General features: G+C 71.7%; 46 protein-coding genes, 2 tRNA genes and 1 pseudogene (1 of these 49 only partly in view). 26 read left to right on the forward strand and 23 right to left on the reverse strand.

Going from position 1 to position 56,284, the window contains the following annotated elements; genetic code table 11:
* Together ACZ7L7_RS02000 and ACZ7L7_RS02005 are read right to left on the reverse strand one after the other, a co-directional pair.
* Positions 1 to 341, reverse strand: the 5' portion of a protein-coding gene (locus ACZ7L7_RS02000; protein WP_471427999.1) for a CoA transferase subunit B. Its footprint begins 304 nt before the window's first position; only the first 341 of its 645 coding nucleotides appear in the window; the start codon lies at positions 339 to 341; its stop codon lies off the left edge, out of view.
* Positions 341 to 1,096 (reverse strand): CoA transferase subunit A, encoded by a 756-nt coding sequence (locus ACZ7L7_RS02005; RefSeq protein WP_471427998.1) that lies wholly within the window; start codon positions 1,094 to 1,096, stop codon positions 341 to 343. Before ACZ7L7_RS02005 ends, ACZ7L7_RS02000 begins: the two co-directional genes overlap by 1 nt.
* 209 nt (positions 1,097 to 1,305) lie before the next feature.
* On the opposite strand from ACZ7L7_RS02005, the gene ACZ7L7_RS02010 reads away from it, so the two are divergent.
* Positions 1,306 to 1,770, forward strand: coding sequence for a MarR family winged helix-turn-helix transcriptional regulator (locus ACZ7L7_RS02010; protein ID WP_285513875.1), 465 nt, complete (start codon positions 1,306 to 1,308; stop codon positions 1,768 to 1,770).
* 9 nt (positions 1,771 to 1,779) lie between these two features.
* Here ACZ7L7_RS02010 and ACZ7L7_RS02015 read toward each other — a convergent pair whose 3' ends face one another.
* Entirely contained in the window at positions 1,780 to 2,766 is a 987-nt protein-coding gene (locus tag ACZ7L7_RS02015) for a DUF3048 domain-containing protein (RefSeq protein WP_453606933.1), read from the reverse strand.
* Between the two features lie 220 nt (positions 2,767 to 2,986).
* On the opposite strand from ACZ7L7_RS02015, the gene ACZ7L7_RS02020 reads away from it, so the two are divergent.
* Positions 2,987 to 4,177: a zinc-dependent alcohol dehydrogenase gene (locus tag ACZ7L7_RS02020; protein WP_471427996.1), complete on the forward strand. Its 1,191-nt coding sequence runs from the start codon at positions 2,987 to 2,989 to the stop codon at positions 4,175 to 4,177.
* Between the two features lie 58 nt (positions 4,178 to 4,235).
* Here ACZ7L7_RS02020 and ACZ7L7_RS02025 read toward each other — a convergent pair whose 3' ends face one another.
* On the reverse strand, positions 4,236 to 5,300 hold the full coding sequence (locus ACZ7L7_RS02025) for an ATP-dependent DNA ligase (RefSeq protein ID WP_472074409.1): 1,065 nt from the start codon (positions 5,298 to 5,300) through the stop codon (positions 4,236 to 4,238).
* A gap of 247 nt (positions 5,301 to 5,547) precedes the next feature.
* Between ACZ7L7_RS02025 and ligD the strand changes: the two genes are divergently transcribed.
* Positions 5,548 to 6,573, forward strand: coding sequence for a non-homologous end-joining DNA ligase (gene ligD / locus ACZ7L7_RS02030; protein WP_285513878.1), 1,026 nt, complete (start codon positions 5,548 to 5,550; stop codon positions 6,571 to 6,573).
* On the opposite strand, the gene ACZ7L7_RS02035 is transcribed toward ligD, so the two are convergent.
* Positions 6,560 to 8,755, reverse strand: coding sequence for an OmpL47-type beta-barrel domain-containing protein (locus ACZ7L7_RS02035; RefSeq protein ID WP_472074411.1), 2,196 nt, complete (start codon positions 8,753 to 8,755; stop codon positions 6,560 to 6,562). The genes ligD and ACZ7L7_RS02035 overlap by 14 nt on opposite strands.
* Positions 8,752 to 11,229: a ThuA domain-containing protein gene (locus ACZ7L7_RS02040; RefSeq protein ID WP_472074413.1), complete on the reverse strand. Its 2,478-nt coding sequence runs from the start codon at positions 11,227 to 11,229 to the stop codon at positions 8,752 to 8,754. The genes ACZ7L7_RS02035 and ACZ7L7_RS02040 overlap by 4 nt, the downstream gene beginning before the upstream one ends.
* A gap of 163 nt (positions 11,230 to 11,392) precedes the next feature.
* On the opposite strand from ACZ7L7_RS02040, the gene ACZ7L7_RS02045 reads away from it, so the two are divergent.
* A complete protein-coding gene (locus ACZ7L7_RS02045; RefSeq protein ID WP_285513881.1) occupies positions 11,393 to 12,358 on the forward strand; it encodes a multicopper oxidase domain-containing protein in 966 nt (321 codons plus the stop codon).
* A 13-nt stretch (positions 12,359 to 12,371) separates the two neighbouring features.
* Here the strand turns inward: ACZ7L7_RS02045 and ACZ7L7_RS02050 are convergent, their stop codons facing one another.
* Positions 12,372 to 13,835, reverse strand: a complete 1,464-nt coding sequence (locus ACZ7L7_RS02050; protein ID WP_472074415.1) for a hypothetical protein — start codon at positions 13,833 to 13,835, stop codon at positions 12,372 to 12,374.
* Between the two features lie 143 nt (positions 13,836 to 13,978).
* On the opposite strand from ACZ7L7_RS02050, the gene ACZ7L7_RS02055 reads away from it, so the two are divergent.
* From ACZ7L7_RS02055 to ACZ7L7_RS02070, 4 genes are all read left to right on the forward strand, one after another.
* Complete coding sequence (locus tag ACZ7L7_RS02055; protein ID WP_285513883.1) at positions 13,979 to 14,767, forward strand: VOC family protein; 789 nt, start codon at positions 13,979 to 13,981, stop codon at positions 14,765 to 14,767.
* A gap of 142 nt (positions 14,768 to 14,909) precedes the next feature.
* Complete coding sequence (locus ACZ7L7_RS02060) at positions 14,910 to 15,155, forward strand: WhiB family transcriptional regulator (protein ID WP_176711587.1); 246 nt, start codon at positions 14,910 to 14,912, stop codon at positions 15,153 to 15,155.
* Positions 15,156 to 15,219: 64 nt separating this feature from the next.
* A tRNA-Asp gene (locus tag ACZ7L7_RS02065) sits at positions 15,220 to 15,291 on the forward strand.
* Between the two features lie 63 nt (positions 15,292 to 15,354).
* A complete protein-coding gene (locus ACZ7L7_RS02070) occupies positions 15,355 to 16,683 on the forward strand; it encodes an SDR family NAD(P)-dependent oxidoreductase (protein WP_472074417.1) in 1,329 nt (442 codons plus the stop codon).
* Positions 16,684 to 16,734: 51 nt separating this feature from the next.
* Here ACZ7L7_RS02070 and ACZ7L7_RS02075 read toward each other — a convergent pair whose 3' ends face one another.
* Both ACZ7L7_RS02075 and ACZ7L7_RS02080 read right to left on the reverse strand, forming a co-directional pair.
* The gene (locus ACZ7L7_RS02075) at positions 16,735 to 18,528 is read right to left on the reverse strand and encodes an AAA family ATPase (RefSeq protein WP_453606890.1); all 1,794 of its coding nucleotides are present in this window, start codon (positions 18,526 to 18,528) and stop codon (positions 16,735 to 16,737) included.
* Positions 18,525 to 19,931 (reverse strand): DUF2201 family putative metallopeptidase, encoded by a 1,407-nt coding sequence (locus ACZ7L7_RS02080; RefSeq protein ID WP_453606887.1) that lies wholly within the window; start codon positions 19,929 to 19,931, stop codon positions 18,525 to 18,527. The genes ACZ7L7_RS02075 and ACZ7L7_RS02080 overlap by 4 nt, the downstream gene beginning before the upstream one ends.
* A 90-nt stretch (positions 19,932 to 20,021) precedes the next feature.
* On the opposite strand from ACZ7L7_RS02080, the gene ACZ7L7_RS02085 reads away from it, so the two are divergent.
* Positions 20,022 to 20,096 (forward strand) — tRNA-Trp (locus tag ACZ7L7_RS02085).
* A gap of 3 nt (positions 20,097 to 20,099) precedes the next feature.
* Here the strand turns inward: ACZ7L7_RS02085 and ACZ7L7_RS02090 are convergent.
* From ACZ7L7_RS02090 to ssgD, 5 genes are all read right to left on the reverse strand, one after another.
* Positions 20,100 to 20,963: a hypothetical protein gene (locus tag ACZ7L7_RS02090; protein WP_472074419.1), complete on the reverse strand. Its 864-nt coding sequence runs from the start codon at positions 20,961 to 20,963 to the stop codon at positions 20,100 to 20,102.
* 55 nt (positions 20,964 to 21,018) lie between these two features.
* The gene (locus tag ACZ7L7_RS02095) at positions 21,019 to 21,996 is read right to left on the reverse strand and encodes an acyl-ACP desaturase (protein ID WP_285513888.1); all 978 of its coding nucleotides are present in this window, start codon (positions 21,994 to 21,996) and stop codon (positions 21,019 to 21,021) included.
* A gap of 220 nt (positions 21,997 to 22,216) precedes the next feature.
* Positions 22,217 to 22,993: a dimethylargininase gene (ddaH, locus tag ACZ7L7_RS02100; protein WP_285513889.1), complete on the reverse strand. Its 777-nt coding sequence runs from the start codon at positions 22,991 to 22,993 to the stop codon at positions 22,217 to 22,219.
* A 203-nt stretch (positions 22,994 to 23,196) separates the two neighbouring features.
* Positions 23,197 to 24,819: an ABC-F family ATP-binding cassette domain-containing protein gene (locus tag ACZ7L7_RS02105; protein ID WP_472074421.1), complete on the reverse strand. Its 1,623-nt coding sequence runs from the start codon at positions 24,817 to 24,819 to the stop codon at positions 23,197 to 23,199.
* Between the two features lie 304 nt (positions 24,820 to 25,123).
* Positions 25,124 to 25,540, reverse strand: a complete 417-nt coding sequence (gene ssgD, locus ACZ7L7_RS02110; RefSeq protein ID WP_285513891.1) for a spore wall synthesis regulator SsgD — start codon at positions 25,538 to 25,540, stop codon at positions 25,124 to 25,126.
* Positions 25,541 to 25,816: 276 nt separating this feature from the next.
* On the opposite strand from ssgD, the gene ACZ7L7_RS02115 reads away from it, so the two are divergent.
* From ACZ7L7_RS02115 to ACZ7L7_RS02125, 3 genes and pseudogenes are all read left to right on the forward strand, one after another.
* On the forward strand, positions 25,817 to 26,857 hold the full coding sequence (locus tag ACZ7L7_RS02115; RefSeq protein ID WP_471591658.1) for a WD40/YVTN/BNR-like repeat-containing protein: 1,041 nt from the start codon (positions 25,817 to 25,819) through the stop codon (positions 26,855 to 26,857).
* 54 nt (positions 26,858 to 26,911) lie between these two features.
* Positions 26,912 to 27,241, forward strand: coding sequence for a plasmid stabilization protein (locus ACZ7L7_RS02120; RefSeq protein ID WP_285513893.1), 330 nt, complete (start codon positions 26,912 to 26,914; stop codon positions 27,239 to 27,241).
* 28 nt (positions 27,242 to 27,269) lie between these two features.
* A pseudogene (locus tag ACZ7L7_RS02125) lies at positions 27,270 to 27,953 on the forward strand (endonuclease V); the annotation flags it as partial.
* A gap of 581 nt (positions 27,954 to 28,534) precedes the next feature.
* Here the strand turns inward: ACZ7L7_RS02125 and ACZ7L7_RS02130 are convergent.
* The gene (locus tag ACZ7L7_RS02130; protein WP_285513894.1) at positions 28,535 to 29,713 is read right to left on the reverse strand and encodes a saccharopine dehydrogenase family protein; all 1,179 of its coding nucleotides are present in this window, start codon (positions 29,711 to 29,713) and stop codon (positions 28,535 to 28,537) included.
* A gap of 91 nt (positions 29,714 to 29,804) precedes the next feature.
* Between ACZ7L7_RS02130 and ACZ7L7_RS02135 the strand changes: the two genes are divergently transcribed.
* The 5 genes from ACZ7L7_RS02135 (at position 29,805) to ACZ7L7_RS02155 (ending at position 36,015) form a co-directional block, all read left to right on the forward strand.
* On the forward strand, positions 29,805 to 30,185 hold the full coding sequence (locus tag ACZ7L7_RS02135) for an MmcQ/YjbR family DNA-binding protein (protein ID WP_285513895.1): 381 nt from the start codon (positions 29,805 to 29,807) through the stop codon (positions 30,183 to 30,185).
* 107 nt (positions 30,186 to 30,292) lie between these two features.
* Positions 30,293 to 31,429, forward strand: a complete 1,137-nt coding sequence (locus ACZ7L7_RS02140; RefSeq protein ID WP_285513896.1) for a CaiB/BaiF CoA transferase family protein — start codon at positions 30,293 to 30,295, stop codon at positions 31,427 to 31,429.
* Entirely contained in the window at positions 31,426 to 32,568 is a 1,143-nt protein-coding gene (locus ACZ7L7_RS02145) for an acyl-CoA dehydrogenase family protein (protein ID WP_472074424.1), read from the forward strand. The genes ACZ7L7_RS02140 and ACZ7L7_RS02145 overlap by 4 nt, the downstream gene beginning before the upstream one ends.
* Positions 32,569 to 32,590: 22 nt before the next feature.
* Complete coding sequence (locus ACZ7L7_RS02150; RefSeq protein WP_453604835.1) at positions 32,591 to 33,805, forward strand: acetyl-CoA C-acetyltransferase; 1,215 nt, start codon at positions 32,591 to 32,593, stop codon at positions 33,803 to 33,805.
* Between the two features lie 41 nt (positions 33,806 to 33,846).
* Positions 33,847 to 36,015, forward strand: coding sequence for a 3-hydroxyacyl-CoA dehydrogenase NAD-binding domain-containing protein (locus ACZ7L7_RS02155; RefSeq protein ID WP_453604834.1), 2,169 nt, complete (start codon positions 33,847 to 33,849; stop codon positions 36,013 to 36,015).
* 52 nt (positions 36,016 to 36,067) lie between these two features.
* Here ACZ7L7_RS02155 and ACZ7L7_RS02160 read toward each other — a convergent pair whose 3' ends face one another.
* Complete coding sequence (locus tag ACZ7L7_RS02160; RefSeq protein WP_453604832.1) at positions 36,068 to 36,781, reverse strand: MerR family transcriptional regulator; 714 nt, start codon at positions 36,779 to 36,781, stop codon at positions 36,068 to 36,070.
* 106 nt (positions 36,782 to 36,887) lie between these two features.
* Between ACZ7L7_RS02160 and ACZ7L7_RS02165 the strand changes: the two genes are divergently transcribed.
* Together ACZ7L7_RS02165 and ACZ7L7_RS02170 are read left to right on the forward strand one after the other, a co-directional pair.
* A complete protein-coding gene (locus ACZ7L7_RS02165) occupies positions 36,888 to 37,376 on the forward strand; it encodes a macro domain-containing protein (protein ID WP_472074427.1) in 489 nt (162 codons plus the stop codon).
* Positions 37,373 to 38,305 carry a PfkB family carbohydrate kinase gene (locus ACZ7L7_RS02170; protein WP_471427973.1) on the forward strand — a complete coding sequence of 311 codons (933 nt, stop codon included), beginning with the start codon at positions 37,373 to 37,375 and terminating at the stop codon, positions 38,303 to 38,305. Before ACZ7L7_RS02165 ends, ACZ7L7_RS02170 begins: the two co-directional genes overlap by 4 nt.
* Before the next feature lie 69 nt (positions 38,306 to 38,374).
* On the opposite strand, the gene ACZ7L7_RS02175 is transcribed toward ACZ7L7_RS02170, so the two are convergent.
* Positions 38,375 to 39,868: a M1 family metallopeptidase gene (locus tag ACZ7L7_RS02175; protein WP_471591661.1), complete on the reverse strand. Its 1,494-nt coding sequence runs from the start codon at positions 39,866 to 39,868 to the stop codon at positions 38,375 to 38,377.
* A 190-nt stretch (positions 39,869 to 40,058) separates the two neighbouring features.
* Between ACZ7L7_RS02175 and ACZ7L7_RS02180 the strand changes: the two genes are divergently transcribed.
* The 3 genes from ACZ7L7_RS02180 (at position 40,059) to ACZ7L7_RS02190 (ending at position 45,032) form a co-directional block, all read left to right on the forward strand.
* Positions 40,059 to 41,999: a Xaa-Pro dipeptidyl-peptidase gene (locus tag ACZ7L7_RS02180; protein ID WP_471591662.1), complete on the forward strand. Its 1,941-nt coding sequence runs from the start codon at positions 40,059 to 40,061 to the stop codon at positions 41,997 to 41,999.
* Complete coding sequence (locus ACZ7L7_RS02185) at positions 41,996 to 43,243, forward strand: M14 family metallopeptidase (RefSeq protein WP_472074429.1); 1,248 nt, start codon at positions 41,996 to 41,998, stop codon at positions 43,241 to 43,243. Before ACZ7L7_RS02180 ends, ACZ7L7_RS02185 begins: the two co-directional genes overlap by 4 nt.
* A 97-nt stretch (positions 43,244 to 43,340) precedes the next feature.
* Positions 43,341 to 45,032 carry a BCCT family transporter gene (locus ACZ7L7_RS02190; protein ID WP_285513960.1) on the forward strand — a complete coding sequence of 564 codons (1,692 nt, stop codon included), beginning with the start codon at positions 43,341 to 43,343 and terminating at the stop codon, positions 45,030 to 45,032.
* A 3-nt stretch (positions 45,033 to 45,035) separates the two neighbouring features.
* Here ACZ7L7_RS02190 and ACZ7L7_RS02195 read toward each other — a convergent pair whose 3' ends face one another.
* Entirely contained in the window at positions 45,036 to 45,986 is a 951-nt protein-coding gene (locus ACZ7L7_RS02195; protein ID WP_472074431.1) for an FAD-dependent oxidoreductase, read from the reverse strand.
* Between the two features lie 66 nt (positions 45,987 to 46,052).
* On the opposite strand from ACZ7L7_RS02195, the gene ACZ7L7_RS02200 reads away from it, so the two are divergent.
* Together ACZ7L7_RS02200 and ACZ7L7_RS02205 are read left to right on the forward strand one after the other, a co-directional pair.
* Positions 46,053 to 47,075, forward strand: a complete 1,023-nt coding sequence (locus tag ACZ7L7_RS02200; RefSeq protein WP_285513907.1) for an oxidoreductase — start codon at positions 46,053 to 46,055, stop codon at positions 47,073 to 47,075.
* A gap of 39 nt (positions 47,076 to 47,114) precedes the next feature.
* Positions 47,115 to 48,755 (forward strand): ABC-F family ATP-binding cassette domain-containing protein, encoded by a 1,641-nt coding sequence (locus ACZ7L7_RS02205; protein ID WP_285513908.1) that lies wholly within the window; start codon positions 47,115 to 47,117, stop codon positions 48,753 to 48,755.
* Here ACZ7L7_RS02205 and ACZ7L7_RS02210 read toward each other — a convergent pair whose 3' ends face one another.
* From ACZ7L7_RS02210 to ACZ7L7_RS02225, 4 genes are all read right to left on the reverse strand, one after another.
* Positions 48,756 to 49,943, reverse strand: coding sequence for a serine hydrolase domain-containing protein (locus ACZ7L7_RS02210; RefSeq protein WP_453604822.1), 1,188 nt, complete (start codon positions 49,941 to 49,943; stop codon positions 48,756 to 48,758).
* Positions 49,944 to 50,072: 129 nt separating this feature from the next.
* Entirely contained in the window at positions 50,073 to 52,430 is a 2,358-nt protein-coding gene (locus ACZ7L7_RS02215) for a Tex family protein (protein ID WP_453604820.1), read from the reverse strand.
* A gap of 109 nt (positions 52,431 to 52,539) precedes the next feature.
* Entirely contained in the window at positions 52,540 to 52,671 is a 132-nt protein-coding gene (locus ACZ7L7_RS02220; protein ID WP_255310010.1) for an LPFR motif small protein, read from the reverse strand.
* Positions 52,672 to 52,889: 218 nt separating this feature from the next.
* Positions 52,890 to 53,759: an SCO6745 family protein gene (locus tag ACZ7L7_RS02225; protein WP_472074433.1), complete on the reverse strand. Its 870-nt coding sequence runs from the start codon at positions 53,757 to 53,759 to the stop codon at positions 52,890 to 52,892.
* A gap of 160 nt (positions 53,760 to 53,919) precedes the next feature.
* Here ACZ7L7_RS02225 and ACZ7L7_RS02230 point away from each other — a divergent pair, with 160 nt between their 5' ends.
* Both ACZ7L7_RS02230 and ACZ7L7_RS02235 read left to right on the forward strand, forming a co-directional pair.
* On the forward strand, positions 53,920 to 54,879 hold the full coding sequence (locus tag ACZ7L7_RS02230; protein ID WP_472074435.1) for a GlxA family transcriptional regulator: 960 nt from the start codon (positions 53,920 to 53,922) through the stop codon (positions 54,877 to 54,879).
* A gap of 26 nt (positions 54,880 to 54,905) precedes the next feature.
* Positions 54,906 to 55,541, forward strand: coding sequence for a DJ-1/PfpI family protein (locus tag ACZ7L7_RS02235; RefSeq protein WP_453604814.1), 636 nt, complete (start codon positions 54,906 to 54,908; stop codon positions 55,539 to 55,541).
* Here ACZ7L7_RS02235 and ACZ7L7_RS02240 read toward each other — a convergent pair.
* The gene (locus ACZ7L7_RS02240) at positions 55,528 to 56,283 is read right to left on the reverse strand and encodes an enoyl-CoA hydratase/isomerase family protein (RefSeq protein ID WP_471591665.1); all 756 of its coding nucleotides are present in this window, start codon (positions 56,281 to 56,283) and stop codon (positions 55,528 to 55,530) included. The two genes, ACZ7L7_RS02235 and ACZ7L7_RS02240, sit on opposite strands and share 14 nt — an antisense overlap.
* Position 56,284 lies beyond the last annotated feature (1 nt).

Genomic DNA, 56,284 nt, shown 5'->3' on the forward strand with positions numbered 1-56,284 from the left:
GCCAGGTCGCCGCCCGCGGACACCTGCATCGCGCCCAGCACGGCCACGTCGATATGACCGCCCCGGATCATCGAGAACGACAGCGCCGAGTCGAAGAAGGAGGCGCCCGGCAGCACGGTCACCGTCTCCTTGCCCGCGTTGATCAGATCCGGGTCGACCTCGTCCTCGGTCGGGTAGGGGCCGGTGCCCAGGATCCCGTTCTCCGACTCCAGCACCACCTCCACACCCTCCGGGAGGTGATTGGGGATCAGCGTCGGCAGCCCGATCCCGAGATTGACGTACTGACCGTCCTTCAGCTCGCGCGCCGCCCGCGCGGCCATCTCCTTGCGTGTCCAGGCCATCAGTCGCGCACCGTCCGCCGCTCGATCCTCTTGTCCGCCGCCTGCTCCGGGGTCAGCGCCACCACCCGCTGGACGAACACACCCGGCAGATGCACCGCGTCGGGGTCGATCGCGCCGGGCTCGACCAGTTCCTCCACCTCGGCGATCGTCACCCGCCCGGCCATCGCCGCCAGCGGGTTGAAGTTCCGGGCCGACTTGCCGAACACCAGGTTCCCGTGCCGGTCGCCCTTCGCCGCCCGCAGCAGCGCGAAGTCGGTACGGATCCCGCGCTCCAGCACGTACTCGGTGCCGTCGAACTCCCGGACCTCCTTCGGCGGCGACGCCACGGCGACCCCGCCCCGCCCGTCGTAGCGCCAGGGCAGCCCGCCCTCGGCGACCTGGGTGCCGACCCCGGCGGGGGTGTAGAAGGCGGGGATGCCCGCGCCGCCGGCCCGCAGCCGCTCCGCGAGCGTGCCCTGCGGGATCATCTCGACCTCCAGCTCACCGGCCAGGTACTGGCGCGCGAACTCCTTGTTGGCGCCGATGTAGGAGCCGGTCACCCGGGCGATCCGCCCGGCGGCGAGCAGCACCGCGAGCCCGGACTCCATGGCGCCGCAGTTGTTCGACACGACCTTCAGGCCCGACACACCCCGCTCGTACAGGGCCTCGATCAGCACGTTCGGCACACCGCTGAGCCCGAATCCGCCGACCGCCAGTGACGCGCCGTCCGGCACGTCCGCCACCGCCTCGACAGCGGAGGCGACCACCTTGTCCATACGTGCAGCCCCATCTCATTCGTGCGCCCGGACCGTCCCCGGGTTGTCCATTAATCAGGGCACTGAGTATTTCAGCGAGGTTCTTTCACGCTGCCATCGGGACAACGGCCCGTCAAGACCCGGTTCACACGGCGGGTCACCCCCGGAGACGAGGTCGGTCCCGAGGGGTATTGTTCAGTGCACCTACGAATTCGGCGACGGGAGCGCACATGGCCGCGGTGGATCTGGCCACCCATCCCGGGCACCTGGCCCGGCGCCTCCAGCAGGCGCACTACCTGCTGTGGAACACGATGGTCTCGGAGGAGATCACCTCCCCGCAGTTCGCCGTGCTCAACACCCTCGTCGCCGAGCCCGGACTCGACCAGCGGACGGTGGGGGAGCGGGTGGGGCTCGACCGGTCGACGATCGCCGAGGTCATCAGCCGGCTCGGCCGCCGCGGGCTGCTGGACAAGGTGCGCGACCCGCAGGACGGCCGCCGCTTCCTGCTGCGGCTGACGGACGACGGGGTGAAGGTGCACCGCAGGCTCACCGTGCGCACCGCCCGGATGAACCAGGTCTTCCTGGCCCCGCTTTCGCCCGAGGAGCGGACCGTGTTCTTCGACCTGATCCGGCGCGTCGCGGACGCGGCCGAAGACCTCCGCAACCCCGGGGAACCCCTCGTCGCCCAGGGGTGATCCCGGGACTCAGCCCGCCTTCGCGAACACCACCCACACCTGGCCCTCGGCGAAGTTCACCGGGTCGCCGTCCGCCGTCGTGAACTCGGTGCCGTCCTCGGCCGTCGGACGCTTCCACTCCACGTCGTAGGCGCGGCCGTCGCGCAGCACCTTGGCCCGGCCGGAGCCCACGGTCTCGGTGTACGGCGTGTAGTTGCCGAGGTAGTCGTGGAACTCCGACTTGCGGATCGGGACGTACTGCACGACCACCGTCGCCGGGGTGATCCGCTCGCCGTCGGAGGTCACCGTCGGCCTGCCGTCCTGCGCGACCTGCCAGCCCTCCTGCTTCTCGGACCAGGTGAAGGTGAAGCGGGTGGCCGGGTAGCGGACGGTCTCCGAGGTGTCGGCCGTGCCGCCCAAGGGCGCGTCGCCGTAGCGGAAGCCGGTGACGGTGAGGGCCTCGGCGCCGGGCGCGGAGGGCATCAGACGGTCGGGGCGCAGGTAGAGGTTGTGCGGGGCCGGCCGGTTCGGGGAACGGAAGTAGGCGCCCGCCGTTCTCTCCGGTGGCTGGGCGTCCAGGGGCGCCTGGTCGATCAGCGGCAGCAGTTTGCTCTGGGCGCCGGAGAAGGCGAGCGTCGGGTCGGGGAACTGGCGCAGCAGCTCCAGGTCGGACTCACGGGCGCTGCGGACGGGGCCGACCGTCTCGGGCAGCTCGGTGGCGTACACCGCCATCAGGCGGGTCAGGCCTGCCTCGACCTGCTCGACGTAGACGATGTCCGCGGCGTCGAGGCCGGTCTGGGGTTTGGCCGCGGGGACGTTGTCGATCTTCACGGCGAGGACCGGGGGCGCGGGCGGGGTGGTCGCTTCCGCAGGGGTGGACGGCTGCCGGGTATCGGGGGCCCGGCTGTCGTCGCGTCCCCCCGGTGAGCTGCAGCCCGCCGCCAGGGCCGCCGTCAGCGCCGAGGCCAGCAGCGTCGCCGTCACCGTGCCGCGTCTCTCGCGCACCTTGCGTCTCATCGTCACCGTCGGCACCCCGTTTCTCTTGTCAATAATTGTGCGCTCATATGTTCATCGGTGGCCATACCCGATCGATTCCGGCGCGTCTCGCTTACTGCGCCGATCGGCGCACCCGCGGTTCCCCGCGCGTGCCCCGGGTACCCGGGGCACGGATCTCACGGATCTCACGGATCTCACGGTCCTGACGGATCTCACGGACCTCACGGAGGGAGTCGACGGCGTGAAGGCAGTGACATGGCAGGGCAGGCGGGACGTCCGGGTGGAGAACGTGCCCGATCCGAGGATCGAGGAGCCCACGGACGCGGTCATCCGCATCACCAGCAGCGGACTGTGCGGCTCCGATCTGCATCTGTACGAGGTGCTCACCCCGTTCATGACGCCGGGGGACATCCTCGGCCACGAACCGATGGGCATCGTCGAGGAGGTCGGCGCCGCGGTGCCGGACCTCAAAGCGGGGGACCGCGTGGTGGTGCCGTTCCAGATCGCCTGCGGCGACTGCTGGATGTGCCTGAGCGGACTGTTCACCCAGTGCGAGACGACTCAGGTCAGCGGCGAGGGCATGGGCGCCGCCCTGTTCGGCTACACCCGGCTCTACGGCGCGGTCCCGGGCGCCCAGGCCGAGTATCTGCGCGTCCCGCAGGCCCAGTTCGGCCCGATCAAGGTGCCCGAGGGCCCGCCCGACGACCGCTTCCTGTACCTCTCCGACGTGCTGCCCACCGCCTGGCAGGCGGTCGCCTACGCCGGGATCCCCGAGGGCGGCAGCGTCGCGGTGCTCGGACTCGGGCCGATCGGCGACATGGCCTGCCGGATCGCCCTCGCGCAGGGCGCCGGGACCGTGTTCGGGGTGGACCTGGTCACCGAGCGGCTGCGCCGGGCCCGGGACCGGGGCGTGGAGACCTTCGACCTCAGGGACTTCGACGGAGAGAAGGAACTCGTCGCCGCCGTCCGCGACCGCACCGACGGCCGCGGACCGGACGCCGTGATCGACGCGGTGGGCACCGAGGCCCACGGCAGCGCCGCCGCCAAGCTCGCCCAGACGGCCACCGGCATGCTCCCCAGGGCGCTGAGCGGCAAGCTCGCCCAACGGTTCAGCGTCGACCGCCTCGCCGCCCTCCACACCGCCATCGAGCTGGTCCGCCGCGGTGGCACCATCTCCCTGTCCGGCGTGTACGGCGGCATGGCCGACCCGCTGCCGCTGCTGACCATGTTCGACAAGCAGCTCCAGATCCGCATGGGCCAGGCCAACGTACGGCGCTGGACCGACGAGATCATGCCGTACCTCACGGAGGACGACCCCCTCGGTGTCGACGACTTCGCCACGCACCGCGTGCCGCTGAGCGACGCCCCGCACGCCTACGAGATGTTCCAGCGCAAGCAGGACGGCGCGGTCAAGGTGGTCATGAAGCCCTGATCACGAGGCAGGACGGCGCGGTCAGGTGGTCATGAAGCCCTGATCAACGCGAGCCCGATCAGCCGCCCAGGATCTCCTGGAGGTCGTACCGGACCGGCACCTCCAGCTGGGCGTACGTGCAGCTCTCCGGGGTCCGGTCCGGGCGCCAGCGGCGGAAGCGGGCGGTGTGCCGGAAACGGGCCCCGTTCTCCATGTGGTCGTAGGCCACCTCGCACACCCGCTCCGGGCTGAGCGGCACCCAGGACAGGTCCTTCTTGCCGGACCAGCGGCTCGGCGCCCCCGGCAGCCGCGCCGACTCGTGCGCCGCCTCCTCGGCCCACGCAGCCCAGGGGTGCCCGGAGAAGTCGTCCATGCGCAGTGGCTTCAGCTCCTCGATCAGCTGGGCCCGCACCTTCATCGAGAAGGCCGCCGAGACCCCGACGTGCTGGAGGGCGCCCTGGTCGTCGTAGAGGCCCAGCAGCAGCGAGCCGACCACGGGGCCGCTCTTGTGCAGCCGGTACCCGGCGACCACGACGTCCGCCGTGCGCTCGTGCTTGATCTTGAACATGGCGCGCTCGTCCTGGAGGTACCGCGAGGTGGGCGGCTTGGCGATCACCCCGTCCAGGCCGGCCCCCTCGTACTGCTCGAACCAGCGCTCCGCCACCTCGACGTCCGTCGTCGCGGGCGCCACGTGCACGGGCGGACGGGCGTCGGCCAGCGCCCTGGTCAGCAGCGCCCTGCGGTCGGTGAGCGGCACGTCCAGCAGCGACTCGTCGGCCAGCGCCAGCAGGTCGAAGGCGACGAAGGACGCCGGGGTCCGCTCGGCCAGGGTCCGCACGCGGGAGGCCGCCGGGTGGATCCGCTCGGTGAGCGCGTCGAAGTCCAGCCGCCCCTCCCGGGCGATCACGATCTCCCCGTCCAGCACGCACCGCTCGGGCAGCGACTCCTTCAGGGACTCCACCAGCTCGGGAAAATACCTGGTCAGCGTCTTGGTGGTACGGCTTCCCAGCTCGACCTCGGCGCCGTCGCGGAACACGATCGCCCGGAAGCCGTCCCACTTCGCCTCGTACTGCATGCCCGGCGGGATCTTGGCCACCGACTTGGCGAGCATCGGCTTCACGGGCGGCATCACCGGGAGGTCCATGGCTCGACTGTAAGGAGCCTCGCCCAGGTCCGCGCCCCGGGCGGCCGTCACTGCCGGCGCGCCCGCACCTCCTTGCAGAACTCGCGCGAGATGACGACGGCCGCTACGGCGACGCTGAGGACGATGGCGCATCCGAACAGCCCAGGCAAGATCATGCCGTCATCCTCGCAGGTGGGTGGCGGGGTGGCCGCACCAGGGGCGAGCCCGTCGGTGTGCGGACCGTGAGCGCCGCGCCTACCGTGGCCGCATGGGCGATGCGGTGGAGCTGGAGGCGGGCGGGCGCACGGTGCGCCTGTCCAGTCCGGACAAGGTGTTCTTCCCGGAGCGCGGCTTCACCAAGCTGGACCTCGCCCGCTACTACCAGGCCGTCGGCCCCGGCATCCTGCGCGCCCTGCGCGACCGGCCCACCACCCTGGAGCGCTACCCGGACGGCGTGAACGGCGAGCACTTCTTCCAGAAGCGGGCTCCGAAGAACTGGCCCGACTGGATCCCCACCGCCCACATCACTTTCCCCAGCGGCCGCAGCGCCGACGAGATGTGCCCCACCGAGGAGGCGGCCGTGCTGTGGGCCGCCCAGTTCGGCACCCTCACCTTCCACCCGTGGCCGGTGCGCCGCGCCGATGTGGACCGCCCCGACGAACTGCGCATCGACCTGGACCCGCAGCCCGGCACCGACTTCGACGACGCGGTCCGCGCCGCGCACGAACTGCGCGCGGTACTGGACGAGTTCGGCGGGCTGAAGGGCTGGCCCAAGACCTCCGGCGGACGCGGACTGCACGTCTTCGTGCCCATCGAACCGCGCTGGACCTTCACCGAGGTCCGCCGGGCCGCCATCGCGGTGGGCCGCGAACTGGAGCGGCGCATGCCGGACCAGGTGACCATCAAGTGGTGGAAGGAGGAGCGGGGCGAGCGCATCTTCGTGGACTACAACCAGACCGCCCGCGACCGGACCATCGCCTCCGCCTACTCTGTACGCCCCCGCCCGCACGCCCCCGTCTCCGCGCCGCTGCGCTGGGACGAGGTCGGCGTCGCCCACCCCCGGGACTTCGACCTCGCGACCATGCCCGCGCGCTTCGCCGAACTCGGCGATGTGCACGCGGACATGGACGATCACCGCTTCTCCCTGGAGGCCCTGCTGGAGCTGGCCCGCAAGGACGAGCACGACCACGGGCTCGGGGATCTGCCGTACCCGCCCGAGTACCCCAAGATGCCGGGGGAGCCCAAGCGGGTACAGCCGAGCCGAGCCCGCAAACAGCCGCCTACAACTCCTTGATCCGGATGTCCCGGTACGACACCACATCGGTGGTGCCGTGCACCTGGAGCCCGATGTAGCCGGAGGCGAACCGCCGCCCGTCCGTGCCCGGGTCGTCCGAGCGCGGCGGGACGAAGTCCTGGCCGCCGGTGTTGTCGAACTCGTTGATCAGGACGCCGTTGCGGTAGACCGAGTAGTGCTGGTCCACCACCCGGATCTCGTAGTCGTTCCAGGTGCCCTTCTCGGTCACGCCCGCGCCCGCGAGGCCCACGCGGTCGAAGCCGTAGACCGAGCCCGTCTTGTACATGTCGCCGTCGGGACGGTCCAGCACCTGCACCTCGTGCCCGTACTTGATGGCGACCCACTCCGGCCGGGACTCCTCCGGGTGGCCGTGGACCCACGGGAAGCGCACGAACACACCGGAGTTGGCGTTGCCGGTGCCCGGCGCGTCGTCACGCCACTGGAGGCGCAGCGAGAAGTCGCCGTACTTGCGCTCCGGGAACCACAGCATGCCGAGGCCGCTGCGCGTGGTGCCGCTGGTCATCGAGCCGTCGGCGTTGAGGCCGAACGAACCGCCCCCCACGTGCTGCCACTTGGCGAACGAGCCCGCGCTGCCGTCGAAGAGCGTCCGGTAGCCCTCGGTCTGGCCCGGTCTGCCGATGCCGGACTGCCGGGCCGCCTTGGTGATCGCCTTGTGCTCGCGCTGGTCGATCACGCCCTCGCGCTGCAGCCGGTCGAGGACGGACTTCACATGCTTGAGGAACAGCGCGTGCGAGGTCCACTCCTTCTCGTCCTCGATCATCTCGTTGATACGGCACCGGTTGTTGCTGAGCCGGTTGGGCACCCCGGAGTCGACCGTGCCGACGATCACCGTCAGCCGCTCGTCGTACTCGGGGCAGGGCGGCGCGGGCACCCCGCCCGCCACCACCGTGAAGCTCACGGTGCGGGCCGGGGAGGTGTTGCCGGCCTTGTCGGTCGCCCGGTACGCCAGCGTGTGCGCGCCCGCGCGGTCGACGATCACCGGCCCCAGGTAGGTGAGATAGGGCCCGCCGTCGAGGGAGTACTCGACGATCTCGACCCCGCCGTCGTCGGTGGCGCTGACGGTGACCTTGGCACTGGCCACGAACGCCCCGTCGGAGTTGCGGGTGCCCTCCACGCTCACACCGGTCACCGGGGGAGTGGTGTCCTCCGGCGGCGCCGCGACGACCGTGAACTGCACGTTCTTCTCGGCCGACACATTGCCCGCCTTGTCGGTGGCCCGGAACCGCACGGTGTGCGAGCCGACCTGATGGACCATCACCGGCATGGTGTACGGCTGCCAGGCACCCGAGGCGCCGATGGCGTACTCGATGGTGTTGACGCCCGAGCCGGTGTCGGAGGCGGTGACGGTCACCGTCGCCATGTCGACATAGGTGCCGTCCGGATTGCGCTCACCGCTCACCGTCGCCGAGGTCTCCGGCGCGGTCGTGTCGTCGGTCGGCGGGGCCACGACGGTGAACTCGACGCTCTTCTCCGCCGATACGTTCCCGGCCTTGTCACTCGCCCGGTAGCGCACCTTGTGGCTGCCGACCTGGTCGATCACCACCGGAGTGGTGTACGGCTGCCAGCTCCCGGCGTCGCCGACCGCGTACTCGACGCGGTCCACGCCGGAGCCGCCCTCCTCGTCGGTGGCGTGGATCGCCACGCTCGCCGAACCGACGTACTGCCCCTGGGAGTTCTGCGTCCCGGAGACATGCGCGGAGGCCTGCGGCGCCGTGGTGTCCTCGCCGGTGCCCTCGGTGACCACCAGGATGCCCTGCATCTGTCCGTGGCCGGGGATCGTGCAGTGGTAGAAGTACCGGCCCGGGGTGAGCGTGACCTGGGCGGTGTGCCGGCCGCCCATGTCGTCGTTGGGGTTCGCGAGGATGTTCAGCTCGACATCGCTGTTGAACTCGGGGTCCGAGGTGACGAACGTCAGCGTGTGCGGCATGCCGGTGGTGTTGCCGGTGGCCGCGCTGTTCTCGAAGACGATCGTCGCCGTGCCCGCCACGGCGGTGGTGGGCGCCGAGGTGTACTTGGTGATGTCGTCGTTGGCGGTCCAGGTGAGCACCTGTTCCGCCGCCGCGGCCCGCTCGGGGCGCGCGGTGGAGGGCGCGGCCTGAAGCCCGAGCAGGATCAGTACGGCCGCCAGCAGGGCCGTGAGGAGTCTTCGCTGCCGGCTCATCGGGCTCCCCTCGCCAACTGGTCGGCGGCAGGCGTCGGTCCGCCGCCCGTGTAAGTGACCCGCCACAGCGCCGACTTGGCGTCCGAGGTGAAGAAGCCCCGGCCGTAGTCGAGCACGTACAGCGCGCCGTCCGGACCGAACTTCCAGTCCATGAGGTTCTTGATGCCGTCATTGCCCACCGGCACGATCTTCTTCAGCGACTCCGAGTGCACCGGCAGTCCGCCGTCCCCGTGGTTCTTCGGGTCGGTGATGACGGCGTTGCGCGGCTGGTCGGCGTCGTAGAAGTCGCCGACGAACCACTTGCCGTCCCAGTACGCGGGCCACTTGACCTCGCTGGAGGCGGCATCGTCGTAGCGGTAGACGGGACCGTTCATCGCCGCCTGGCCGCCGCCCTTGAGCCACGGGAGCCGGTAGGTCGCCTCGTCCTGCTTGTAGGAGGGGATGCCGCCCGCGTCGCGAGGGAAGTCCGGTGCGCCGCCCTGGGGCGAGTACCAGATGTTGTTCGCGGTGACCGGCGGCAGGTTGACCAGGCCGTCGTTGTTCGGGGACTCGTTCTTCGGGTGGTCGCAGTTGTACCAGCCGAGCGGCTTGGACGGGTCGGGCAGATTGCGGTCCCGGTAGGGCTGCTTGTTGCCCATGCAGTACGGCCAGCCCCGGTTGCTCGCCTTGGTGATGACGGCGAAGGTGTCGTACTTGGCCGGACCCCAGGTCGTGGACGGGGCGCCCGCGTCGGGGCCGACCCAGCCCGCGTAGAGGGTGTCCGTCTCCTTGTCGACGAAGATCCTGGCCGGGTTCCGCACCCCCATCACATAGATCTCGCCGCGCGTCTTGCCGCCGCCCTCGTCGGTCTCCCGCCCGGTGAACAGGTTGCCCTCCGGCAGGGTGTACGTGCCGTCCGGCTCCGGGTGGATGCGCAGGATCTTGCCGTTGAGGTTGTTGGTGTTGCCGGCGGTGCGGCGCGCGTCGGCGAAGGAGACGCCCTTGTAGTTGGGCTGCGGGTTGTTTCCGGAGTAACCGTCGCTGAAGCGGCTGGAGTTGTTGTCGCCGGTCGCGATGTACAGGTTGCCCTTGGAGTCCCAGGCCATCCCGCCGCCCGCGTGGCAGCAGCTGTGGATCTGCACGGGCCACTTGAGCAGCACCTTCTCGCTGCTCGGGTCGAGCTTGTTGGTGGCGAGGTCGAGGGTGAAGCGGGAGACGCGGCGCTCGGCCATCCGGGTGTCGCGGTTGATCCCCGAGTGCGGGGTGTAGTGCAGGTACACCCACCCGTTCTCCTGGAAGCGCGGGTCCAGCTCGATGCCGAGCAACCCCTCCTCCACCTTGACCAGTTCGTCGCCGCCGCCCTTGTTGCCGAAGACGCTGAGCGCGCCGGCCAGGGTGACCTTGCCGGTCTTCGGGTCGTAGACGTGGATCTCGCCCTTGCCCTTGCCGATGTCCGGGTTGTTCCAGTCGGTGATCACCGGCTGGGAGGAGTCGGCGCCGCCGCGCCCGATGTAGAGCACGCGGCCGTCGGGGGCGGTGACCAGGCCGTGCGGTTCGCCGATCTGGTCGTTCTGGCCCGGCTGGTTGGGCTTGGTGAGCCGTTCGGACTTGTAGTTGGCGGTGATGGTGGCCTTGCAGTCCGCCCGGGCGATCCGGGTCGTCCACAGCAGGGCGCCGCGCAGATGGGCGCGGAAGTCGGTCTCGTCGTAGGAGGACACGGTGCCGCCCATGGCGGTGTAGAAGGACCGGCCGCCGTCGTAGTCGCGGCACCAACTCACCGGGTGGTCCCAGCCGTTGGCGCTCGCTCCGGGCTGGTAGGTCGACTCGCGGACCCGGGCGACCGTGTGTACGGTACCGGTGGGGTTCTTCACCCAGTTGAGCCATCGGTCGGGGCGCTTCCACTGCACCGGCAGGCTCCTGGTGGCCGGGTGGACACGGTCGCCGACCTCGACGGTCGCGCGCTGCACGGTCGTTGGGCTGGTGGGGGCGGGGCGGGCGCCGATCAGTCCGGTGAACCAGTCGGAGTACGGCTCGGCGCGCGCCGCGTCGTGCAGGCCGACGAAGCCGCCGCCCGCCTCCATGTAGGCCTCCAGCCCGGCCTCCTGCTCGGGGTCGAGCACATCGCCGCCGCCGGTCAGGAAGACGACCGCGTTGTAACGGCCCAGCCTGGTCTCGTTGGTGAAGACCGAGGCGTCGTCGGTCGCCTCGACCGTGAAGCGCTCGTCCGCCGGTCCGGACAGACCGATCCGCTCGATGGCCTCGATCCCGGCGTTCACCAGAGGCGACTCGTCACCTGCGGCGGCCGAGCCGTAGAAGATCAGCACCCGTACGTTCGCGCCGCCCGGGGGCGACTTGATGGACATCGTTGTCAAGGGTGGATCCGGGGCGGGGTGCGCGTTCGCGGGCGGGCCCGACACCAGTCCGGCGGTGACGGCCCCGGCCGCGATCATGGTGGCCCAGCCGCGTCTTCTTGTGCTCAACCCTCGTAAGTGCATGGGCACCTCCTCGGTCACAGCAACAGCGCCAAGGAAGTTAGACCTCTTTGCATCACCCGCCAATACCTATGGCCGTAATCACTCGAACTTTGTCCAGGCTGTGGATAAACGGCCGCGACCCTACTACTGTCTCGAACTCCGTACCGGAACAGGGGAGTTCGGCATGGACAGACGCGGGTTCAACCGGCGGGTACTGCTCGGCGGGGCGGCGCTGACGACGACATCGTTGTCGCTCGCGCCCCCGGCCCACAGCGCCGTCCGGGCGGCGCGCACGGCGCCCGCGGGCGGCGAGGTCAGGCACATCAAGATGTACGCCGAGAAGCTCGCCGACGGTCAGATGGGCTACGGCTTCGAGAAGGGGAAGGCGACGATCCCCGGCCCGCTGATCGAGCTCAACGAGGGCGACACCCTGCACATCGAGTTCGAGAACACCATGGACGTGCCCGTCAGCCTCCATGTGCACGGCCTGGACTACGAGATCACCAGCGACGGCACCAGGCTGAACAAGAGCGACGTCGAGCCCGGCGGCACCCGCACCTACACCTGGCGCACCCACACCCCCGGCCGCCGCAAGGACGGCACCTGGCGGTCGGGCAGCGCGGGTTACTGGCACTACCACGACCATGTCGTCGGCACCGAACACGGAACGGGCGGTATCCGCAAGGGACTCTACGGGCCGGTGATCGTACGGCGCGCGGGCGATGTGCTGCCGGACAGGACGTACACGATCGTCTTCAACGACATGCTGATCAACAACAGGCCGGCGCACTCCGGGCCCGACTTCGAGGCCACGGTGGGGGAGCGCGTCGAGTTCGTGATGATCACGCACGGCGAGTATTACCACACCTTCCACCTGCACGGTCACCGCTGGGCGGACAACCGCACCGGCATGCTCACCGGCCCCGACGACCCCACCCAGGTCATCGACAACAAGATCGTGGGCCCGGCGGACTCCTTCGGCTTCCAGGTCATCGCGGGGGAGGGCGTCGGCGCGGGCGCGTGGATGTACCACTGCCATGTCCAGAGCCACTCCGACATGGGGATGGTGGGGCTGTTCCTGGTGAAGAAGAAGGACGGCACCATCCCCGGGTACGAGCCGCACGACCCGCACGACCCGCACGAGCACTGAACGGCCGCCCGGTTCAGTCGTTCCCGGCGCGCAGGGTGTCCAGGACCTGCGCCAGCAGTTCGGCGCGGTCCTCGGGGTCCGGGTAGAGGTCGTCCTCGACGGGGCGGTCGGCCCAGCCGCCGCGGTCCAGGCTCTCCAGCAGACCGATCAGCTCGGCGCGTACGCCGTCGGGGACGTAGCAGTCCGCCGGGCCGCAGATGAAGTCGGTGACCCCGAGGAACACCGGTTCCACGTCCGGGCGCCGCAACTCGGCGGTGAGGCGGGCGAATCCGCCCGGCTCCTCCCGGAACAGCGCGCCCTCCACGCTCGCGGCCCGCACCCCCGGGTCCCGGGCGTCGGCCTTGGTCGCCAACGCCGCCGAGGCGGCAGCGGTGTTGGCCTCGTCGCGGCACACGATCAGGGCCAGGGAGGAGGCCGCCGCGCGGACGACGGGCAGGCTCGGGTCCTGGTTCACCGTGTCGATCAGGGCGGCGACCACACGGGCCTCCTGGGGCGAGCCGCCGCCGAACGCGTCCAGTCCGGAGGCGGCGGCCGCCCGTACCCGCGGGCTGGGGTGGGCCAGGGCGTCCAGGAACCGGTCCACCGGGGGGTCGTCCAGCGGGCGGGTGTTCTGCAGCATGGTGTAGCAGCGCAGAACCGTGGCGAGGGTGAGCGGCTGCCGTGCGCACAGGAAGTCCAGCGTCGCCCGGACGGCGGGCCGCCTGACCTCGTCGTTGAAGAGGAGCATGCACTCCAGGGCCTCCGCGCCGAGCGCGGCCCGCTCCGGCTGGGTGCTGCGGCACCAGGCGATGGCCTCCGCGACACGTACCCCGGCCCTCGCGCGGTCCGCCCAGGACGTGTCCTCGGGGCGCTCGCACAGCTCCATCAGGATGTCGCCGCGCTCCTCGCTCCCGGGGGGATGGGCGAGGGCCCGCTCGAAGGCGTACCGGGCCTCGGCCCTCGTGCGTTCGGAGTCCTCCGGGGACAGCGGAGAGGCACGCAGAACGGCCTCGTGCAGCAGTTCGACGGCCGCGCCGAAGGCCACGGCGTACGGCACGGAGCCCGGCCGCATCCGCCCCAGCTCATGGGGCCGCCAGCCCTGCTCGCGCAGCCGCTCCAGCCGGCCGCGCACATCCTCCGCGAGATCGTCGCCGACGCTCGTCACCGGTACCCCGGCCCCGTACTCGGCCATCAGCGCGGTCCACTCCCGCACCAGGGCAGCCGGATCGTCGACGTGCTCGGCGAACATACGCTCGACCCGCTGCCGTGAGGCCCGGTCCCGGCACAGCGCGTCCGCGAACGGCTCCGCGATCGCGTTGAACGTCTCCGGCGTCGGCTCCCGGTCCAGCGCCCGCGCCAGCTCCCGTACCGCCCACGCGTGATCGCGGACCCGCGCGATCTCCTGCGCGGCCGCGGCCCGCACCTCCGCGTCGGTCGACGCCAGCCGCTCGGCCAGCCGTCGCTTGCGCTCCTGATCCCCACCCCTGCCGAACAGCACGCGAACAGCCTAGAGGGCACACCCGGTATTCCGTCCTCGCTCTGAACGGTCGCGCCACTCGGGGCGTGCTTCGGCGGCGATCGACGGCAAGCGGTGCCAGACTCGGTCGGGAACGGCGAAGCGATCCCTCAGAGGAGGGCCCCATGCTCACCACCCGGTACGTCCAGGGCGCCCCGAACTGGGTCGATGTCGGGACGCCCGACCTGGAGGGCGCCGCGTCCTTCTACCGCGCCCTGTTCGGCTGGGAGTTCCGGTCGGCGGGGCCGGAGGCCGGCGGGTACGGCTTCTTCCAGCTCGGCGGGCGCACCGCGGCGGGCGGGATGCGGGTCGCACCCGAGCAGGGGCTGCCCGGCTGGCACGTGTACTTCCGGAGCGCGGACGCCGACGCCACCGCCGAAGCGGTCCGGCGGGCCGGGGGCAGTGTGCTGATGCCGCCCGACGACGTGTTCGGGCAGGGGCGGCTCGCCTTCCTCGCCGACCACGCGGGCGTGCCCTTCGGGGTGTGGCAGCCCGCGGCCATCAAGGGGCTGGACGTGGTGGGTGAAACCGGCGCGCTGTGCTGGGTCGAGCTGTACACGGCGGACGTGGCCCGGGAGGCCGCCTTCTACGACCGGGTCTTCGGCTGGGAGACCTGCGCGATGCCCCTGCCGGGAGGTGTCTACACCGGCATCAACCCCGCCGGCGAGGACGAGGAAGCCATCTTCGGCGGCCTGGTGGCCCTGGCCGACGACCCCACCGGCACCGAGACCGAGCCGTACTGGCTGCCGTACTTCGCGGCCGAGGACGTCGACGGAGTCGTCGGCAGGGCGCGGGAGCTGGGCGGCGCGGTGCGGATGGCGCCCGTCGACATCGAGGGCGTCGGCCGGACGGCCAAGCTGGCGGACCCCTACGGAGGCCGCTTCGCGGTGATCAAGGGCAATCCGCAGACCTGAGAGAGCGCTCGCGCGGTACCGCGCGCCGCCGTGCCCCGCCCCGCGGTGCGCGGGCATCATCGTGACGCGCCCCGACCTCCCGTCGCCCGCCGTTGATCCGGCGTTGATCAAACGTTTTTCGCCGCGCGGCACGCTTCACGCCATGTTCATCGACACAGTCCCCACGCCCGACCTCGCCTGGCAGGAGGAGGCGTTGTGCGCGCAGACCGGGGCGGAGTTCTTCTTCCCCGAGCCGGGCAGCTCGGTGCGCGAGGCCAAGCGGATCTGCGGCCTGTGCCCCATCCGCTCCGCCTGCCTTGAGTACGCCCTCGACAACGACGAGCGCTTCGGAGTGTGGGGCGGGCTCTCGGAGAAGGAACGCCTGGCCCTGCGGCGCATACGGGACTGACCACCACGGCACCGGAAATCCGTGCGACCGGCCCTTCGGGCACCGGTTAGGATCCGGGGGCGTCCCGGACGTGGAGCAGAGGCAGACTCGCCGCCTTGTCAGGGCGGATACGCCGGTTCGAATCCGGCCGTCCGGGACCCGGGGGGCCACCGCACCGCCGCGGGCGCGCCTTTGCACGGCACGGACACAACGGGGACGCATGGGCGAGGGCATCGACGAGGAGGAGCTGGCCGCCTTCCACCGGGCGGTCGGCAAGCTGCGGGCCCTGCCCGTCGACGACCCGGTACGGCTGCGCGCCGAGCACGTGGCCGCTTCCTTCGCCCGCGACGGACAACAGCGGCGGCGCAAGGCCCGTAAGGCGGCCATCGCCGCCTCGGACGCCGCCGCGATGGCCGCCACCGCCACCGGCGCCCCGGACCGCCGCGAGGATGCCCCGCTCGGCGTCCCGGGCACCGGGGGAAGCCTCCGCAAACCCCGCCGCTGCTACGTCTGCAAGTCCCCTTATCGGCAGGTCGATGCCTTCTACCACCGGCTCTGTCCCGACTGCGCCGCCGACAACCGCCGTCGCCGTGCCCTGAGCACCGACTTGAGCGGGCGCCGGGTGCTGCTCACCGGCGGCAGGGTGAAGATCGGCTTCCAGCTCGCGCTGATGATGCTCCGGGACGGCGCCGAGACCATGGTGACCAGCCGGTTCCCGCACGACACCGTGCGCCGCTTCCGGGCCGAGCCGGACAGCGCCAAGTGGCTCGACCGGCTCACCGTCCTCGCCGTGGACCTGCGCGACCCAAGGCAAGTCCTCGGCCTGTGCGAGGAGTTGCGGTCCGAAGGCGAACCGCTGGACATCCTGGTCAACAACGCCGCCCAGACCGTACGGCGCCCACCCGAGTCGTACGCCCTGCTCGCCGCCGGGGAGCGGGCCGCGCTGCCCGAAGGGGCCCGGCAGGCGCCCGGGTTCACCCCGATGCGGATGCTGCCGAGCGGCACCGCCGCGCTTCCGGCCGCCCTGCGCGAGGCCGACGAGGCGGGGCTGCTGCCCGACCCCGCCCCGGAGAACTCCTGGTCCGCGAAGCTCGGCGCGCTCGACCCCGCGGAGGTGCTGGAGACCCAGCTCGTCAACGCCCTCGCCCCGGCGCTGCTGTGCGACCGGCTGCTGCCGCTGCTGCTCGCCTCGCCGCATCCCCGCCGCTATGTCGTCAACGTGACGGCGGTGGAGGGCCGGTTCGCGGTCCGCAACAAGATGCCCGGCCATCCGCACACCAACATGGCCAAGGCCGCGCTGAACATGCTCACCCGCACCAGCGCCGCCGAACTCGCCGCCCAGGGCGTCCACATGTGCGCGGTCGACACGGGCTGGATCACCGACGAGAACCCGGCGCCGAAGAAGGCGCGGATGGCGGGCGCGGGCTTCCGCACCCCGCTGGACATCGTGGACGGCGCAGCCCGGGTGTACGACCCGATCGTGCGCGGCGAGGCGGGCGACCCGGTGTCCGGGGTGTTCCTCAAGGACTACCGGGTCGCCGACTGGTGATGATCGCGTTCTCGATCGCGGTCTCCGCGGTCCATGCCGTGCCGGCCCCGCTCACCGCCGCATCGCCATGAACACCTCGGTCCAGAAGCGCTGTTGCTTCGGCGCCGCGCCCACCAGATAGGTCGCCCGCAGCTTCGGCGGGAGCAGGGCCACCAGCCGGGTCACCACCTGCCGGTGTTTCCTCAGCTGCGACAACTCGGCGTTGGCGAGGATCTGGTGGACGACGTCCGTGTCGTTCGCGCCCTCCTCGGTGACCGTCGCCGCGCGGCGCAGCCGCGCCTCCCACGCGTCGGCGTCGCGGGCCAGCTCGCCCAGCCCCGTGACGGAACGGTTGTCCAGCCGGTCGACGAGCGCGGTCAGCGGCACCGGGGCGTACTCGCCGTCCCCGAGGTAGACCGTCGCCATCTGCAGCGGCAGCCCCTTGCGGTGCAGCTTGATCAGCCGCTCCAGGGTGCGCTTGGTGATCCAGGCCCGGCCCTCGTCGTCGATGTCGTGCTTCCACCACTCCAGCACCGTCTCGGCGTCCGAGCCGTACCGTGCGAGCAGCCACTCATTGGCCGGGATGTCCTCCGGCGCCACCTCCAGCGAGGCGGTGAACCGGGTCGCCTGCGCGATGTTGTTCCGCGCCACCTGAAGCTTGCGGCCCAGGTGGTACGGCGGGTTCTGGACCGCGATCTGCGCCCGCAGATGCTCGATCGGGCGGCCCGCCAGCGACCACTCCTGAGTGATCTCCATCAGCTTGGCGAAGGCGGCGCGGTCCTTGGGCCGGTTGTACTCGTCCCACACGATCGCCTTCGGCTCCGGACCGGTGAACTTCGCGGCCAGCAGATTGTCCAGGGTGCCGTCGGCCGTCGGGATCGGCGCGCACAGGTCCTCGACATTGGTCACCGGCAGCGAGAAGTACAGCGGCTCACGGCCGAGCCCCTCGCGCAGCGTCTGCCGCACCAGCTCGGTCTTCCCGCAGCCCGGCGGGCCCTGGAGCAGCACCGTCCAGCGGTTGCGCAGCGCCGCCCGCACCACCTGGCGCACCGGGTCCGCGACCGTGGACGGGTTGGGCACGCCCAGCGCCTCGGCGATACGGTCCAGGATCTCGGCCGTGCGGTTCTGGCCGGGCCTGCCGTCCGGGCCGGGCTCGGCCAGGCGCAGCCGCTCGCCGTCCACCAGCGGCAGGCCCCAGCGCAGCGGGAACCCCTCCCGCGCGTTGGCGAGCACATGGTCGAGGGTGCGCGGGGAGAGCAACTCCCTTACCGGCGGCGGCAGCGAGGCCCACACGGAGAACACCGGACGCAGGTCCCACGGCCGGTACTTGGCCGTCAGATGCTCCCGCCAGGAGGTGTCGTTGGCGGTGATCCGCATGGTCACCATGCGGTCCAGCAGCGCGAGATCACCGCGCCGGGCCGCCGTCTCGGACAGCGACTCGTTGTCGGTGAGGAAGACGCCGACGCAGCCGAGGGCGCGCAGATCGTGCTCGCCCAGCGTCCAGTCGCAGGCGATCTGCATCAGCTGCGACTGGATCGTCCCGCCCGCCTGCAGCGAGTCGTCGATGAGCAGCACGAACGGCCGGCCCGGCTTGAGCTGGCTCATCACCAGCTGGCGCAGCACCAGTTCACCGGTGCGCGCGTCCCGCACCGGCGCGTTGACCAGCAGATCGTCCGGGGTCAGATTCGCCGCCGGTACGTACACCAGGGCCGTGTCCGGGTGGGTGCGGGCGATGTGGGTGAAGAACGTGGCCGTCTTGCCGATGCCGTGCTCGCCGAAGACCTGCCCGGTCTGGCCGAGTTCGATCATCGCGTCGATGAACGACTCCAGACGGGACAGGGTGGGCCGCTTCACTTCCGTGGTCATATCCGCGTTCCTGTACTGACGCGATGGCAGGCCATCGCGGGGGTGTGTCTCTCGGGCCACTCGTCGCCGCCCTCGGTGATCAGCCAGATCCATGTGTCCGGCTCGGCGGGCGTGATCGTCGGTGCGTATCCGTCGGTGAGTATCACGACGGCGTCCGCCGACTCCTCGAAGCGGCGCCCGTTCACCTCCGTGCGGCCCTCCACGTAGTCGGCGACCACCTGGAAGCTGGTGCCGCCCCCGCCGTAGACCCGCTCGCCCGGCTTGAAGGGCATCACCACGCCGTCGAAGGACAGCCAGTGGGCGTGCACGCCGTCGATCCGGCCGACGAGGTCGGTCAGCCAACGGATCACGTGCTGGGGCATCGACGCGGAGGTGTCCAGGGCGATGACGACGGACTTCTCACGGACGGGGCCGCGCCGGGAGAGCATCGGGTCCTGGCCGAGCGCGGCGAGCAGCGCGCCCCGCTTCTTCGGGTACACCAGCCGCTCGCCCTCGCGCAGCCTGGAGCCGAGCACGTCCACGAACCAGCGCTGCCACCAGTCGACCGTGCGCGTGCTCGTGGTCTCCCCGCGCAGGGCACCCGCGCCGAGCAGGCCCCACAGCCGGGACGCGCGCGCGTTGCCGTCCTCGCTGCGGCCCATCAGGTCCAACAGCTCCCGCTCCGCGCCCGCGTGTCCGCGCCGGGCCGCCAGCAGGGAGTTGAGCAGCGCGGAGGAGGCGACGAGGTCGACGGTCTCCTGGTCGGCCGGGACGGCATCCGCCAACAGGTGTGCGCACAGCCGCTGTTCGGGCACGGGAGGGTGGTGCATCCGCTTCAGCTCGCCGTAGACCCGCATGTCGGTCTCGACGAACTTCGCGTACGGCAGCGGATCGCGGCCGTGCGCCATCAGGTCCGCGTGGTACAGCTCGTGCACCTCGCGCGGGTCCACTCCCGTCGGCCGGCCGTCCAGCGGGGGCAGCTTGTCGGTGCCGAGCCGGACCAGGGCGACATGGTTGATGCTGACCTCGGTGGCCAGCGTGAAGACCGGGTCGGCGCGCAGGTCGGGGTCGGCGAAGAGGTGCCGGTGGACCAGGTGCCGGGCCTCGTGGAACAGCACGAACTTCACGCCGGACAGGCCGATGCCGACGAAGAAGTCCGGGTTGTAGAGCAGCAGGCAGGTGCCGTCGCCGGAGGCGACCACGGCCGCCGTCTCCACGGCGGTCGTCGGGATCTGGTGATGGCACTTGGCGTACAGCCAGGACGCCACCGCCGACTCGGTCAGCCCGAAGTCCAGCAGCGCGGCCTCCTTCAGCCGCCGCGCCTCCTCGACCACCGCCGGATCGGCGGGGCGGTACCGCTCCAGGGCCCTGCGGTCGGCGAGATCGACCACCGGGACATGCCGTCCCCGCTCCCCGTACGCCATGTGCCGCCCCCCGAACCGGACTTCCCCCGTGGCTCATTGGTACCAGGACGCACCGACATCGGGCCAAGCCATTACGATCGGGCGCCAAGGGCGGGGTCGTAGCGCAGAGGCAGTCGCACGGTCTCCAAAACCGAGTCACGCCGGTTCGAATCCGGCCGCCCCGCCCCCTCAAGCCCCCTGGTCGGCCCCGTTCAGGGCGATGGCGCCCGCGGTCACCACCAGCTCGTACGCGGTCCCGTGGAAGGTCTCGACGAGCTGGGCCAGGATCGCCCACGCCTCCTCCCGCTCGCCCAAGTGCTCCCGCACCAGCGGCCGCAGGGCGTCCTCCGCCTCCCGCACGCGCCCCGGGAACAGGACGCGGCCCATCGCCAGCACCTCAAGGGCGTCGACAGCGGGGTCGTGGGTAAGGGCGTACGGAGCCGCCCCCTCCAGCACACCGGCCTGCCGCAGCCGGTGCGTGAACTTGGCGTGCGAGCCGAACCCGGCGCGCACCTCGGGCGGGCAGTCGGGGCGTATCGACAGCGCCCAGCGGGCGTACCCGGGCAGCGGGCGCTCACGGTCCGCCGCGCCGACCGTCGCCCAGTCCTCGCGGGTGAGGACCATCGAGGAGGCCGCGCGGCCCGCGCTCATCGTGGTGACCGCGCGCAGACAGCCGACCAGACCGAGGCGCCGATAGTCGTCCGGCACTTCCGGCTCCTGGCTGCGTATCAGGGCGTCGACCGGCACCCGCTCGATGCGACCGGGGCCGAACGGCAGCCCGCGCACGATCGCCCGGCGCAGACCGGGCTGCAGTTCCAGGTGCCGGAACACGATCGCGTTGGACGTCGGGTTGTCGTTCTCCAGCACCCACAGCGCCACCGAGGCGGGCATCTGACGCGTCCAGTTCCAGGCGCGCCCGAGCCGCAGCAGGACCGCGTCGGGGGACTCCGCCGGGGCCAGGCCGGTACGGGCCCGGACCCGGGCGGCGGTGTCCTCGTCGATCAGGCCGAGCAGGAACCCGGCCGCCTGTCGCGATCTGCTGTTGTCACGCATGGCCTGCATGATGCCGCAGGCCAACGATCCTGCCCAAGGAATTCCGGGCCGCCGGTCAGCGGCCGGCGCGCGCCGCCATCCGGGCCTTGCGGGCGGCGAGCTTCTCGTCGAACTTGCTCGCCTCGGCGTCCAGGCCGCCCATGAAAAGACCCAGCTCCTCCTGCGCCTGCTGCCCCTCGGGGCCGAGTCCGTCGATCTCCATGATCTTCAGGAAGCGCAGCACCGGCTGGAGCACGTCGTCGTGGTGGATGCGCAGGTTGTAAACCTCGCCGATGGCCATCTGCGCGGCGAACCGCTCGAAGCCGGGCATGCCGTGGCCGGGCATCCGGAAGTTCACGACCACGTCCCGCACCGCCTGCATGGTCAGGTCGGGGGCGATCTCGAACGCGGCCTTCAGCAGGTTCCGGTAGAAGATCATGTGCAGGTTCTCGTCGGTCGCGATGCGGGCCAGCATGCGGTCGCAGACCGGGTCGCCGGACTGGTGGCCCGTGTTGCGGTGCGAGATCCGGGTGGCCAGCTCCTGGAAGGCGACATAGGCCACGGAGTGCAGCATCGAGTGGCGGTTGTCCGACTCGAAGCCCTCGCTCATGTGGGCCATCCGGAAGGCCTCCAGCTTGTCCGGGTCCACCGCGCGCGAGGTGAGCAGGTAGTCGCGCATCACGATGCCGTGGCGGCCCTCCTCGGCGGTCCAGCGGTGCACCCAGGTGCCCCAGGCGCCGTCGCGGCCGAACAGGGTGGCGATCTCGTGGTGGTAGCTGGGCAGGTTGTCCTCGGTGAGCAGGTTCACCACCAGCGCGATCCGGCCGATCTCGGTGACCTTGGACTGCTCCTTGTCCCAGGCCTCGCCGTCCTCGAAGAAGCCGGGGAAGTTCCGGCCGTCGCTCCACGGCACGTACTCGTGCGGCATCCAGTCCTTGGCGACCTTCAGATGCCGGTTGAGTTCCTGCTCGACCACTTCCTCCAGCGCGTAGAGCAGCCGGGCATCGGTCCATGCGGCGGACGGGCTGCCGAGATGGGGGGAGGTGATCGTCACGGGGTACTCCAGGGGGACGTAGCACGAGCGGAGGCGGACCGGCGAAACGGTCGGGGGAACCTACGGGATCGTAGGCTACGAACCCGTAGGTTACGAAGCCGTAGGTTAAGAGCCGCGTAAAGATCGCTGATCAGCACGGGTTCCCCGGAGTCTTCAGGGCATGCGGAACAGCCCCGGGAATCGCAGGTCCCAGGGCTGAAGGAGTGAGGGGTTCACCCGGTCAGGCGTACAGCTCCCGCATCCGCACCGAGAGACATGTCACACAGCCTTCGAGCTTCTCGAACTCGCTGATGTCGACCACGACCGGCTCATGGCCGAGGTCCGCGAGCAGCTCCGCCGTCTTCGGGGCGCTCGCCGAGATCATCAGCTTGTGCCCGCCGAGCAGCACGACATGGCCGCCGGCCTCCTCGGGCACCGACAGGAAGCGCGGGAAGAGCGCGGGACGGTCGACCTTCGGGATGTGCCCGATCACGGTGCCGTCGGGCAGCGCGGTGACTGCCGACTTCAGATGCAGCACCTTGGACACCGGTACGGCGACGACCCGCGCGCCCAGCGGCTCGAACGCGGCCCGCACCTGCTGCACCCCGGCCGCGTTGGTGCGCCCGCCGCGGCCGACGTAGATCGTGTCCCCGACCTTCAGCACGTCCCCGCCGTCCAGGGTGCCCGGCTCCCAGATCCAGTTCACCGAGCAGCCGAGCGCGGCGACCGCCTCCTCCACCCCGGCGGTCTCGGCGCGGCGGGCCTCGGCGCCGGGGCGGGTGATCAGCGCGACGTTCCTGTACATCACGACCGTGTCCTCGACGAACACCGAGTCCGGGCAGTCGTCGGCGGGCTCCACCTCGACCGTCTCCCAGCCGTGGGCGCGCAGCGCCTCGGTGTACGCCTCCCACTGCTCCATCGCCAGGTCGACATCGACCTTCTCCCGCTCGATGTGCGTCACCAGCCCCTCGGCGAGACGCGGGGAGGGGCGGCGTACGAGGGCCTTCTTGCTGGGCACGGCTACTCCGAATCGGCGGCAGGTTGCGGCACCCGTTGCATAGGGCACCGATCAGCCATCATGCAGTCCGGATCCGGCTACGCAAACCGTCGTCATCAGGTCGTAGCCCTCCTGAGACCCCCGCCGCCGGGGTTCGGGGGATGCCGGGGAGGTGCCGCGCCGGACCCGTGAAGATCAGGTCCGGCGCGGCATGGGCGCATCCGTCACCGCGCCGACAGCACCGCCTCCGGAGTGGTCTCCGTCAGCTCCCCGTCCAGCAGCAGCCAGCGGGTGATGCCGATCGACTCCAGGAACGGCAGATCGTGACTGGCCACGATCAGCGCGCCCTCGTAGGACTCCAGGGCCGAGGTGAGCTGCTTCACGCTCGCCATGTCCAGGTTGTTCGTCGGCTCGTCCAGCATCAGCAGCTGCGGCGCGGGCTCGGCCAGCATCAGCGCGGCCAGCGCCGCCCGGAACCGCTCGCCGCCGGAGAGCGTCGCCGCCTTCTGGTCCGCACGGGCGCCCCGGAACAGGAACCGGGCCAGCCGCGCCCGGATCCGGTTGTTGGTGGCGCCCGGCGCGAACCGGGCCACGTTCTCGGCGACGGTCAGCTCACCGTCGAGCACATCGAGCCGCTGCGGCAGGAACCGCATCGGCACCTGTGCCCGCGCCTCGCCCGACACCGGATCGAGCTCCCCGGCGATCGTGCGCAGCAGCGTGGTCTTGCCCGCGCCGTTGCGCCCGATCAGCGCGATCCGCTCCGGCCCGCGCAGATCGAGACCGCCGGCCACCCGCGCGCCGTACGGCATCTCCAGGTCCAGCAGGGTGAGCACCTCCCGGCCCGGCGGTACGGCCGTGTAGGGCAGATCGACGCGGATCACGTCGTCGTCCCGGACGGCCTCCGCCGCCTCGTCGAGGCGTTCCCTGGCCTCGGCGAGCTTCTCCTCGTGCATGATGCGGTGCTTGCCGGCCGAGACCTGCGCCTGGCGCTTGCGCTCACCCATGACGACCTTGGGCTCGCGCTTGTTGTCCCACATCTTCTGCCCGTACCGCTTGCGGCGGGCCAACTTGACCTGCGCGTCCGCCAGTTCGCGCTTCTGCTTCTTCAGATCGGCCTCGGCGACCCGCACCATCCGCTCGGCCGCCTCCTGCTCCACGGCGAGGGCTTCCTGGTACGCCGAGAAGTTGCCGCCGTACCAGGTGATCTCCCCGGAGCGCAGATCGGCGATCTGGTCCACCAGGTCGAGGAGTTCACGGTCGTGGCTGACCACGACCAGCACCCCGGGCCAGGAGGAGACCGCCGCGTACAGCCGCCGACGGGCGTACAGATCAAGGTTGTTGGTCGGCTCGTCCAGCAGCAGTACGTCCGGACGGCGCAGCAGCAGCGCGGCCAGCCGCAGCAGCACCGACTCGCCGCCCGACACCTCGCCGACCGTACGGTCCAACTCGATGTGCCCGAGGCCGAGTTCGCCGAGGGCGGCGAGGGCGCGCTCCTCCACGTCCCAGTCGTCGCCGACCGTCTCGAAGTGCTCCTCGGCCACGTCACCGGCCTCGATGGCGTGCAGGGCGGCCCGCTGCGCGGCGATGCCGAGCGCCTCGTCGACCCGCAGCGCGGTGTCGAGCGTGACGTTCTGCGGCAGGTAGCCGACCTCCCCGGCCACCCTGATCGTGCCGTCGGCGGGCGTGAGTTCACCCGCGATCAGCTTCAACAGGGTTGATTTTCCGGACCCGTTGATCCCGACGAGCCCGGTGCGGCCGGGGCCGAAGGCGGTGTCGAGGCCCTCGAAGACGGGGGTGCCGTCGGGCCAGGTGAAGGCAAGTGCGTTACAGGTGATGGAACGTGACATGCGGGCCTCCGCGGTTGCTCGAAACGATCAGGGGCAAGCGCGTTTCGAGACACGGTGCGGCGACCCGCGGGAAGGTCCGGGGAACTCCGGAAAGGGGAGGGCATGGAAAAAGCCCCGCGCCGGAGGACGGCTCGAACGCCGAGGTCGCACGCTGCGCACGCACCTCAGGGGGTGCGACGCGGTGTCTCAGGACCTCAGACGAGCAACGTCCTTCTCCAATCGACGGCAACAGGACCGTTGTACACCGTAGGAGAGGCCGGGAGGGCTGTCAACGGAATTAATCGACGGGCCGGGACGGCCGTATTCAGCAGGCGTCCCGCATCAGTTCCGCGAGGTCGTGGTCGAGGTCCAGCTGGAGGTGCTCCAGACCGGTCGGGACCAGTTCGTTCGTCGCGTCCAGGAAGCGGCGGATCTCGCCGGTGCGGACATGGACGACGGCCGTGCCCTCGGGGGCGTGGAACTCCAGGACCGTGCGGTCGAAGCCGTACGGGCGGACCCGGACGTCGCCGTGGCCGACGCTCTCCGACAGGCCGGAGGTGAGCAGCTCGCGGCTGAACGTCCAGCACACCTCCACACCCTCCAGGGTGGCCGGGGCCGGGAAGGTCATCCGGACGGCGAACGGGTCGCTCCGGTCGTAGTGCAGCGCGGCGGGGATGCACGACATCCGCGGGGCGGCGGCGACGAGACGGGCCTCTACGGGGTGCTCGATGACGTAGGACAACGTCTTGCTCCCTTGCTACGGCGGTACGGGCCGGGTGCTACGGCTGGACAGAGCCCGGCGGAAGACGCCCGGCACTGTGTAGGACGACCAAAACCGTCCTCGCGTGCACACCGGGATCGAGTGACCTCTGTCACCGCGATGCGTGCACGGGGTACCGCGGTGCCGCCGAGGCCGTCTTTACGGTGCGGTACGCGTGGGCTAGCTTCGCCCGCCATGAGGCCCTTGGGGAACAGGCGACGCTGGAGACGCACGGTTCGGACGACGGCCACGGGGGTGATGTGCGCGGCCGCGCTGGCCGCGCTGACGGCCGCCCCCGCGCGGGCGCACGACCCCGGCAGGACGCTCGGGCAGTGGGCGGTGAAGGACACCGGGCACCCCGAGGTCCGCTTCCGCGGGCTCGCCGCCGTCGATCGCGGGACCGTCTGGCTGGCCGGCAGCGCGGGCACGGTGCTGCGGACCACCGACGGCGGGGCGACCTGGCGGGACGTGTCACCGCCGGGGGCCGGGGAGCTGCAGTTCCGGGACATCGAGGCGTTCGACGCGCGCCGGGCCGTCGCCCTCGCCATCGGGGAGGGCGAGGCGTCCCGGCTGTACCGCACCGAGGACGGCGGCGCGACCTGGACCGAGACGTTCCGCAACCCCGACCCGCGCGCCTTCTACGACTGCGTCGCCTTCTTCGACCGGCGGCACGGGCTCGCCATGAGCGACCCGGTGGACGGGCGGTTCCGGATCCTGTCCACCGCCGACGGCGGCCGCAGCTGGCGGGTGCTGCCCGACGACGGGATGCCCGCCGCGCTGGAGGGCGAGGCCGGGTTCGCGGCCAGTGGGCAGTGCCTGGTGACGGCCGGGCCGAGGGACGTCTGGCTGGCCACGGGCGGCGCGGCACGCGCGCGTGTCCTGCACTCCGCCGACCGGGGCCGCACCTGGACGGCCACCGACACCCCGATCCCGGCCGCCGACCCCGCGCGGGGCGTGTTCGCCCTGGCCTTCCGCGACCGCTCCCACGGCCTCGCGGTGGGCGGGGACTACCGGCCGGACCAGCAGTCCCCGCAGGCGTCCGCCCGCACGGTGCGCGCCGGACGGGCCTGGGCGCCCTCCACGGCACCGGTCGGCGGCTACCGCTCCGGGGTCGCCTGGCTCCCGCACAGCCGCACCGCCGCCCTCGCGGTCGGCCCCACCGGCACCGACCTGACCACCGACGGCGGCCGCACCTGGCGGAACGTCGACACCGGCTCGTACGACACCGTCGACTGCACACCTGACCTGAGCTGCTGGGCGGCGGGGGAGAAGGGGCGCGCGGCACGGCTGGAGAGGTGATCCGGAAAGTGGGTACTCGGCCGCCGATGGCGACTGCGAGAGGAGTGAGCGCACATGCCACGCGGTTCGAGTCCCAAGCGGGAGCGGCAGTACGAGCACATCAAGGAGAGCGCCGAGGAGCGCGGCGAGAGCACCGGGCGGGCCAAGGAGATCGCGGCGCGGACGGTGAACAAGGAACGCGCCCGGGCCGGCGAGTCGAAGACCGCGAGCCGCACCTCGACCGAGGACATGTCGTCCGGCAAGCGGGGCGGTCAGCGGTCCGGCAAGGGGGCCCAGGGGCCGACCTACGACCAGCTCTACGAGGAGGCCAAGCGCCGTAACATCCACGGCCGTTCGGACATGAACAAGGGGCAGTTGAAACGCGCCCTCGGCAACAAGGGCTGAACCGGGGGCCCGTACGCTCGTCGGCATCATGACGACCGTACGCATCCCCGCGGGCTGGCCCGCGACCGAGGAAGAGGCCCTGGCCGTCCAGGACGAACTGCGCGCGAAGGTGGTCCTGGACGAGCCGGGGCCACCGCCCGGCACCGGGCACGTCACCGGCGTCGACGTGGCCTACGACGACGAACTGGACCTCGTCGCCGCCGCTGCCGTCACCCTGGACGCGGCCACGCTGGAGGTCGTCGCGGAGGCGACGAGCGTCGGCAGGATCTCTTTCCCGTACGTGCCCGGCCTGCTGGCGTTCCGGGAGATCCCCACGGTGCTGGCGGCCCTGGACGAACTCCCGGCCCCGCCGGGCCCGGTGCTGTGCGACGGCTACGGCCTGGCCCACCCGCGCCGCTTCGGCCTGGCGAGTCACCTGGGCGTCCTGACCGGCCTGCCCACGATCGGCGTCGCCAAGAACCCGTTCACGTTCTCGTACGACCCCCCGGCCGAGCCCCGCGGCTCAACGTCCCCCTTGCTCGCCGGTGTTGAGGAGGTGGGCCGAGCCCTGCGCACCCGGGACTCGGTGAAGCCGGTCTTCGTCTCCGTGGGCCACCGCGTGACCCTGGACAACGCCTGCGCCCACGTCCTGGCCCTGACCCCGTCCTACCGCCTCCCGGAGACGACGCGCCGAGCGGACTCCCTGTGCCGCAAGGCCCTGCGGGCAGCCTCCGAGCCGAACCCGGAGCTGGCGGAACTGGCCCGCCGGGACCCGACCCGGTCCTGGGGCCGCGAACTGTACGAGCGCCAGCGCAATCCCGTGGCCTGGGCGGGCCGGGTACTGGAAGCGGCGGTCGGTGAAGGCCCCCGCTCACCGGAGATCGCGGCGGCGCTGGACCTCGCCTCCGACCGGGACCAGTGGCACCGGGGCGGTGAGCTCTTCGCCCGCCTGCGCGGCACCGAAAGCGCCGACGACCAGGAGCAGTTGCTGCTCCGGCTGGGCGAACTGATCGCCAAGCTCGCCCACAACACGGCCGGTTCCGCACCCTGGTTCGACCACCACGCAGGCTGGCGGATCACCCCGCTGGCCCGCCGCTTCGCGGAGGCATCAGGGGACCCGGCGGTACGGGAGCGCCTGGAGGCGGTACTGGGGGAGTGGGCGCCTGCTGAGGACGGCAACTGAGTACACGTACGACGCTCGCACCGCCCCTAGCCGCGGGCAGTCGTGCCGCTGGGTCTGCGCCCAGGCACCCCGCGAGCACGGGCAAGCGCACCCACCCCCGCCCGAGCCCCGACCGAGAGTGCCGAAACGCTTCAGCGCCGCGCCGCAACCCGGAACACGATCCCCGCCCGCTCCAGACGGGACGTCAACGCGTCCCCCATTGCCACCGCAGTCGTGACCTGCCCCGACGTCGGCGGGACGGAGTCGAAGGCCAGGCAGAGCGCCGACTCCGCCAGCATCTTCGCCGTCTCGTCGTACCCGGGGTCACCCCCCGACACCTCCGTGAACACCCGCCGCCCCCCGCCTTCCCCCACGAACCGCACGGAGAACCAGCTCCGAGCCCGCTTCTCGGCGCTCGGCCCCTCCCCGGGCCGCAGCCGCGAGGACAGCCACCGCCGCGCCGGAGGCACCTGCGCAGCCGCCGCGAGCGCCGCGACCCCCGCCACACCCGCCGCCGCGACCGGCAGTCGCCGCACCGCCGCGTAGTGCCGGTACCGGAAGTCCGGCCCGTACCGCTCCAGGGACTTCGCGGAGCGGCGCACGATCTGCGGGTCGATGGTCGGCAGCGGCAGCGCCCACGCGCCGACCTCCCCGGCGTACCGGGGCGTCCCGCTCGGCGCCAGCACCCGCCGCCCCATGAGCCGGGGCTCGTACCGCGCCCGGTCCCGCGCCGCGGCCCGCACCCGGCGCCGGTGCGCGATCTGCCCGAGCGCGGAGGCGAAGGTGCCTCCGGAGAACATGGCGCTGGCGGTGACGAAGGCGTCCACGGTCAGCGGCACCCCCTCCGGCAACTGCCGCACGGTGAAGTACGCGCCCAGGTCGTGCGGCACGGAGTCGAACCCGGCCGCGTGCACCAGACGCGCGCCCGTCTCACGCGCGCGTGCGTCGTGCCGGACGTACATCAGGTCCACGAACTCCGCCTCACCGCACAGGTCGACGTAGTCCGTACCGCTGTCCGCGCACGCGGCGACCAGTTCCTCGCCGTAGCGGACGTAGGGCCCGACCGTCGTGGCCACCACGCGCGCGTGCCGGGCGAGTTCCCGCACCGAGGCCGGGTCCGCCACGTCGGCGCGCAGCACGCCGACCCGCTCACCGCCCGGCAGGGACTCGCGCAGCCGCTCCAGCCTGGTCTCGTCGCGCCCGGCGACGGCCCACCGCAGCCCGTCCGGCCCGTGTTCCGCGAGGTACCGCGCGGTGAGCGCGCCCGCGAAGCCGGTGGCCCCGAAGAGCACGATGTCGTAGGGACGATCCGTCCTGTTCAGCCTGCTCATGACACCTCTCGTCCCGCACCGCACGCCGTTGTCGGTGGCCGAGGCTAGCGTGGGTCGTGCGGAGCCCGACCACCAGCCCGGGAGGCAGCGTATGGCCGTGGACCGGAACGCCCTGAAGAAGTGGGAGAAAGTACGCCGCTTCGCCCTCGCGCTGCCCGGCGCGACCGAGGACCACCCCTGGGGCGAGACGGTGGCGAAGGTCAACAAGAAGGTCTTCGTCTTCCTCGGTGTCGACGACGGCAGCTATCCGCTGGGCGTCACCGTGAAGCTCAAGGACGAGGCCGCCCACGCCCACGCGCTGACCTGCCCCGGCGCCGAGCCCGCCGGATACGGCCTCGGCAAGGCCGGCTGGGTCCGCATCCCACTGGAACCGAAGGGGGCGCCGGCCGCCGAGCTGCTCTGCGACTGGGTCGAGGAGAGCTACCGCGCCATAGCGCCGAAACGCCTGGTGACCGAGCTCGATGCGCGCTGAGGCCGGCCCCGGCAAGATTACTAAGCGCTTGCTCTTGTGCTCCTCGAAGCAACTTCCTAACATCCCTGGTGTTACAGCAGTAGTGTCACGCCTACCTTGGGGACCGGATGGCAGAGACGCCCGAGCACGGCCCGCTCACCGGCGTACGGGTGCTGGAACTGGGCGGCATCGGCCCCGGCCCGTTCGCCGCGATGCTCCTCGCCGACCTCGGCGCCGATGTCGTCCGGGTGGACCGGCCCGGCGGCCAGGGACTCGCGATCGATCCGGCGTACGACATCACCAACCGCAACAAGCGCTCGGTGGTCATCGATCTGAAGGCCCCCGACGGCCCCGCGCGCGTGCTCGACCTGGCCGCCCGCGCGGACATCCTGATCGAGGGCTACCGCCCCGGCGTCACCGAACGCCTCGGCATCGGCCCCGAGGACTGCCACGCCCGCAACCCCCGCCTGGTCTACGGCCGGATGACCGGCTGGGGCCAGGACGGCCCGCTGGCCCGCACCGCCGGTCACGACATCGGCTACATCGCGATCACCGGCGCCCTCGGCATGATCGGCACCCCCGACCAGCCCCCACCCGCCCCGGCCAACCTGCTCGGCGACTACGCGGGCGGCTCCCTCTACCTCGTCGTCGGCGTCCTGGCCGCCCTGCACCACGCCCGCGCCACCGGCGCCGGACAGGTCGTGGACGCCGCCATCGTGGACGGCACCGCCCACCTCTCCGCGATGATCCACGGCATGCTCGCCGCCGGCGGCTGGCAGGACCGGCGCGCCGTCAACCTCCTCGACGGCGGCTGCCCCTACTACGGCACCTACGAGACCGCCGACGGCAAGTACATGGCCGTCGGCGCCCTGGAGCCGCAGTTCTACGACACCTTCCTCGACCTGCTCGGCATCGAGGGCCACGCGGACGCCCGCAAGGACTGGACCCGCTGGGGGGAGCTGCGCGAGGCCGTCACCGCCCGCTTCAGGAGCCGTACCAGGGACGAGTGGACGGCCGTCTTCGAGGGCTCCGACGCCTGTGTGGCCCCCGTCCTCACCCTCCGCGAGGCCCCGCACCACCCGCACCTGGCCGCCCGTGGCACCTTCACCGACCACGACGGCATCACCCAGCCCGCCCCGGCACCCCGCTTCTCCGCCACCCCCACCGCCGTCCGCACCGGACCCGCGCGGCCGGGCGCCGACACCGCGGACGTGGCACGCGACTGGGACGCACCCGACCTGACGAAAGGCCTCGACCTCGAATGAAGCGGCGGATCTACTCCGACGAGCACGAAGCGTTCCGCGAGACGGTCCGCGCCTTCCTCGCCAAGGAGGTGCTGCCGTACTACGAGCATTGGGAGAAGGACGGCGTCGTCTCCCGCGACGCCTGGCGCGCGGCCGGCAAGCAGGGCCTGCTCGGCCTCGCCGTGCCGGAGGAGTACGGGGGCGGCGGCAGCACCGACTTCCGCTACAGCGCCGTACTGGCCGAGGAGTTCACCCGCGCGGGTACTCCCGGACTCGCGCTGGGCCTGCACAACGACATCATCGGCCCGTACCTGACCGGCCTGGCGACCGAGGAACAGAAGCGCCGCTGGCTGCCCGGGTTCTGCGACGGCTCGCTGATCACGGCCATCGCCATGACCGAGCCCGGCGCGGGCTCCGACCTCCAGGGCATCCGCACCCACGCCGAGGACCGCGGCGACCACTGGGTGCTCAACGGCTCCAAGACCTTCATCTCCAACGGCATCCTCGCCGACCTGGTGATCGTCGTCGCCAAAACCACCCCCGAAGGCGGCGCGCACGGGCTGTCGCTGCTGGTCGTCGAGCGCGGCACGGAGGGCTTCGAGCGCGGCCGGAACCTCGACAAGATCGGGCAGAAGGCCCAGGACACCGCCGAGTTGTTCTTCCACGACGTACGCGTGCCCAAGGAGAACCTGCTCGGCGAGCTGAACGGCGCCTTCGTCCACCTGATGACGAACCTCGCCCAGGAGCGGCTCAGCATCGCCGTCGCCGCCATCGCGGGCGCCGAGCACCTGCTGGAGATCACCACCGCGTACGTCAAGGAGCGCGAGGCGTTCGGCCGCCCGCTCGCCACCAAGCAGCACATCCGGTTCGAGATCGCGGAGATGGCCACCGAGTGCGCCGTCACCCGCGCCTTCCTCGACCGCTGCATCGAGGAGCACTCGGAGGGCGGACTTGGCGCCGTGGACGCCTCCATGGCCAAGTGGTGGGCCACCGAACTGCAAAAGCGCGTCGCCGACCGCTGTCTGCAACTGCACGGCGGCTACGGCTACATGAGCGAGTACCCCGTCGCGAAGGCGTTCACCGACGGACGTATCCAGACCATCTACGGCGGGACGACCGAGATCATGAAGGAGATCATCGGCCGTTCCCTGCTGGGCTGACCCTCACCCGAAAGGCTTCCCTGTGAGCACCGAAGCGTACGTGTACGACGCGATCCGCACCCCGCGCGGCCGCGGCAAGGCGAACGGCGCCCTGCACGGCACCAAGCCCATCGACCTGGTCGTCGGACTCATCCACGAGATCCGCGACCGCTTCCCCGGCCTGGACCCGGCCGCCATCGACGACGTCGTGCTCGGCGTTGTCAGCCCGGTCGGCGACCAGGGCTCCGTCATCGCCCGGATCGCCGCCCTCGCCGCGGGCCTGCCGGACACGGTGGCCGGCGTCCAGGAGAACCGCTTCTGTGCCTCCGGCCTGGAAGCGGTCAACCTGGCCGCGATGAAGGTCCGTTCCGGCTGGGAGGACCTCGTCCTCGCGGGCGGCGTCGAGTCCATGTCCCGGGTGCCGATGGCCTCCGACGGCGGCGCCTGGTTCAACGACCCGATGACCAACCTCGCCACCAACTTCGTGCCGCAGGGCATCGGCGCCGACCTGATCGCCACCATCGAGGGCTTCACCCGGCGCGACGTCGACGAGTACGCGGCGCTGTCCCAGGAGCGCGCGGCCACCGCCTGGAAGGAGGGCCGCTTCGAGAAGTCGGTCGTCCCGGTCAAGGACCGCAACGGCCTGGTCGTCCTCGACCACGACGAGCACATGCGGCCCGGCACCACCGCCGACTCCCTGGCCAAGCTCAAGCCGTCCTTCGCCGACATCGGCGAACTCGGCGGCTTCGACGCGGTGGCGCTGCAGGAGTACCACTGGGTGGAGAAGATCGACCACGTCCATCACGCGGGCAACTCCTCCGGCATCGTCGACGGCGCCTCCCTGGTCGCCATCGGCTCCCGCGAGGTCGGCGAGCGCTACGGGCTCACCCCGCGCGCGAGGATCGTCTCGGCAGCCGTGTCCGGCTCCGAGCCCACCATCATGCTCACCGGCCCCGCCCCCGCCGCCCGCAAGGCGCTCGCCAAGGCCGGGCTGACCATCGACGACATCGACCTGGTCGAGATCAACGAGGCGTTCGCCGCGGTCGTCCTGCGCTTCGCCAAGGACATGGGCCTGCCCCTGGACAGGATCAACGTCAACGGCGGCGCCATCGCGCTCGGCCACCCGCTCGGCGCGACCGGCGCGATGATCCTCGGCACGCTCATCGACGAACTGGAGCGCCAGGACAAGCGCTACGGCCTCGCCACGCTGTGCGTCGGCGGCGGCATGGGCATCGCCACCATCGTCGAACGCGTCTGAAGACCCCAGCGGCCACACGAGACTTCAACGGAGACCCCCTCATGACCACCACCATCCGCTGGGAACAGGACCGCACCGGCGTCGTCACCCTCGTCATCGACGACCCCGACCAGTCCGCCAACACCATGAACCAGGCGTTCCGCGCCTCCCTCGCCCAGGTGGCAGACCGCCTGGAGGCGGAGAAGGACACCGTCCGCGGCGTCATCATCACCTCCGCCAAGAAGACCTTCTTCGCCGGCGGCGACCTGCGCGACCTCATCCGGGTCACCCCGGAGACGGCACAGCAGGTGTTCGAAGCGGGCCTCGCCATCAAGCGCGACCTGCGCCGCATCGAGACCCTCGGCAAGCCGGTCGTCGCCGCCCTCAACGGCGCCGCCCTCGGCGGCGGTTACGAGATCGCGCTGGCCTGCCACCACCGCATCGCCCTGGACGCCCCCGGCTCCAAGATCGGCTGCCCCGAGGTCACCCTCGGCCTGCTCCCCGGCGGCGGCGGAGTCGTCCGCACCGTCCGCCTGCTCGGCATCGCCGACGCCCTGCTGAAGGTCCTCCTCCAGGGCACCCAGTACGACCCCAGGCGCGCCCTGGCCAACGGCCTCGTCGACGACGTGGCCGAGACCCAGGAGGAGATGCTGGCCAAGGCCCGCGCCTTCATCGACGCCAACCCCGAGTCGCAGCAGCCCTGGGACCGGCCCGGCTACCGCATCCCCGGCGGCACCCCGGCGAACCCGAAGTTCGCCGCCAACCTGCCCGCCTTCCCGGCCAACCTGCGCAAGCAGACCAACGGCGCCCCCTACCCGGCCCCGCGCAACATCCTCGCCGCGGCCGTCGAGGGCGCCCAGGTCGACTTCGAGACCGCGCAGGTCATCGAGGCCCGCTACTTCGTCGAACTGGCCGCCGGGCAGATCTCGAAGAACATGATCCAGGCGTTCTTCTTCGACCTCCAGGCCGTCAACTCCGGCGCCAACCGGCCCAAGGGCATCGAGCCCCGCCAGGTCCGCAAGGTCGCCGTCCTCGGCGCGGGGATGATGGGCGCGGGCATCGCCTACTCCTGCGCCCGCGCCGGCATCGAGGTCGTCCTGAAGGACGTCTCCGTCGAGGCGGCCGCCAAGGGCAAGGGCTACTCCGAGAAGCTCTGCGCGAAGGCCGTCTCCCGCGGCCGTACGACACAGGAGAAGGCGGACGCCCTGCTCGCCCGCATCACACCGACCGCCGACCCGCAGGACGTGGCGGGCTGCGACGCGGTGATCGAGGCGGTGTTCGAGAACCCGGAGCTGAAGCACAAGGTCTTCCAGGAGATCCAGCACATCGTCGAGCCGGACGCCCTGCTGTGCTCCAACACCTCCACGCTCCCCATCACCGTCCTGGCCGAAGGCGTCGAGCGCCAGGCCGACTTCATCGGTCTGCACTTCTTCTCACCGGTCGACAAGATGCCGCTGGTCGAGATCATCAAGGGCGAGCGGACCGGCGACGAGGCGCTGGCGCGCGCCTTCGACCTGGTCCGGCAGATCAAGAAGACGCCGATCGTCGTCAACGACTCGCGCGGCTTCTTCACCTCCCGGGTGATCGGCCACTTCATCAACGAGGGTGTCGCCATGGTCGGTGAGGGCATCGAGCCCGCGTCGATCGAGCAGGCGGCGGCGCAGGCGGGCTACCCCGCCAAGGTGCTGTCCCTGATGGACGAACTGACCCTCACCCTCCCGCGCAAGATCCGCAACGAGTCCAAGCGGGCCGTGGAGGAGGCGGGCGGCACCTGGACGGCGCACCCCGCCGAGGCCGTCATCGACCGCATGGTCGACGAGTTCGGCCGCGAGGGCCGCGCGGCGGGCGCCGGCTTCTACGACTACGACGACAGCGGCAAGCGCGTCGGCCTGTGGCCGGGCCTGCGCGAGCACTTCACGAAGCCGGACGCCGAGATCCCGTTCCGGGACATGCAGGAGCGCATGCTGTTCTCGGAGGCGCTGGACACCGTCCGGCTGCTGGAGGAGGGCGTGCTGACCTCGGTCGCCGACGCCAACATCGGCTCCGTCTTCGGGATCGGCTTCCCCGGCTGGACCGGCGGTGTCCTGCAGTACATCAACGGCTACGAGGGCGGCCTGCCCGGCTTCGTAGCCCGCGCGCGGGAGCTGGCGGAGAAGTACGGCGACCGCTTCACGCCGCCCGCGCTGCTGGTGGAGAAGGCGGAGAAGGGCGAGCGGTTCACGGACGCGTAAGCCCTCGACGACGGGGCGCCGGACGGGCTTTCGCGGCCCGTCCGGCGCCGTGTCATTCCGGCTCCTCGCCCTCCGCCGCCTTGACCCAGGCCCGCAGCTCCTGCTGCATCGAGCGCTGGAACGTGGTCAACAGGGCCTGCACGACGAGCGGTTGCATCTCCGCCGACAGCGACTTCACATCGCTCGCGGCGCGTTCGGCGACCTCGCCGCGGAACAGCTGCGCCAGCTCGTGGGCGGCGGCCCGGGAGTGCGCGATCAGGACCTCGCGGGCGGCGAGGATCGCCTCCTGCGACAGCGGCATCTCCAGCAGCCGCACCCCCAGCCGCAGCAGCCCGGTGTCGATCCGCACGTCCGGGCCGACGTACTCGACGAACCCCATCTGCGCCAGCCGCTCCACGTCCTCGTCGGACAGCTCCCGCCCCGCCCGCTGCTCCAGCTCGGCGCGGGTCACCGTCTCCATGGCCTCCGGCGCCCAGGACGCCACCACGGCCCGGTGGACGGCGAGATCCTGGGCGTCCACGCCGGGCGGCAGCCGGTGCAGATACCGCTCGACGGCGGCCAGCGTCAGCCCCTGCCGCTGCAACTCCTCGATGAGCTCCAGCCGGGCCAGGTGCTCCCTCCCGTAGTGCCCCACCCGCCGCGGGCCGAGCACCGGAGGAGGCAGCAGCCCCTTGGTGCCGTAGAACCGCACCGTGCGGACCGTCATCCCCGCCCGCGCGGCCAGCTCGTCGATCGTGAGGGTGGGTTCCTCGGTGCCGGTCGTCATGTTCATCAGTATCGCTGTCTCACCAGTGCTGTGACACCACTCGGGCCGGGTTGGACCACGGGTAAATCCAGCGGCCACTGTCAGTGGCAGCGCCTACGGTGGCGTCATGTCGGAGATCGAATACGTCCGGGGTGACGCCACCGTTCCGTCGGTCAAGGGCGTCAAGGTGATCGCCCATGTCTGCAACGACATCGGGGGATGGGGAAAGGGCTTCGTGGTGGCCCTGTCCCGCCGCTGGCCGGAGCCGGAGCGGGCCTACCGCGCCTGGCACCGCGACCGCGCGGCCAACGACTTCGGCCTGGGCGCGGTGCAGCTGGTCCAGGTCGAACCGTATGTGTGGGTGGCCAACGTGATCGGCCAGCGGGGGATACGCACCGGCAGCAAGGGCGTGCCGGTCCGCTACGAGGCGATCGACACGGCCCTGGAACGGCTCGCGGACCGCGCGGCCGAACTGGGCGCGTCCGTGCACATGCCCCGGATAGGGTGCGGCCTGGCCGGGGGCAAGTGGTCCCGCGTCGAGCCGCTCATCACCGACCGGCTGGTGCGCCGGGGCATCCCCGTCACCGTCTACGACCATGGAGAGGGCGGAAGTTGAGCCGGAACACCGACGTACTCGTGCTGGGCGGGGCGGGTGTCGACACCATCGTCCAGGTGCCCGAGCTGCCGCTGCCGTACGCCGACAGCTACATGATCGAGTCCGGGGTGCACACCCGCGCCGGACAGACCGGGGACTTCGTCGCGCTCGGTCTGACCGCGCTCGGCGTGCGCGTCCACCACCTCGACCTGCTCGGCGACGACCCCGAGGGCGACCTGGTGCGCGCCCTGCACGAGGAGCGCGGCATCGGCCTGACCGCCGTACCCCAACCGCTCGGCACCAAGCGCGCCGTGAACCTCGTCGGCCCCGACGGCCGCCGGCTCTCCCTGTACGACATCAGCAGGTCGGCCCCCGAGGACCGCTTCCCGGAGGACACCGTCCGCGCCCTCGCCGGGGCGAGCCGACACGCGCACGTGTCCATCACCCACCCCTGCGCCGACGCCCTGCCGCTGCTCCGCGAGGCAGGCGTCACGATCTCCACCGACCTGCACAACTGGGACGGCGAGAACCCCTACCACGAGCCCTTCGCCCTCGCCGCCGACCTGGTCTTCCTCTCCACGACGGCCCTGGACGACCGGGAGTCGACCATGCGCCGCATCGCCCGCGAGGGCCGCGCACAGGCCGTCGTCGCCACCGCCGGCGCCGAGGGCGCGTACCTCCTGGCCGACGGCGAGCTGACCCACGTACCCACGGTCACACCCCCGGCCCCGGTCGTCGACTCCAACGGCGCCGGAGACGCCTTCGCCGCCGCCTTCCTCTTCGGCTACCTGAACGGCGAACCCCTCACCCGCTGCGCCCAGTACGGCGCGATCGCGGGCGCCTACGCCTGCACGGTCCCGGCGACCCGCGCGGACGCGATCTCCCGCGACGCCCTCCTCGCCCAGGCGCGCCGAAACGCCCAGGCGCGCCGAAACGCCCAGGCGCGCTGAAACGCCCGGGCGCTCCGAAACAGGCACCGGCCGTGGCCCCGCCGGAGACCACGGCCGGTACAGGGGGGCTCAGTGCTCGTGCACGTCAGCCGTCGCGACCAGCTTCTTCCACGACTTCGGCTGCACCGGCGCCGACGCCTTCCGCGCGATCGACGCGGCACGCGCCTCCGGAGCCGCCGGCTTCGACGGCTCGTACAGCCACGTGTCGAAGAACTCGCCCAGCGACCGCGCGGACACCCGCTCCGCGTACGTGCGGAAGTCGGCCACCGTCGCGTTGCCGTGGGCGTACTTGGCGGTCCAGCCCTTCAGGATGGCGAAGAAGTCCTCGTCGCCGATCTCGTTCCGCAACGCCTGAAGGGCCAGCGCGCCCCGGTCGTAGACGGCGAGGTGGAACTGGTTGTCCGGACCCGGGTCACCGGGCCGTACCGTCCAGAACGGGTCGTCCGCCGGGTGCGAGGCGTACACGTAGTCGGCGATCTCCTGGGTCGTGCCCTCGCCCTCGTGCTCGGACCACAGCCACTCGGAGTAGCGGGCGAATCCCTCGTTGATCCAGATGTCCTTCCAGCCGGCCACCGACACGAGGTCGCCGTACCACTGGTGGGCCAGCTCGTGCACGACCACCGAGGTGTTGGTGCCGCTGGAGAACCGGGCGGGGCTGTAGAACGGCCGGGTCTGCGTCTCCAGCGCGTACCGCGTGCTGGTGTTGGGCACATAGCCGCCGACCGAGTTGAACGGGTACGGCCCGAAGTACTCGCTCAGCCAGTCGGTGATCTCACCGGACCGCTCGATGCTGGCGCGCGCGGCGTTGTAGTTGTCGCCCAGGTCCTTGCTGTAGGCGTTGATGACGGGGATGCCGCTCTCCGTCGTCGACGTCGTGATGTCGAACCTGCCGACCGCCAGCGTGGCCAGGTACGTCGCCTGCGGCTTGTTGGACCGCCAGTTGTAGCGGGTCCAGCCGAGCCGTGAACTCGTGGACTGGAGGGTGCCGTTGGAGATGGCCTGGGTGCCGGTGGGCACTTGGACGGACACGTCGTAGGTGGCCTTGTCCCGCGGGTGGTCGTTGCTCGGGAACCACCACCAGGCCGCCTCGGGCTCGTTGGCGGCGACCCCGCCGTCCTGGGTGCGGTGCCAGCTGGTGAAGCCGTAGGCGCTCTTGCTCGACGGCACGCCGCTGTAGCGGACCACGACGGTGATGTCCGAGCCCTTGGCGAGCGGGTGCTTCGGGGTGATCTCCAGCTCGTGCTCGCCGGAGGTGGAGAACGACGCCTTCGCGCCGTTGACCCGCACCTCCGAGACGTCGAGCAGGAAGTCCAGATTGAACCGTGACAGATCCTGCGTGGTGCGGGCCAGCAGGGTCGCCGTCCCCTCCAGCAGGTCGGTCGTGGGCTGGTACTTCAGCCGCAGGTCGTAGTGGCCGACGTCGTATCCGCCGTTGCCGTAGGCCGGGTAGTAGGGATCGCCGATGCCCGGGGCGCCTTGCGTGGAACTCGCGGCCGATGCCGGGATCGCCAGCAGTACGGTGGCCGCCGCGAGCGCGCCGGGCGCGAGATATCTGCGGTGCACGAAAGCTCCAAGTCGTTGGGGACCGAAGGCTGTTCGAACCCTATTGACTCCCTGTGCCCCGCAGGTGTCTACAGGCCCCGCTGTCACACGATCGCCATTCGGCCGACACGCGCACGCAGTACACCCACCCCCCTCACCCTGCCCGATTGCCCTCTTCTGCGCGGGAGTTGACCGCTGTACCGTCCGGCGCATGCCGATACGCACGCGCTTCACGATCTGGAGACCGCTCGCGACGGCGGCCACGGCCGCCCTGATGGCAACCCTCCTCACCCCGGCGACGGCCCAGGCGGGCCCGCGCACGAGTGAACCCGTCTACTCCTACGAGACCGCCATCCGCGAGGCCGTATGGGTGGACACCCGCATCGACGGTGACGCAGACGGCCGCACCGACCGGGTCGCCGTCGACATCGTCCGCCCCCGCGAACCCGCCGAGCGGGGCCGCAAGGTGCCCGTCATCATGGACGCCAGCCCCTACTACTCCTGCTGCGGACGGGGCAACGAGAGCCAGCGCAAGACGTACGACGCCAACGGGAACGTCGTACAGATGCCGCTGTACTACGACAACTACTTCGTGCCCCGCGGATACGCCTTCGTCGGCGTCGACCTCGCCGGCACCAACCGCTCCGACGGCTGCGTGGACGTCGGAGGGCGCTCCGACATCCAGTCCGCCAAGGCCGTCGTCGACTGGCTCAACGGCCGCGGCCGGGCCTACACCACCCGCACCGGCACCACCCGGGCCAGGGCCACCGGCTGGACCAACGGCAAGACCGGGATGATCGGCAAGAGCTACGACGGCACCATCGCCAACGGCGTCGCCGCCACGGGCGTGGAGGGCCTGGAGACCGTCGTCCCGATCGGCGCCATCTCCTCCTGGTACGACTACTACTTCGCCCAGGGCGCCCCGCTCTACGACTCCGGCCCCGAGTGGCTGTCGAACTACGTCGAGAGCCCCGACGCCCGTGCCCGCTGCGCCGCCGTCCAGCGGAAGCTCGTCGACGGCGCCCCGCGCACCGGGGCCTGGACGCCGCTGTGGAGCGAGCGCGACTACGTGCCGGACGCCGACCGCGTCGAGGCCAGTGTCTTCGTCGTCCACGGCATGCAGGACCTCAACGTCCGCACCAAGCACTTCGGCCAGTGGTGGGACGCCCTGGCCAGGAACGGCGTGGAGCGCAAGATCTGGCTCACCCAGGCCGGTCACGTCGACCCCTTCGACTTCCGCCGCGCCGACTGGGTCCGCACCCTGCACCGCTGGTTCGACCACGAACTCCTCGGCTACGACAACGGCATCGACGACGAGCCGATGGCCGACATCGAGCGCGGCCCCGACCAGTGGGTCACCTCCCAGGTCTGGCCCCCGCGCGGCACCGAGAAGACCACCCTGCGCCCCGCCGAAGGACCCCAGGACGGCGTCGGCACCCTCGGTCTGAAACGGGACCGCGGCACCGAGACCTTCACCGACGACCCGGCGCGCGACGAGACCGACTGGGCCGCCCACATCGACCGGCCCACCCCCGACAAGGCGGGCTTCGCCACCGCACCGCTCACCCGCGACCTGCGTCTGTCCGGCTCCTCGAAGGTCACCGTCACCGCCACCCCGAGCACCTCCTCCGCCCACCTCTCGGCGGTCCTGGTGGACCTCGGCCCCGACACCATCCGGGACTACGCGAGCGCGGGCGAGGGCATCACCACCCTCACCGAACGCACCTGCTGGGGCGTCAGTGCGCCCGGTGACAGCGCCTGCTTCCGGGAGACCGCGGCGAAGACCGCCGACGTCGACTTCACCATCGTCAGCCGGGGCTGGGCCGACCTCGCCTCCTACGGCGGAGCACCGCTCACACCGGGCGAGCCGCACACCGTCACCCTCGACCTGGCCGCCACCGACCATGTCGTCCCGGCCGGACACCGGCTCGCCCTGATCGTCGCGGGCACCGACAAGGACCTCATCGACCCCCCGTCCACCCGGCCCACCCTGACGCTCGACCTGACCCGCACCTCGGCCCGGCTGCAGCTGGTCGGCGGCGCCCCCGCCTTCCGCGCGGCCACCTCGGGAGCGGCCACCGCCCTGGGCGAGGCCGTCCTGGACGGCGTACGCGATCCGCGCACCGCCCCGCGTGTCCCGGAGGCATCGTGAAGTCCCGGGTCGCCGCGCTGATCGCGGCCGCCCTCGCCGCACCCCTGCTGTCGCTTCCCGCACAGGCGGCCGACACCGCGCCCCGCACCGGCTTCGAGGAGTCGGGCGGCGCCCGCTGGACCAGCCAGCCGGAGGAGCAGGCGTTCCTCGCCGCCGTCGACCGGGCGAGCGAGCGCATGTCGGTCTCCCGGATCGGCACCACGAAACAGAACCGCCCGCTCCAACTCGTCCGCATCGGCACCCGCCCCACCACCCGCACCGTCCTGCTGGTGTGCAGCCAGCACGGCGACGAACCCGCCGGCCGCGAGGCCTGCCTGACCACCGTCCGCGACCTTGCCCTCGGCGACGACGCCCGGACCCGACGCTTGCTGCGGTCCACCACCGTGCTGGTCGTGCCCACCGCCAACCCCGACGGCCGGGCCGCCGACACCCGGGGCAACAGCGACGGCGTCGACATCAACCGCGACCACCTCGCCCTGCGCACCGCCGAGGGCCGGGCCCTGGCCGCCGTGATCCGCGACCGCGCCCCCGACGTCGTCTACGACCTGCACGAGTACGGCGCCACACCCCCGTACTACGACAAGGACCTGTTCGACCTGTGGCCCCGCAACCTCAACACCGCCCCCGCCCTGCACCGCGAGGCCCGCACCCTGTCGCTGGACTACGTCCGCCCCGCCGCCGAGGCCGACGGCCAAACCACCGGCACCTACGGGATCTGGACCGACCCCGTCACCGGTGAGCCGACCCGGCAGGTCGCCGGCGACGGACAGGAACGCATCCTGCGGAACATGTCCGGAATCAAGCACACCGTCGGCCTGCTCATCGAGAGCCGCGTGGACAACCTGACCGGCGTGCCCGCGCCGGTCAACAACCGGCGCCGGGTCGGCTCCCAACTCGCCGCCCTCGACGGCCTGTTCGCCTTTGCGGGGGAGCGGGGCCGGACGGTCGACGCGGCCACCGCCGCCGCCCGTCGCGCCGGTCTGCGCGACACCGGACCGGTCTACCTGGGCGGCGCCGACAACGAGCCGCCGGAACCGGCCGAGACACTGCCCGACCCACCCTGCGGCTACCGGCTGACGGCCGAGCAGTACACCGAGTTCAAGGACGAACTCGCCCTGCACGGTGTACGGACACACGGCACCTACGTCCCGCTCCGCCAGCCCCTGCGCGCCCTCGTCCCGCTGCTCCTCGACGAACGGGCCCCCTACCACCTCACCGTCGCCCAGCCCGACACCGACTGCTGAAACGGAGGAGAACGACGGCACGTGTGGTACGTCCTAGAGGCTACGAAACGGACATTTCGACGGCCTCCACGGGAAGGTGCCGCAGGTGACGGAAGACCTGAAGAAACGGGGTGGCTGGGAAGGCCCCACGGACGTTCCCAGCCACCAGCCGACGGACCGGGTGGTGTTCGGCGTGACCGCCGTGATCACCGTGGCCTTCGTCATCTGGGGCGCGGTGGCCACCGACTCGCTGGAGACGGTCTCCAGCAAGCTGCTCAACGGCCTGATCCACAACGGCGGCTGGGCCTTCATGCTCGCCGCCTCCTGCTTCGTCGTCTTCGCCCTCTGGCTCGCCATCAGCCGCTACGGCCGCATCACCCTCGGCGCCGAGGGCGAGGAGCCCGAGTTCCGCACCGTGTCCTGGGTCGCGATGATGTTCAGCGCGGGCATGGGCATCGGTCTGATGTTCTACGGCGTGAGCGAGCCGCTCACCCACTACCTGGTCCCGCCCCCGGGCACCGACCCCGCCAACTCCGGCGAACGCATGGAGACGGCGATGGCGACCACCCTCTTCCACTGGACCCTGCACCCGTGGGCGATCTACGCCGTGGTCGGCCTCGCCATCGCCTACAGCACCTTCCGCAGACGCCGCCGCCAGACCATCAGCGCCGTCTTCACCCCGCTCATCGGCGAGAAGAACGCGGGCAGCACCGGCGGCCGGATCATCGACATCCTCGCGATCATCGCCACGGTGTTCGGCTCCGCGGCCTCCCTGGGCCTCGGCGCGCTCCAGATCGGCTCGGGCTTCCAGGAACTGGACTGGATGGACGACGTCAGCGAGGGGCTGCTCGTCGCCATCATCGCCGTACTGACCCTGGCGTTCGTCACCTCCGCGGTGTCCGGCATCGAGCGGGGCATCCAGTGGCTGTCCAACACCAACATGGTGCTCGCCCTGATCCTCGCCGTGTTCGTGTTCATCGCGGGCCCCACGATCATCGTGCTCGACCTGCTGCCCACCTCGATCTTCGCCTACCTCGGCGATCTGCCCCAGCTCGCCGGCCGCACCGAGGCCAGCGGCGGCGAGGGCGTCGCGGACTGGCTCGGCAGCTGGACCGTCTTCTACTGGGCCTGGTGGATCTCCTGGACGCCCTTCGTCGGCATGTTCATCGCCCGGATCAGCCGCGGGCGCACCATCCGGCAGTTCGTCGGCGGCGTCATCCTGGTGCCCAGCACCGTCAGCCTGATCTGGTTCGCGATCTTCGGCGGCTCGGCGATGAAGCTCAGGGAGGGCGGCGCGCTCGGCGGCGAGGACACCCCCGAGGGCCAGCTCTTCGGCCTGCTCCAGGAGTTCCCCGTCCCCACCGTCATGAGCGTGCTGGTGATGATCCTGGTCGGCATCTTCTTCGTGTCGGGCGCCGACGCCGCGTCCATCGTGATGGGCACGCTCTCCCAGAAGGGCGCCCTCGAACCCGGGCGGCTCGTCGTGGTGTTCTGGGGTGTGGTGACCGGCGCCGTCGCGGCCATCATGCTGCTCGTCGGCAGCGGCCAGGGCGACGCCCTGACCGGTCTGCAGAACCTGACGATCCTCGCCGCCGCGCCGTTCGTCCTCGTCATGATCGGCATGTGCGTCGCCCTCATGCGCGACCTGCGCCACGACCCGGTCATCGTGCGCGGCGAGATGGGCAACGAGGCCGTGGAGCTCGCCGTGATCACCGGCCACCGGGAGTACGACGGCGCCTTCGAGATCAAGGTCGGCCCGGGCCGCGGCACCGGGACCGAGGGGGACCCGCTGGGCCACGAGCACGTCTGAGCGTCAGCGGGAGGCGAGGGCGGCGGCCTCCCGCGCACAGCCCCAGGCCACCGTCACCCCGGCGCCGCCATGGCCGTAGTTGTGCACCAGCACCCGCCCGTCCGGCAGGAGTTCGCGCTCCAGCCGGACCGCGTCCCGCACCGGCCGCAGCCCCACCCGGTGCGCCAGCACCCGCGCGTCGGCGATCTCCGGACGCAGCGCGGCACAGCGCCGCACGATCGCCTCGGCCGTCTTCGGGTCCGGCTCCAGCGACCAGGCGTCGTCCTGTGCCGTGCCGCCCAGCAGCAGCCGCCCCGGCTGCGGGAAGAAGTACGCCATCTCCCCGTCGTCGTCACTGGAGGTGAGCCAGGTGTCGATGCCGGGGTTCTCCACCACCACCAACTGCCCCCGTACGGGCCGCAGTGCGGGGTCCGGCACCAGCTCGCGGGCGCCCAGACCGGTGCAGTTGACCACCACCGGCGCCCCGGCCTCGGCGAGCGAGGACACCGTCCGCGTCTCGACCGCCCCGCCCGCCTCCCGCAACCGCTCCCGCAGCCACGGCAGATGAGTCGACATGTCGATGAGCGGCAGCCGGGCCCACAGCCCCGCCGTACCGCCCTCGGCCTCCGTCACGGCCCGTACGCCCGGCACCCGCCCCGCGGCCCAGGCGTCCGCCCCGTCCAGCTCCCCCTCACCCAGTACCCCTTCGACCATGCGTACGCCGGTCGCGTCCGGGTCGGCCGCCAGCTCCGCGTACACATCGAGAGAGGTCAGCGCCCAGTCCCGGGCCAGGGCGAGCGGTTCGATCCTGTACGGCCACCACAGCGCGCCCGCGACGGCCGAGGTGGTCCGCTCGACGGGGTCCCGTGTCCACACCCGCACCCGGTGCCCGCGCTCCGTCAGCACCAGGGCCGTGGTCAGCCCGATGACCCCGCCGCCGACCACGATGACTTCGTCGTTCCGCCCGGTCTCCACGCGTGGACCGTAGCGGAATGTGCCATGCCGTGCTCACATCACCCCCGCGCTGGGGATACTCACAGCATGTCTGCCGAGTACGCGACCTTCGGCCTGGCACCGGCGATGCGTGCCGGTGGCGTCCTCGCCAACGGTGACTACCAAGTGCACCGGGACTTCGTCGACTTCGTCGTCGACGGCCGCCCGCTGCTGTTCCAGCTCTCCGACCTCGACGCCGTCTCCCCGCTCGCCTCCGACGTACCACCCGCGATCTTCACCGCCCACGTCCGCAGCCTCCTGCTGGAGGCGGACGCCCCGCTTCCGGGCGGCCGTTACGTCATCTACGGCTGCCCCGAGTGCGAGAACCTCGCCTGTGGCGCGGTCACCGCCGCCATCGAGGCGGACGGCACCGACTTCATCTGGCGGGACTTCGCCTGGCAGACCGACGAACACGCCGACCTCGAACGCAACGGCTACCACGGCATAGGGCCCTTCCGGTTCCGCGGCACCGAGTACCGCGCCGCGCTGGCCTCCCTCCTCGATCAAGCCCCCGCCGGTGGCCGGCGCCGGGTCCTGCTCATCGGCGCCCGGGTCGCCCTGCTGGCCAAGCTCGCCGCCGCCCTGCGCACCATCGGCATCGGCGCCGACATCACCCGCGACGCCGAGGGCGTCCCCGCCGACGAACTGCGCTCCTACGGCGCCGTCGCCTTCGGCCGCGCGATCAGCGCCGAGGAACGCGCCGCCGTACGCGCCGCCTTCCAGCGCGCCGGGGTCGAGGTGGCCTACGTCGACGGCCTCGCCCCGATCGTCCCGCTGCTGGTCGCCCAGATCGAACACGCCCTCGACCGCAGCCCGCTCCAGCAGCGCCGGCTGACCCGGCTGGTCGCGGCCGACGGCGAGGCCGGGGTGGAGGTCACCTCCCCGTGCCGGGTCCGTCTCACCGCGTACCGCCTGGACCGCCTGTACCGCACGCACACCCACGAGGTCTTCGACGGCGTCCTGGAAGCCGGCCGCCACCGCATCGCCCTGGACACCAAGGCGGTGAAGGGCGAGTCCTTCGTGGTGGCGCGGACCTCCGGGAGCGTACTGGTGGAGGCCATGGCCCGGTGACCTGGGAGGAGCACGACAGCACCTAGGATCGGGTCCCTGATGACTGCCACCCTCGTCGTGAAGAACCTCGCCGCCGGACACGGCGACCGTGCCCTGTTCAGCGGGCTCGACCTCGTCGTCGCGCCCGGGGACGTGATCGGTCTGGTCGGTGCCAACGGCGCCGGGAAGTCCACCCTCCTGAGGATGCTCGCGGGCCTCGCGGCGCCCGAGGAGGGCGAGCTGCGGCTCTCCCCGCCGACCGCGACCGTCGGCCACCTCCCGCAGGAGCCGGAGCGGCGCCCCGGGGAGACCGTCCGCCAGTTCCTGGCCCGTCGCACCGGCGTCGCCGAGGCCCAGCGCGCCATGGACGAAGCCACCCAGGCCCTGGTCGACGGCGCCCCCGGCGCGGACGACGCCTACGCCGCAAGCCTGGAGCGCTGGCTGGACCTGGGCGGCGCCGACCTCGACGAGCGCGCGGAGGAGGTCGCCGACTCCCTGGGCCTCGCCGTCGACCTGGACCTGCCGATGACGGCCCTCTCCGGCGGCCAGGCCGCCCGCGCCGGACTCGCCTCGCTGCTGCTCTCCCGCTATGACGTCTTCCTTCTCGACGAGCCCACCAACGACCTCGACCTCGACGGCCTGGAACGCCTGGAGCGCTTCGTCACCGGCCTGCGCGCCGGCACCGTCGTCGTCAGCCACGACCGCGAGTTCCTCACCCGCACCGTCACCAAGGTCCTCGAACTCGACCTCGCCCAGCAGCGCGTCAACCTCTACGGCGGCGGCTACGCGGCCTACCTGGAGGAGCGCGAGGTCGCTCGCCGGCACGCCCGCGAGGACTACGAGGAGTACGCCGACAAGAAGGCCGCCCTCCACGAGCGGGCGCAGACGCAGCGCGCCTGGATGGACAAGGGCGTGAAGAACGCGCGCCGCAAGGCGGGCAACGACAACGACAAGATCGGCCGCAAGTTCCGCAGCGAGGCCAGCGAGAAGCAGGCCGCCAAGGCCCGCCAGACCCAGCGCATGATCGAGCGCCTGGAGGTCGTCGAGGAGCCGCGCAAGGAGTGGGAACTGCGCATGGAGATCGCCTCCGCACCCCGCTCCGGGGCGGTGGTGGCCACCCTGCGCGAGGCCGAGGTGCGCCGGGACGGCTTCACGCTCGGCCCGGTCACCCTCCAGATCGACTGGGCGGACCGGGTCGCGGTCACCGGCGCCAACGGCGCGGGCAAGTCCACCCTCCTCGGCGCCCTCCTCGGCCGTATCCCCCTGACCGCGGGACAGTCGGCGCTCGGCTCCGGGGTGCTGATCGGCGAGGTCGACCAGGCCCGCGAGCTGTTCCTCGGCGAGGAGTCACTGCTGGACGCCTTCTGCGCGGCCGTCCCGGACACCGAGCCGGCGGAGGTGCGCACGCTCCTGGCCAAGTTCGGCCTGAAGGCGAACCACGTGCTGCGCCCGGCGGCCACCCTCTCACCCGGCGAGCGCACGAGGGCCGCCCTCGCCCTGCTCCAGGGCCGGGGCGTCAACCTCCTCGTCCTCGACGAGCCGACGAACCACCTCGACCTGCCCGCCATCGAGCAACTGGAGTCGGCCCTCGACTCCTACGAGGGCACGCTCCTGCTGGTGACCCACGACCGCCGGATGCTGGACGCGGTACGGGTGACCCGCCGCCTGGAGGTGGCGGACGGCAAGGTGACCGAGCGCTAGTCAGCTCTTGCCCTTGCCCTTGAGCAGGGCGCAGACGAAGTTCTCCTGAACCGCGCGCAGCTTGCGCAGCAGTTCGGGCTTGAGGGTCTGGTTGATCTGGGTCGTGGTGGAGAAGGTGAGCGACTTGCGCCCGTCCGGGGTCGCCGCGATCAGCTGGGTGTAGCCGGGGGTGTTGCCGGTGTGGCCGAGGACGACACCGCAGCGGGTCTGGTACCGGAACAGCGCGAGCCCCGCCATGTTCCTCCCCGGCCCCGCGGGCTCGGACGCGCCCTCGATCCAGGCACGCTGCTGCTTCACGACGGGGCGGCCGTAGAGCTTGCCCCCGGCGTAGCCGCGGACGAAGCGGGTCATGTCGGCGGGCGTGGAGACGATGCCGCCCGAGGCCCACACCCCGGACATGCTGATCAGCTCGCTGACGTCCTCGGTCGGCTCGCCCGGGGTCACGTCGTAGCCGTGCAGGTACGGCGTCGGCATGCGGTACCCCTGCGGCAGGCTGGTGTTCCGCAGCCCGAGCGGCCGGTACACCAGCTCCCGCAGCAGCCGCTCGTACCGCTCACCGGTGACGGCCTCGGCCATCAGCGCGACGGCGATGTTGTCGGAGTTGGAGTACTGGTACCGGCTGCCCGGCCGGAAGTTGAGCGGCCGGTCGGCGACGTAGTCGAGCAGTTTGCGCGAGTCGAAGTGGTGGTGCGGGTCGGCGAGCAGCGTCTCCCGGAACCGCAGGGAATCGGAGTAGTCGGGCAGCCCGCTGGTGTGGTTGAGCAACTGCCGCAGCGTCACGGACCGCCACGCCTTCGGCAGACCGGGCAGCCGCTTCCCGATGGTGTCGTCGAGGCTCAGATCCCCGAGCTGGACGAGTGACAGCGCTACCGCCCCGCTGAACGCCTTGGCCGCACTGGCGATCCGCATGTGGTCGTACGGCCGGGGCTTGCGCTGGGTACCCAGCTCGGCGACTCCGGCCTTGACCACCTTCACGTGGTGCCCGTCCTTGAGCACGGCGATGATCCCGGGCGGTCCGCCCGGTCTGCGGGTCAGCTCCTCCAACTGCCGCTGAAGGGCGGGGTCGGTCTCCGGCCGAGGATGCCCGGCGGCACTCGCGGCAGCGGGGGACAGCCCGGCGAGACAGACCACGGCCAGGGGAACCGCCCCCCACCGGGCACGGCGGACGACAGGACGACGCTTCGACATGGGCACTCCCGTGGGACACAGAACCGGTCGCGCACCAGCCTGCGGTCCCCGGGAGCGCCGGGCCGCTCGTGTTGCTGCACACGGCCCAACGCGGGGGCGTTCGCGCCTGCCCCCGCACCGGGCCGTGGATCAGCGCTTGCCCTTCTTCGGGTCCAGCAGGCCCGCTCGGCGCAGGGCGTCGGCCATGGCGCTGTTGGCCGGGGGCGGGGCCTGGCGGGAGCCACCGCCGCCGGAGGGCCGGCCCTGGCGCTGCTGGGGCGGACGTCCACCGCGCTGCTGGCGGCGCTCGCCTCCGCCGCCCTGGCTCTGCGGGGTCGCCTCGTCGTCCAGGCGCAGCGTCAGCGAGATGCGCTTGCGCGGGATGTCCACGTCAAGGACCTTCACCTTGACGATGTCGCCGGGCTTGACCACGTCCCGCGGGTCCTTCACGAAGGTCTTGGACATCGCGGAGACGTGCACCAGGCCGTCCTGGTGGACGCCGACGTCGACGAAGGCGCCGAAGGCGGCCACGTTGGTCACCACGCCCTCCAGGACCATCCCGGAGGACAGGTCGGAGAGCTTCTCCACGCCCTCCTTGAAGGTGGCCGTCTTGAAGGCGGGACGCGGGTCGCGGCCGGGCTTCTCCAGCTCCTTGAGGATGTCGGTCACGGTCGGCAGACCGAACGTCTCGTCCACGAACTCCTGCGGCTTCAGCGACCGCAGCACGCTGGTGTTGCCGATCAGGCTCGCCACCTCCTGGCCGGAGGTCTTCACCATCCGCCGGACCACCGGGTACGCCTCGGGGTGCACGCTGGAGGCGTCCAGCGGGTCGGTGCCGCCCCGGATGCGCAGGAAGCCCGCGCACTGCTCGTACGCCTTGGGGCCGAGCCGCGGCACCTTCTTCAGCTCGGCGCGGGACCGGAACGGGCCGTTGGCGTCGCGGTGCGCCACGATGTTCTCGGCGAGCCCGGAGGTGATGCCGGAGACCCGGGCGAGCAGCGGGGCGGACGCGGTGTTCACGTCCACGCCGACGCCGTTCACACAGTCCTCCACCACCGCGTCCAGCGAGCGCGACAGCTTCACCTCGGACAGGTCGTGCTGGTACTGGCCGACACCGATCGACTTCGGGTCGATCTTCACGAGCTCGGCCAGCGGGTCCTGCAGCCGTCGCGCGATGGAGACCGCGCCGCGCAGCGACACGTCCATGTCGGGCAGCTCCTGCGAGGCGAACGCGGAGGCCGAGTACACCGAGGCGCCGGCCTCGGACACCATCACCTTGGTGAGCTTCAGCTCCGGGTGCCTGGCGATGAGTTCACCGGCGAGCTTGTCGGTCTCCCGGGACGCCGTGCCGTTGCCGATCGCGATCAGCTCGACCGCGTGCTCCTTGGCGAGCCGCGCCAGCTTGGCGATGGCCTCGTCCCAGCGGTTGGCCGGGACGTGCGGGTAGATGACGTCGGTGGCGACGACCTTGCCGGTCGCGTCGACCACGGCCACCTTCACGCCCGTGCGGAAGCCCGGGTCCAGGCCGAGCGTCGCGCGCGTGCCGGCCGGGGCGGCGAGCAGCAGGTCCCGCAGGTTCGCCGCGAAGACGTTCACCGCCTCGTCCTCGGCGGCGGTCCGCAGCCGCAGCCGCAGGTCGATCCCGAGGTGCACCAGGATCCGGGTCCGCCAGGCCCAGCGGACGGTGTCCTGCAGCCACTTGTCGGCCGGGCGGCCCCGGTCGGCGATACCGAACCGCGCGGCCACGATGCCCTCGTACGACGACGGCCCGTCCGTCGGCTCCTCCGGCTCCAGGACGAGGTCGAGGACCTCCTCCTTCTCGCCGCGCAGCATCGCCAGAATCCGGTGCGAGGGCAGCTCGGTGAAGGGCTCGGAGAAGTCGAAGTAGTCGGCGAACTTGGCGCCCGCCTCCTCCTTGCCCTCGCGCACCTTGGCGGTCAGCCGCCCGCGCACCCACATCCGCTCGCGCAGCTCGCCGATCAGGTCGGCGTCCTCGGAGAACCGCTCGGTGAGGATCGCGCGGGCGCCGTCGAGGGCGGCCTGCGGATCGGCCACGCCCTTGTCGGCGTCGACGAAGGCCGCCGCCGCGGCGAGCGGCTCGACCGCCGGGTCCGTGAGCAGGCCCTCGGCGAGCGGTTCGAGACCGGCCTCGCGGGCGATCTGCGCCTTGGTCCGCCGCTTGGGCTTGAAGGGCAGGTAGATGTCCTCCAGGCGCGCCTTGGTCTCGGCGCCCCGGATCCGCGCCTCCAGCTCGTCGGTGAGCTTGCCCTGCTCGCGCACGGACTCCAGGATCGCCGTCCGGCGCTCCTCCAGCTCCCGCAGATAGCGCAGCCGCTCCTCGATCGTGCGCAGTTGCGCGTCGTCGAGCATCTCGGTCGCTTCCTTGCGGTAGCGGGCGATGAAGGGCACCGTCGAACCGCCGTCGAGCAGTTCCACGGCAGCCTTCACCTGCCGCTCCCGTACGCCGAGTTCCTCGGCGATCCTGCCTTCGATGGACCCTGCTGCCATGGACCCGCTGGACCCGGGTGTCGTCACGATCCCGTACCGCCTTCTCACTGAGGTTGCGCGGCAATTGTGGCAGGTGACACCGACAACCGGGGATCAGGGCGCCACCGGATCAGGCGCGGTGCCCCTTGGCGCTGCCCGAGGCGCCGCCGAACAGCCGGGCGAGCGCCCGGAACGGCAGCGTGACGACAGTGGCGATGGCGCCGCCGATCTGGCGCAGAACATCAGCGATAGCACGGAACACGAGCATCCCCTTTCCTTCCCGACCGGGCCGGCCGGTGGGTGCCGGGTACCTCACCTGCGCCGGGGCATGCACGGCGGTCGATCAGGGACGTATCGATCAGCCCGGGAGAAGGCCCGCCGCATGTGGTCGCGCCGGCCGGCGGGGCGGTCCGTACCGATGCGGCCGCGGCCGCGCGGACCGCTGCCGGTCCCGGTGCCGCGCCGGTCGGCCCTTGCCGGTCAGCCCTTCCCGATCAAGTCCGCCGGAAAGGCGCCCGCCGCCAGTGCCGTGCGGACGAACCCGGAGGTCAGTTCGGTCAGCCGGGCGACGCCCTCGGGGCCCAGGTGTTCGTAGGGCGCGCGGTCCAGGCGGTCCGTGTGCTGTTCGATCTCCTCGCGCAGGGCGGTGCCCCGGTCGGTGAGGCCGCCGGAGTCGTCCAGCAGTCCGCGCTCGCGCAGCCGGGCGCAGGCCGCCTCCCAGTCGTCCTGGCTCCAGCCGCGGGTGGCCAGTTGCCAGCGCGGGGTGAAGCCGCGGCCGGTCGCGGTATGCGTCACCAGGGCCTCCAGGCCGTCCAGTTCGGCGGAGACCAGCGCGATCAGATGCCCGTCGCCCCGGTACTCGCGCAGCAGCGTGGCCGCGTGGAAGTACGCCAGGTGCGGCTCCCCGGGGACGGGGAGGTCGGCGTGGGCGGCGTACAGCGGGCGGGCGTGGCGCGTGCACGCCTCGGCGGCGCGCAGGGCCAGCCGCGCGGCCTCCGCCATCTCCGCCGAGGCGACGGCGTCGTCCCCGAGCAGCCGACGGAGCATGGCGTCCACGGCACGCGCGCGTGCCGCCAGCACCTGCTCCGGGGCGGCCGTCCGCCACACGGCGGGGACGTGCCGGGCCACGGCCTCGTACTTGTAGTTGTAGAAGGTCGCGGCCACGGTCCCGGGCCCCGCGGCGCCCAGGGCGGCGGCCCGCATCGCGAAGTTCACGGCCTTGGGGTGGGTGATCCCGAGGGCCTGCGCCTCCTGGCCCAGTTCGGGCGCGAAGTAGTGCAGGGCGTGCAGCGTGTTGAGGGCACTGGCGCAGCGGCGGGCCGCGCGCGGGTCCAGGGCGGCTGTAGTCATGCCCGGCAGGTTACCGACCGGTTGGTATCTCCTGTCCAGAGGGCTGCCCGGATGACAGGAAGACGGCGGCCCGGATGACAGGAAGACGGCGGCCCGGATGGCAGGAAAGGTGGGAAGCTCGTCATTGCGGCCATCGCCCCGCCCGCCAAGAATCGTGTGCATGGCGCAGCGAACGGTTCTCCTGGTCCTCTTCGACGGCGTCCAGAGCCTGGACGTCACCGGCCCGCTGGAGGTCTTCGCGGGCGCGGAGCTGCGGGTCCGGGGCAGCTACGGCATCAGCACCGCCTCCCTGGACGGCGCCCCGGTCCGCACCTCCAGCGGCCTGACCCTGGTCCCGGACACCTCCCTCGCCGCCGCGCCCGCACCGCACACCCTCCTGGTCCCCGGCGGACAGGGCACCCGGAGCCCGGCTCCCGCCCTGACGGACTGGCTGCGCGCACACGGTCCGCACATCCCACGCCTGGTCTCGGTCTGCACCGGCGCGATCCTGCTCGCCGAGGCAGGCCTCCTGGACGGCCGCCGCGTGACCACCCATTGGGCGTACTGCGACAAACTCGCCCGCGACCACCCTGCCGTGCGCGTCGACCCCGACCCCATCTACGTCCGGGACGGCCCCGTCGCCACCTCGGCGGGCGTCACCGCGGGCATCGACCTGGCGCTGGCCCTGGTCGAGGAGGACCTGGGCCGGGAGACCGCCCTGACCATCGCCCGCCACCTGGTGGTCTTCCTGCGCCGCCCCGGCAACCAGGCCCAGTTCAGCGCACAGCTGGAAGCCCAGACGGCCCGCCGCGAACCCCTTCGGGACATCCAGCAGTGGATCACCGAGCACCCGGCCGCCGACCTGGGTGTCGAGACCCTGGCCGCCCGCGCGGGCCTCTCCCCGCGCCACTTCGCCCGTGCCTTCCGCGCCGAAACGGGCACGACCCCCGGCCGCTACGTGGACCGGGTCCGCCTGGAACACGCCCGCCGCCTGCTGGAGGACACCACCTCGGGCATCGAGGAAGTCGCTCGGGCCAGCGGCTACGGCACGCCCGAAGCCATGCGCCGGGCCTTCCTCAAGGCCTTGGGCACGGCCCCCACGGAGTACCGCCGCCGCTTCCGCCCGGCGCACACGCCCTGACAACCAGCCACCCCGGAAAGGCCGACATGCAGATCGCCATCCTCCTCTTCGACCGCTTCACCGCCCTGGACGCCGTGGGCCCCTACGAAACCCTCGGCCGACTCCCCGACTCGGAAACCGTCTTCGTGGCCGAGCAGGCCGGTCCCGTCCGCACCGACACCGGCAACCTCGCGCTCACCGCCGACCGCACCCTCGCCGACGTGACGAGCCCGGACATCGTCGTCGTGCCGGGCGGCCCGGGGCAGACCCCGCAGATGGAGAACACCGCGCTCCTGGACTGGCTGCGCGCCGTGGACGCCACCAGCACCTGGACCACCTCCGTGTGCACCGGCTCGCTGCTGCTGGCCGCCGCCGGGCTGCTCAAGGGACGGCGGGCCACCTCGCACTGGCTGGCACTGGAGTACCTGAAGCGGTTCGAGGTCGAGGCCACGGGGGAGCGGGTCGTCATCGACGGCAAGTACGTCACCGCCGCCGGGGTCTCCTCCGGTATCGACATGGGGCTGACCCTGCTCGGGCGCATCGCGGGCGACGAGCACGCCCAGGCCGTACAACTGCTGACCGAGTACGACCCGCACCCGCCCTACGACGCCGGTTCGCCCGAGAAGGCCCCCGCGCACCTGGTGGAGGAGTTCCGGAGCAGGAGCCGGTTCATCCTGACGTAGGAACGCTCCAGGTGAACCGGGGCGGCCTGCGCTGGAGGAAGGCGGCGACGCCCTCCGCCAGGTCGCCCCCGGAGCGGGCCTGCGCGCGCCAGTGGTCCTCGCGGTCCGCGCGGCCGTCGGCGAACTCCTTCGCGGCGGCCTGCGTCAGCTGGGACCGGCTCACCAGGATCCGGGTGAACTCCGCGACCCGCTTGTCCAGTTCGCCCGCGGGCAGCACCTCGTCGACCAGTCCCGTGCGCAGCGCCCGCTCGGAGTCGATCAACTCGCCCGAGAACAGCAGGTACTTCGCCGCCGACGGACTCGTCAGCGCCACCAGCCGCCGGGTGGAGGACGCCGGGTAGACGATGCCGAGATTCGCCGGTGTCACCCCGAACAGCGCCCCCTCCTCCGCGAACCGCAGATCGCAGGCCGCCGCCAACTGCGTACCGCCGCCCACGCAGTGCCCGCGCACGGCGGCCAGCGTCGGCTTGGGGAAGGCGGCGAGGGCTTCCTCGGCCCGTACCGCGAGGCGCTGCGCCTCCTCGGGCGCCTCCTGGAGCGTACTGATGTCCGCGCCCGCGCAGAACGTCCCGCCCGCCCCGGTCAGCACCAGCGCCCGCACCTCCGGATCGGCCGCCAGCTCCTTCAGCAGCGGTGGCAGCTCCGCCCACATCGCCGACGTCATCGCGTTGCGCTTCACGGGGTGGTGGATGACGACGGTGGCCACCGAGTCGGTGACACCGTGCAACAGCTGCGGCTCCATG

Source organism: Streptomyces sp. NPDC110618, assembly GCF_055657065.1.

Excerpts from the sequence above, each read along its gene's own strand:
- ACZ7L7_RS02010 (WP_285513875.1), top strand. The coding sequence starts at position 1,306 with ATGGCCGCGGTGGATCTGGCCACCCATCCCGGGCACCTGGCCCGGCGC.
- ACZ7L7_RS02140 (WP_285513896.1), top strand. The coding sequence starts at position 30,293 with ATGGCAGAGACGCCCGAGCACGGCCCGCTCACCGGCGTACGGGTGCTG.
- ACZ7L7_RS02035 (WP_472074411.1), bottom strand. The coding sequence starts at position 8,755 with ATGAGCCGGCAGCGAAGACTCCTCACGGCCCTGCTGGCGGCCGTACTG.
- ACZ7L7_RS02090 (WP_472074419.1), bottom strand. The coding sequence starts at position 20,963 with ATGCGTGACAACAGCAGATCGCGACAGGCGGCCGGGTTCCTGCTCGGC.
- ACZ7L7_RS02120 (WP_285513893.1), top strand. The coding sequence starts at position 26,912 with ATGCCACGCGGTTCGAGTCCCAAGCGGGAGCGGCAGTACGAGCACATC.
- ACZ7L7_RS02045 (WP_285513881.1), top strand. The coding sequence starts at position 11,393 with ATGGACAGACGCGGGTTCAACCGGCGGGTACTGCTCGGCGGGGCGGCG.
- ACZ7L7_RS02105 (WP_472074421.1), bottom strand. The coding sequence starts at position 24,819 with ATGTCACGTTCCATCACCTGTAACGCACTTGCCTTCACCTGGCCCGAC.
- ACZ7L7_RS02145 (WP_472074424.1), top strand. The coding sequence starts at position 31,426 with ATGAAGCGGCGGATCTACTCCGACGAGCACGAAGCGTTCCGCGAGACG.
- ACZ7L7_RS02205 (WP_285513908.1), top strand. The coding sequence starts at position 47,115 with ATGACTGCCACCCTCGTCGTGAAGAACCTCGCCGCCGGACACGGCGAC.
- ACZ7L7_RS02115 (WP_471591658.1), top strand. The coding sequence starts at position 25,817 with ATGTGCGCGGCCGCGCTGGCCGCGCTGACGGCCGCCCCCGCGCGGGCG.
- ACZ7L7_RS02165 (WP_472074427.1), top strand. The coding sequence starts at position 36,888 with ATGTCGGAGATCGAATACGTCCGGGGTGACGCCACCGTTCCGTCGGTC.
- ACZ7L7_RS02060 (WP_176711587.1), top strand. The coding sequence starts at position 14,910 with ATGTTCATCGACACAGTCCCCACGCCCGACCTCGCCTGGCAGGAGGAG.
- ACZ7L7_RS02155 (WP_453604834.1), top strand. The coding sequence starts at position 33,847 with ATGACCACCACCATCCGCTGGGAACAGGACCGCACCGGCGTCGTCACC.
- ACZ7L7_RS02075 (WP_453606890.1), bottom strand. The coding sequence starts at position 18,528 with ATGACCACGGAAGTGAAGCGGCCCACCCTGTCCCGTCTGGAGTCGTTC.
- ACZ7L7_RS02135 (WP_285513895.1), top strand. The coding sequence starts at position 29,805 with ATGGCCGTGGACCGGAACGCCCTGAAGAAGTGGGAGAAAGTACGCCGC.
- ACZ7L7_RS02160 (WP_453604832.1), bottom strand. The coding sequence starts at position 36,781 with ATGACGACCGGCACCGAGGAACCCACCCTCACGATCGACGAGCTGGCC.
- ACZ7L7_RS02180 (WP_471591662.1), top strand. The coding sequence starts at position 40,059 with ATGCCGATACGCACGCGCTTCACGATCTGGAGACCGCTCGCGACGGCG.
- ACZ7L7_RS02080 (WP_453606887.1), bottom strand. The coding sequence starts at position 19,931 with ATGGCGTACGGGGAGCGGGGACGGCATGTCCCGGTGGTCGATCTCGCC.
- ACZ7L7_RS02130 (WP_285513894.1), bottom strand. The coding sequence starts at position 29,713 with ATGAGCAGGCTGAACAGGACGGATCGTCCCTACGACATCGTGCTCTTC.
- ACZ7L7_RS02225 (WP_472074433.1), bottom strand. The coding sequence starts at position 53,759 with ATGACTACAGCCGCCCTGGACCCGCGCGCGGCCCGCCGCTGCGCCAGT.
- ACZ7L7_RS02215 (WP_453604820.1), bottom strand. The coding sequence starts at position 52,430 with ATGGCAGCAGGGTCCATCGAAGGCAGGATCGCCGAGGAACTCGGCGTA.
- ACZ7L7_RS02230 (WP_472074435.1), top strand. The coding sequence starts at position 53,920 with ATGGCGCAGCGAACGGTTCTCCTGGTCCTCTTCGACGGCGTCCAGAGC.
- ACZ7L7_RS02210 (WP_453604822.1), bottom strand. The coding sequence starts at position 49,943 with ATGTCGAAGCGTCGTCCTGTCGTCCGCCGTGCCCGGTGGGGGGCGGTT.
- ACZ7L7_RS02005 (WP_471427998.1), bottom strand. The coding sequence starts at position 1,096 with ATGGACAAGGTGGTCGCCTCCGCTGTCGAGGCGGTGGCGGACGTGCCG.
- ACZ7L7_RS02025 (WP_472074409.1), bottom strand. The coding sequence starts at position 5,300 with ATGGACCTCCCGGTGATGCCGCCCGTGAAGCCGATGCTCGCCAAGTCG.
- ACZ7L7_RS02235 (WP_453604814.1), top strand. The coding sequence starts at position 54,906 with ATGCAGATCGCCATCCTCCTCTTCGACCGCTTCACCGCCCTGGACGCC.
- ACZ7L7_RS02240 (WP_471591665.1), bottom strand. The coding sequence starts at position 56,283 with ATGGAGCCGCAGCTGTTGCACGGTGTCACCGACTCGGTGGCCACCGTC.
- ACZ7L7_RS02040 (WP_472074413.1), bottom strand. The coding sequence starts at position 11,229 with ATGCACTTACGAGGGTTGAGCACAAGAAGACGCGGCTGGGCCACCATG.
- ACZ7L7_RS02015 (WP_453606933.1), bottom strand. The coding sequence starts at position 2,766 with ATGAGACGCAAGGTGCGCGAGAGACGCGGCACGGTGACGGCGACGCTG.
- ACZ7L7_RS02070 (WP_472074417.1), top strand. The coding sequence starts at position 15,355 with ATGGGCGAGGGCATCGACGAGGAGGAGCTGGCCGCCTTCCACCGGGCG.
- ACZ7L7_RS02055 (WP_285513883.1), top strand. The coding sequence starts at position 13,979 with ATGCTCACCACCCGGTACGTCCAGGGCGCCCCGAACTGGGTCGATGTC.
- ligD (WP_285513878.1), top strand. The coding sequence starts at position 5,548 with ATGGGCGATGCGGTGGAGCTGGAGGCGGGCGGGCGCACGGTGCGCCTG.
- ACZ7L7_RS02200 (WP_285513907.1), top strand. The coding sequence starts at position 46,053 with ATGTCTGCCGAGTACGCGACCTTCGGCCTGGCACCGGCGATGCGTGCC.